The sequence below is a fragment of the Nocardia sp. NBC_01730 genome, assembly GCF_035920445.1.
Classification (GTDB): Bacteria; Actinomycetota; Actinomycetes; order Mycobacteriales; family Mycobacteriaceae; genus Nocardia.
Genome location: NZ_CP109162.1, coordinates 749,245 through 806,915, shown reverse-complemented (window position 1 = coordinate 806,915; position 57,671 = coordinate 749,245). Strand labels below are relative to the sequence as shown.

Sequence of the window (57,671 nt, the reverse complement as noted above, 5' to 3'; positions counted from 1 at the left end):
CATCGGCCTGGTGCGCGCCCACGGCGAACCCGGGTCAGCCACCAGCGGATTCAGCGAGTGCGCGACGCAACTCTCCCAGGGCAACACCGCCATGTGGTACGACGCGACGTCGGCAGTCTCGGTGCTGGAAGATCCCGCATCCAGCAAGGTGGTCGGCAAGATCGGGTACGCACCGGCGCCGGTCGCGCAGAAGCCGAATTCCGGCTGGCTGTACACCTGGTCGCTGGGGATTCCCACATCCAGCGATAAACCCGATGCGGCGTGGAAATTCATCTCCTGGATGACCGGCAAGCCTTACATCAGGACGGTCGGCGAGAAGCTCGGCTGGTCACATGTTCCACCAGGCAGCAGAATGTCGACCTATCGGATTCCCGAATACGCGGAGGCATCGGAGGCATACGGTCCGTTGACGCTGTCGTCGATGCAAGGGGCCGATCCGGAACATCCCACCGTGCAGCCGGTTCCCTACACCGGAATCCAATTCCTCGCCATACCGGAGTTCCAGGATCTCGGAACCAGAGTGAGCCAGCAGATCAGCGCCGCCATCGCCGGTCGGATCAGCGTCCGTGACGCACTCGACCAAGCCCAGCAATACGCCGACGCGGTCGGCAGGTCATATCGAGGGAACCAGTAGTCATGTCTGAAACCACCACAGCTCCCGCTGCTTCCGAGCATCCGACCGCTGAGACACCCCCGACGATCGTCGCGCGGCGAGACCAGCTCACGCGCGGCGAGGCCTGGCGCCGGCGCGGTCCGCTGCTGCCGGCACTGATCTTCATGGTTGTGGTCACCCAGGTGCCGTTCGTGTTCACGCTATACTACTCGACACAGTCGTGGAACCTGATCCGGCCGGGCTCGCAGCATTTCACCGGGATACAGAATTACGTGGATGTGTTCCGCGACAGCCAGTTCCGGCAGGTCACGTTCAACACAGTCATCATGATCGTCGGAACTGTCATCATCGCGGTGATCCTCGGGCTGCTGCTGGCACTGCTGCTCGATCGCACGTTCCTCGGCCGTGGCATCGTGCGCACCTTGCTGATCACGCCATTTCTGGTGACTCCCGTCGCGGCGGCGCTGATCTGGAAAACCACCATGCTGGATCCGGTGTTCGGACTGGTCAATTTCGTGCTGAAACCGTTCGGGGCCGGCCAGATCGACTGGGTGAGCAGGTATCCGCTGCCCGCGGTGATGGCGGATCTGGTGTGGCAGTGGACACCCTTCATGATGCTGCTGATCCTGGCCGGGCTGCAGTCGATGCCGCGCGACATCGTCGAGGCGGCCCGCGTCGACGGCGCGAACTCCCTGCAGGTCTTCCGCGAACTCACCTTGCCGCATCTGCGCCGGTTCATCGAACTGGGAGCCGTGCTGGGGGCGATCTATCTGGTCAACACCTTCGACGCGGTGTACATGATGACCTCGGGCGGGCCTGGCATCGCCAGCTCCAATCTGCCCTTCTATATCTATCAGCGCGCCTTCCTCGGTTTCGACATCGGCCAGGCCGCGGCGATGGGTGTCGTCACCGTGATCGCGACCACCATCGTCGCGACGCTCGCGCTGCGACTGCTGTTCACATCATTCACCGGCAAGGAGGCGGCGGCATGATGACCACCCCAACCGCTCCCATCGACAACCCCACTGCGGTACAGCATGTTCCGATCCGGCGCCGACGCGGTCGGGTCGAGATGCTGTGGGGTGCGCTTGCCTGGGTGGTCGGCATCGGAATGTTCTTCCCGGTGCTGTGGATGGTGCTGACGGCCTTCAAACAGGAGGGCGACGCCTACACCGATCCGCCGAAGATCGTCTTCACCCCGACTCTGCACCAGTTCTCGGAGGTGCTGCACAGCGGCATCGGCACCACTCTGCTGAACTCCACGTTCGCCACCGTGATGTCGACTGTTCTCGTTCTCGCCCTGGGTATTCCGGCTGCGTTCGCGCTGTCGTTGCGCCCGGTACACAACACCCGCGATGCGCTGATGTTCTTCATCGGCACCAAGATGCTGCCGATCGTGGCCGCGATCGTGCCGCTGTACGTGATCGTCGGCGACATCGGGCTGCTCGACAACATCTGGGCGCTGGTCATTCTCTATTCCGCCATGAATCTGCCGATCGCGGTGTGGATGATGCGATCGTTCTTCCTGGAAGTACCGGGCGAGCTACTCGAGGCCGCGAGCATGGACGGCGCGAGCCTGTGGACCGCGGTGCGCGAGGTGATCCTGCCGCTGGTCTCCCCCGGCATCGCCGCCACCGCGCTGATCTGCCTCATCTTCTCCTGGAACGAATTCTTCTTCGCGGTGAACCTGACCGCCGTACAGGCACAGACGATTCCGGTGTTCCTGGTCGGCTTCATCACCGGCGAGGGCCTGTACTGGGCCCGGCTGTCCGCGGCCGCCGTGCTCGCCGCCCTGCCCGTCGTCCTCGCCGGCTGGCTCGCGCAGAACAAGCTCGTGCGCGGCCTGTCCTTCGGCGCCATCAAATAAGGAAAGCCAATGGCCACAATCCATTACGACTCCGCGTCCTGCGTCTACCCTGGCGCGGACACGCTCGCGGTCGACTCGCTCGACCTCGATATCGCCGACGGCGAGTTCATCGTCCTGGTCGGGCCATCAGGCTCCGGCAAGTCCACCGCGCTGCGCATGCTCGCCGGTCTGGAGGAAATCGACGCCGGCTCCATCCGCATCGACGACCAGGACATGGTCGGCGTGGCGTCCAAGGACCGCGACATCGCCATGGTGTTCCAGAACTACGCGCTGTACCCCAACAAAACCGTCGGCGAGAATATGGGTTTCGCGCTGAAGATGATGAAAGTGCCGCTGGCCGAACGCAAGCGCCGCGTCGCCGAGGCGGCCGAACTGCTCGGCCTCACCCCCTATCTGGACCGCAAACCAGCGAAACTGTCAGGCGGACAACGGCAGCGGGTGGCGATGGGCCGCGCCATCGTGCGCGAGCCGCGGGTGTTCTGTATGGACGAGCCGCTGAGCAACCTCGACGCCAAACTGCGCGTGCAGACCCGCACCCAGATCGCCGCGCTACAACGGCGGCTCGGCACCACCACCGTCTACGTCACCCACGACCAAGTGGAAGCCATGACCATGGGCGATCGGGTGGCGGTGCTGCGCAACGGCCGGCTGCAGCAGTTCAGCACCCCCGCCGAACTCTACGATCGGCCTACGAATGCGTTCGTCGCCGGATTCATCGGATCACCGTCCATGAACCTGTTCCGGGTGCCCATCAGCTCCGGCGGCGTAGACATCGCCAACACCACGATGAAACTACCGCGCGAGAAGATGACCCGCCTCGGCGAGGCGGGATTGGACACGGTGACCATCGGTATCCGGCCCGAACAGCTCGAACTCCGCCGCGACGGCACAGGTTTCGCGGTCACCGTCGAACTCGTCGAGGAACTCGGCAACGAGTCATACATCTACGCGCGCATTCCGGATGCGCCGATCACCGGCCTCGCCGGCGAGTCGTTCACCTTCGTCGCCCGCTCGGCGACCCGTGCCCCGGCCAAGATCTCGGAATCACTCACGCTGCAGGTCAAAGATCCCGCCTCGGTTCACCTGTTCCATCCCGCCAACGGAACACGAATCGCGGACTGACACCCCGAATCATTTCTCAACTTCGCTCCGCGATATCGGCGGGCGACGCAGTTGACGGCATACGTGCGCAACTCGGTGACGCGGTCACGCGGGTGGAACGGTTGGAGCCGACGACCGCCGAAGCCACGCCAGTAGATCCGCGCGACACAACCTCGCCAAGGGCATTCGGCAGCGACTACCAGAAAGTTGTTTTGGGAGAAACTCTCTCGACCGAGAAGCGCGTACTCCTCCGCGACCTGCCGGAGCGCAATGAGCGGATGCTCGTGTCCGATACGGACCGGTCGAGCGCGCAACGCCGAGTCGACCCGAACGCCCGGCATGCTCATGCGTGGCAGCAATCCGAAAAAGGACGAAAACGGATCGTGAGACGCATTGCCCGGCTACCAGTCCAGGGGACTTAATAGTAATAGAGCCGAGCACCCCAGGTGCAGAGGAAACAGCGACAAGGAGACAGCGCCACTGCGGGCGATCGAGGTAGGTGGACGCAATCCTAGCCGCGGTCAAGGAGGAATGATGGCGTCGCTGAATCCTTTCGGCTACCGGCCAGGAGGGAGCGCGAAGGCCCTTGTCGCTCTGCTGATGGCGGGCTTCACGAAGGGGTGCTGAGGGGGATGCTCGAAGGGGCCCGTGCAGTTTGCCGAAGCGAAGAGTCCGCGTTGCGGATAGTCATCGTCTCGCCGATCCGGCTGTACCGCGAAGGGCTGGCATCGGTACTATCCGCGCTTCGCGACATCGGTGAGATCGCCACGTGTGAGCATCCCGTCGACGGACTCCACCTCGCTCGTCAAGTCGTCCCGCACATCCTCCTGCTGGACATGTCCGCGGTGAACAGTTCGGCGAGCGCACGGCTGTATGCCAGAGAATTCCCAAATACCAAGATCGTGGCTCTCGCGCTCCCGGAAACCGAGCAGCGTGTCGTCGCCTGCGCGGAAGCGGGGGTGGTCGGATACGTACCGCGCGAAGGATCCATCGACGATCTCATCGCGACGATACGGCATGCGGCACAAGGGAAAATGCTGTGCTCACCGGTGATCGCGGCCGGGCTGATGCGCCGAGTCGCCACGCTTGCCAATGAAAATAGCCTGCGTCGCTCACGCCCACTGCTCACCGCCCGCGAGTCGGAGGTCGCCGATCACATCGCGCTCGGCCTGAGTAACCGTGCGATCGCCGCATGCTTGGGAATCGAGGTATGCACGGTCAAGAATCATGTGCACAACATCCTGGAGAAGCTCGGCGTGACTCAACGCGCGGACGTGGCAGAGCATCTCGGGCACAGAATCCGATCCCTCCCGGACGATTGCCTTCCGTCCGAGTGATCGATCTATCCGGATCCGGGTAACTGACTCAGCCCGCCAAGTTTTTGATCTTGACGATGTCGCCGCAGTGGCACATGCGCACGGTGGTTGCGGTAGCTCCGGGCGGAAGACCCCACACGCAACGACCCGCAACGCCGACATCGACTACCGCCGGGGCGATGTGCCGCTACTCGGCCTCGCACCCTCGTGGCCTGCCGATGACGTCCTCATCGAGTCGCATATCGCCGATCGGCTGCGTACCCCGACTTCCGGCCGGTCTCTCCAACGTCGCCATCGCCGTCTACGAGGACACAAGGCGGCCGCCCCGCCTGCGCTCGACCCGGCGCGTTGCCGCGTGCGGAGTTCGTCCGGCCGGGCCGATCAGGCAAGTCCGATGAATCCGTCGTCGATGGTGGTGACCGAGCAGGGATCTCGGCCCGAGTACCCGTGCTCTCGGTCCGCGTTGTCGACTGCGGTGTTGCCGCATCCGTCCCGTGCGATGGCAGCGGTCAGCCGGTCGGGATAACGCAGTAGACGACCGATCGCACGCTGTCGATCGGACCCGCCGGTAGGGCGTGATGGCAACGTCGTTGACGCGGGTCGGCACCGGGCGAGGGTGCAGTCGCAGTCGGCTCCGGCGCTGGACACGCAACACCTAACCGGTGACGAGGCGACCAGCGCGAACATCGGTCCGGATCCGGGTTCACTCGAAAACGGATCCAAGGACTCATTGTCCGAGTGGCGGTGCTGGGGCGTTACTGGATAGAGCCCGGCCATAACAGGAGTCGGCACCCGGTGCAGACGGAGCCCTCTTAACCCCCGCGTCACCCTCTTCAGCACATCGACAAGGAGGCAGCGCCATGCCTACTATCACTTCGCTCTCGCCGACATCGGGGCCCACCTCGGGGTTCAACGGTGTGGTCATCACCGGCACCGACTTCACCGGTCCCACGACCGTGCGGTTCGGTACGACCGCGACCACTTTCACCATTGATTCCAGTACGCAGATCACCGCGATCGCTCCGCCGGGGACGGGTACGGTGCAGGTCACAGTCACCACTGCGGCCGGTACGAGTAACGGCGTTTCGTACACCTACGTATCGGTTCCCGCCGTTCCCACGGTGGCTTCGATCACTCCGAGTTCGGGGCCGGTGAGCGGCGGGACTTTGGTCACCTTGACCGGCACCGGGTTCACAGGTGCTACTGCGATGAGTTTCGGCGCTACTCCGGCGACGTCCTATTTCGTGTTGTCGGACAACCTGATTGTCGCGTTGGCTCCTGCGGGGACGGGTACGGTGCTGGTCACGGTCACCACTGCGGCTGGTACGAGTGCCGGGGTTCCGTTCACGTATGTTCCGGTTCCTACGCTGACTTCGATCAGTCCGAATTCGGGGCCGGTGACCGGCGGGACTACGGTCGTCTTGACCGGCACCGGGTTCACGAGTGCTACTGCGGTGTTCTTCGGCTTTCTTCCGGCGACTTCGTTCACGGTGAATTCGAATACGCAGATCACCGCCGTCACTCCAGTGGGCCTCGGCACGGTGCCGGTCACGGTCAGCACTGTGGGCGGTACGAGTAACGCTGTTTCCTACACCTATGTGCTGCCACCGATCCTGCTTTCGTTGATTCCGAATTCGGGTCCTTCCGCCGGGGGGACTATGGTCACGCTGACCGGTGTGGGTCTGTCCGGTGCCACGGGTGTGAGTTTTGGTGCTACGCCCGCGATTTCCTTCACGGTCGTGTCGGATACGCAGATAACGGCGGTTGCTCCTGCGGGGCTCGGTACGGTGCAGGTGACGGTCACCACGGCGGCGGGTTCGAGTAACGGGCTGCCGTTCGCCTACGTGTCGGTTCCCACGGTTCCCACCGTGGCTTCGATCACTCCGAATTCGGGGCCGGCGATCGGGGGAACTTTGGTGATTTTGACCGGCACCGGGTTCACGGGTGCTTCCGCGGTACATTTCGGTACTACGCCGGCGACGTTCTATTTCGTGTTGTCGGACACGCTGATTATTACGTTGGCTCCTGCCGGGACAGGTACGGTGCCGGTCACGGTCACCACTGCGGCCGGAACGAGTTTCGGCGTTTCCTACACCTACATCTGACCGCACCACCCGCATGGGCCTCAGCCCGAGCTATGGCAAATGCGATCGCCAATGGGACCGACCCGGATTCACGGGCCGGTCCCTTCAGCTGTTGTCGTTCCGGTACACCGCGAGTCCTCGTCGACCGGCGCCGCACCCTCGCAGTCGCGAAGCCATCGGCGACCGGTCTCGGCGCTGCGCCACCAACGGCACCACAGCGTCGCCGAAAACGACGCTGCCGCAACGCCCGACAAGGCCTTCTACCCCTCGCCCTCGGCGCCGTCAACGCCTGGCAACAATCCGAAAACGGACCAAAACGGATCGGAAGACACGTTGCCCAGGTGCCGGTCTAGGGGTGTTAATGGAAAGTGCCGGGCCACTAAGCGAATCGGGCACCCCCCGGTGCAGAGGAACCATCACCCAGCAACAAGGAGGCAGCACCATGCCTACCATCACTTCCCTCTCCCCAACCTCAGGGCCCGCCAATACCAGTGTCACGATAACCGGCACCGGGTTCGACCCTGTTGTCACGAGCGTGAAGTTCGGCAATGTGGCGACATCCTTCACGGTGGACTCGCCCACGCAGATCACGGCCATCGCCCCAGCCTATTTGGTCGGTACGGTGCTGGTCACCGTTACCACGTCGAATGGTGGCACCAGCAACGGGGTTCCCTTCAACTACGTCGCGGTTCCCGCGTTGAACAGCCTCAGCCCCAACCAAGGGTCCACGTTGGGCGGGACTACTGTCACGCTCACCGGGTCGGGCCTGACTGGAGCCACCGCGGTCAATTTCGGTGGCACACCGGCGACTTCGTTCACCGTCAACTCCGACACGCAGATCACGGCCGTATCCCCGGCCGGGAATGGGATCGTGCCGGTCACGGTCACCGGCCCCGGTGGCACCAGTGGTGCGGTCCCGTTTATCTATGTCGTGATACCTACTATCACTTCCATCTCGCCGACCGCGGGACCCGCCTCGGGCGGTAACACTGTCACGATAACCGGCACCGGGTTCACCGGCCCGCTGACCGTACGGTTCGGCACGACCGCGACCATTTTCACCATAATCTCCGCCACGCAGATCACTGCCATCGCCCCTCCTGGGACCGGAACCGTGCAGGTCACCGTCACCGGCTCGGGTGGAACCAGCAACGGCCTCGCCTACACCTATGCCGCGGTCCCCAGCCTGACCTCGGTCACTCCCAGTTCAGGGCCAGCGGCCGGCGGGACGACGGTCATCCTCACCGGGACCGCGCTGTCCACTGCCGCCGCGGTGAACTTCGGTGGCACACCTGCAACTTCGTTCACCGTCAACTCCGACACGCAGATCACCGCCGTCGCCCCGGCCGGAACCGGGACCGTGCAAGTTACTGTCACCACCGCGAGCGGAATCAGCAACGGCGTCACCTACACCTACGTCTCGGTTCCCACTCTGACCACGCTGGTTCCGAACTCGGGCTCAGGCGCGGGAGGGACAACGGTCGTCCTCACCGGGACGGGACTGACAGGAGCCACCGCGGTCACTTTCGGTGGCACACCGGCAACCTCGTTCACCGTCAACTCCGCTACCCAGATCACGGCCGTGGCCCCCGCTGGATCAGGCACCGTGCAAGTCACCGTCACCACCGCGGGCGGAACCAGCAACGGCGTCGCCTACGCCTATATTCCGGTTCCCACCCTGACCACGGTGGTTCCGAATGTGGGCCCGGTATCGGGCGGGACAACGGTGGTTCTCGCGGGCACGGGACTGACAGGAGCCACCGCGGTCACCTTCGGAGGCACACCGGCAACCTCGTTCACCGTCAACTCCGCCACCCAGATCACCGCCGTCGCACCGGCGGGGACCGGGACCGTGCAGATCACCGCAACCACCGTAGGTGGAACCAGTAACGGCGTCGCCTACACCTACGTCGCGGTTCCCACCCTGACGGCGGCGGTTCCGAATGTGGGCCCGGTATCGGGCGGGACAACGGTGGTTCTCGCGGGCACGGGACTGACGGGAGCCGCCGCAGTCGCATTCGGAGGCACACCGGCAACCTCGTTCACCGTCGACTCCGCCACCCAGATCACCGCGGTCGCCCCCGCCGGAACCGGGACCGTGCAAGTCACCGTGACCTCCGCCGGGGGAACCAGCAACGGCGTCGCCTACACCTACGTCGCCGTTCCCACCCTGACCACAGTGCTTCCGAATGTTGGCTTGGAAGCCGGCGGGACGACGGTCATCGTCACCGGGACGGGACTGTCCACTGCCGCCGCGATCACCTTCGGTGGCACACCGGCAACCTCGTTCACCGTCAACTCCGACACGCAGATCACCGCCGTCGCACCGGCCGGAACCGGGACCGTCCTCCTCACCGTCACCACGGCGGGCGGAGTCAGTAACGGCCTCGCCTACACGTATATTCCGGCACCGACCCTGACCACAGTGGTTCCGAATGTGGGCCCGGCCGCCGGCGGGACAACGGTCATCGTCACCGGCACCGGACTGACAGGAGCCACCGCAGTCACCTTCGGTGGCACACCGGCAACCTCATTCACCGTCAACTCCGCCACCCAGATCACCGCCGTCGCACCGGCAGGGACCGGGACCGTGCAACTCACCGTCACCACCACAGGAGGAACCAGCAACGGCCTCGCCTACACCTATATTCCGGCACCCATACTGACCACAGTGGTTCCGAATCTGGGCTTGGAAGCCGGCGGCACAACGGTCGTCGTCACCGGCACGGGACTGACAGGAGCCACCGCAGTCACCTTCGGTGGCACACCGGCAACCTCATTCACCGTCAACTCCGCCACCCAGATCACCGCCGTCGCACCGGCAGGGACCGGGACCGTGCAACTCACCGTCACCACCGCAGGAGGAATCAGCAACGGCCTCGCCTACATCTATATTCCGGTACCCACCCTGAACACGGTGATTCCGAATGTGGGCCCGGTATCGGGCGGGACGATAGTTGTCCTCACCGGGACGGGGCTGTCCACTGCCTCCGCGGTCACCTTCGGTGGCACACCGGCAACCTCGTTCACCGTCGACTCCGCCACCCAGATCACCGCCGTCGCACCGGCGGGGACCGGGACCGTGCAACTCACTGTCACCACCGCAGGAGGAACCAGCAACGGCATCGCCTACACCTACGTCGCGGTTCCCACCCTGACAACGGCGGTTCCGAATGTGGGTTTGCAAGCCGGTGGGACAACTGTCGTCGTCGTCGGGGCCGGACTGACGGGCGCAACCGCGGTCACCTTCGGAGGCACACCGGCAACCTCGTTCACCGTCGACTCCGCAACCCAGATCACCGCTGTCGCCCCCGCCGGGACCGGGACCGTGCAAGTCACCGTTACCACCGCAGGAGGAACCAGCAACGGCGTCGCCTACACCTACATTCCGGCACCCACCCTGGCCATTGCGCTTCCGAATGTGGGCTTGGCCGCCGGCGGGACGACCGTCGTCCTCACAGGGACGGGGCTCTCCACAGGAGCCTCCGCGGTCACCTTCGGTGGCACACCGGCAACCTCGTTCACCGTCGACTCCGCAACCCAGATCACCGCCGTCGCCCCCGCCGGGACCGGGACCGTGCAAGTCACCGTTACCACCGCAGGAGGAACCAGCAACGGCGTCGCCTACACCTACATTCCGGCACCCACCCTGGCCATTGCGCTTCCGAATGTGGGCTTGGCCGCCGGCGGCACAACTGTCGTCCTCACCGGGACGGACCTGACGGGAGCAACCGCGGTCACCTTCGGTGGCACACCGGCAACCTCGTTCACCGTCGACTCCGCAACCCAGATCACCGCCGTCGCCCCCGCCGGGACGGGAACCGTGCAACTCACCGTCACCACAGGGGGTGGAACCAGCAACGGCATCGTCTACACCTACATTGGGGTACCCACCCTGACCACGGTGGTTCCAAATGTAGGCCCGGCCGCCGGCGGGACAACGGTCGTCGTCATCGGGACAGAGCTGACGGGAGCCACAGCCGTCACGTTCGGTGGCACACCGGCGGCCTCGTTCACCGTCGACTCCGCAACCCAGATCACGGCCGTCACCGCTGCGGGGACAGGAACCGTGCAACTCACCGTCACAACCTCCGGAGGAACCAGTAACGGCATCGCCTATACCTATATCTGACGGCTGATGCGGCTGGGCCGTCGGCAGGTTACTGTCGGCGGCCCAGTCTCGTTGCAGTTGAGCGTATAGCGACAGAGTCTCCGCCACCGTGGACGGAGGCTGCAGGGGTAAGGGGGTTTTCGTTGGCGACCGTACTGAAGATGCTCCTGGCGGAGCGGCATCTCAAAAGTCATCCGGATTTTCTGGCCGCGTACGACAAGTGCGCCGCCCTACTCGACCCGCCCATTCCCTGTGGTCATGGGCCGGCGAAGGCACAGTACTACCAGTGGCTGTCGGGCCGCATGATCGGGCTTCCCCGCGACTATCACTGCCGGGTTCTCGAGAAGATGTTTCCGGGCTGGACGGTCGAAGGATTGTTTCAGATGGCCGACTCGGTGCCGGTCACCACCGCTCGACCGCACGGGGCTGATCTGTCAGTCGCCGAAGTCCAGCTCCGGGCTTTCCTCGGAGCCGAGATGACCACCCGGGGTGCAACTCTCGTGTACCCGACATTCGAGCTGACCGGGCCGTCCCTGAACGCACTCGGGGAGGCGGGGATTCCCCGTCAGCGCATATTCGGGAAGAAGGAAAGTGCGTTCACGGACCGACATCACGCCGATTTCCCGGTGGTTGTGGCGGAGAACGATGTTCGAGGGTTGCTGTATGTGTCCTCTCTGCTCCAGCGCCGCACCAGCATTCCGATCACCCTCCAGAGCGACCGCGACATCGTCGCGCGCTGCGACCGCCCGTTCATCAGCTTCGGACTGAGCAGCAACGACTGCACCCATCTGTATCTCGAAACCGTCGAGCGTCCACTCTTCACCATCCGTAACAGCCCTGCCGAGGATGGCTCCTATTCGGAGTGCGTGCAGCTGACCGATGGAAACCGGTATGTCTCGAGCGAGAACCGCAACATCGGCATCATCGCGCGGGTGCGACCGAGCCCGGACCTGCACCCCGACCGATACTGGATATATTGCACGGGTTTGGGTCCGCGCGGCACCGCCGGGGCAGGGTGGTATCTCGCCAACTATTGGTGCCCTCTGCACCAGCGTGTCGACGATCGCGAGTTCGTCGCGGTCATCGGCGTCCACAAGTACTCCGACCAAACGGCCGGTTTGGAACATCTGCTGATCGAATCGACCACCAGTGGGTGAGCGACGCAGGCATGGGGCGGGGGGCGTCCCGATAGCTGAGCAAACCGCACCGTCGAGAGCTGCAGGGTGCACTGCCACCGGATACACGGATTCTTCCAGGACGCCGAGGACGTCCTACAGGACACGCTATCAGCCGCTTGGGAAGGTGCGCATAGCTTCGTCGTCGACTTCGACAGCGGCCGCGCAGATCTCGTCGCGCCGGCACAGGTATCGCACGATGTGGTCGATCTGGCGCTCCTTCATCACTCCCCGCGACCACGCACGGCCACCGGCACGAGGAATTCTGATCCGGTGATCGACCACGCCTCCGCGCCGCTGGATTGGCGGCCGGTCATGCGAGGCCGAAGCCGGCCGCTGTCATCGAATCACGTGGAGCAGGATATGGAACGGCGAGCTCCCCGCCGCAAGACGTCGGATTCACCGGCATGGCCAGTAGGCCCGATCATCGGTCCGCATATACCTCGGCACAACCCAAAGGCCGGGCGACAGGAGCGATGCGAAGAGCGCCTTGGTTGAGGTCGAGCATCAGCGGCCCTTGGGTTGTTTGCAGATGGCTCCGCAACTGGTCTGGTATGTAGTCCATAGTGGCTATTCGGTTGCGATAGTTGAGGAAGCTGTGACAACCGATTGCCTGGACACCTGCTCGACGGGTGCTGTTGACAGCGTCGGCCAAGGTCCATACAGCGTTTTCGGCTGGCTGGATGATGTCGATTGCGTCGAGGTGGCGAGACCGGATCCGTTCCCTGAAGAACTTCACCGCGAAGTGCCGGTAGAGCACATACTCTGAAGCGCCGGTCCATTTGGCATGTTCTACCGTCGTCAGGAACGCCTCCCAGAACGGTCGCTGATGCTGATGCTCGACTCGCCGCATCAGATCGGCGAGGATCTGCCTGTCGAACACCATGTGGTGTTGCATTCCGCTGTAAGGGTCGACGGGGCGCCATTCGGCGAGCAGCCTGGTCGCCGCGGCGATCGCGGAGTGGCGAGAGGGGAGCCCATGCTCGCGAGTATCGAGGCGCCACTGCAGCGGATAGCCGAGCGCCAGGCAGGATCTGCCCTCCTCGTCGATGAACACGACGTCGTCGACAAGTGTGTAGTCCGCGTCAAGCACCAGGATGTGCTCGGTCGCACCCGGTAGGATCTCGAAGCAGTCCAGTTTGATCAGTTGCTGGAAATACCACGACGAATTGTGGTGATCGCCGCCCCCCTCGTGCAGGGTCGCTTCGATCATCGCGAGCTTCGGCGACACCGATTCCTCGCCGATCCACCTCACCACGCCACCGACCCTCACCTGCGCCGCCAGTCGAGCCGACCCGACGACATTCACCGACCGGATCGGATTGCGACTGTGGGTGATCAGCCCTGTGATACAGGCGTCCAGACCGGCAAGGTCCTTGGGTGCTACCGGGACCATGACATCAATCGCTGGTAGGCGCGCACTTTCGGTAGCCACGTTCACCCTCCCTGACGGCTGATACAAGCAACCATAGCTAAGGCTTGCGGCAATACCGTCCGGGCCCTGACCTTTTCATCACCGATGGAGGAATCGAAGGCGTGCGCGGCCAAGGAATCCCGACTCAGCGCCAGTTCTCGGTGGCGCCGATTGCATGAGCTACCCGCGCATCGATCTGGCGGAACTACATCGGCGATGATGGCGCGCACACTGGACAGTGAACTGCGGCCACGCTGACCCGAACGAAGCCGACCCTCGTATCGACAGACTCGAACATTATGGCGAAATCCTTCTTCGAATTCCGATCGCCCGACGCCGAAGCTGTCCTCGAGGCGGACGGCGGCGGGGTTGTCGAGATCGGCGACCAGATCTGGTCCCCTTTGGCCGCATATCGTTCCACGACTGCGCGGCCGAGCACGGAACACCCGCCGGTCACCAGAACTCGCCTCATTTGTCCTCCTTGTACTTTCCGAGTTCGGCACGCGCGACGACGCCGAGGTGAACCTCGTCCGGGCCGTCCGCCAGGCGCAGCGAACGAGCGGCCGCGAACGCGGCGGCCAGCGGCAGATCATCGGAAAGCCCCGCACCGCCATGCAATTGAATCGCCATATCGACCACTCGTCCCGCCATCGCCGGCACCGCGGCCTTCACCTGCGGCAGCTCACTGATCGCGCCCATCGCGCCGACCGTATCCAGCAGCCAAGCGGCATGCAGCACCTGCAGCCGGGCCTGGTTGATCGCGATTCGGGCCTCGGCGATGCGTTCACGGTTGCCGCCCAGGTTCGCCAGTGGTTTGCCAAATGCGGTGCGCTGCGTCGCGCGGCGGCAGGCCAACTCGAATGCACGCTCGGCGACACCGATCAGGCGCATGCAGTGATGGATTCGTCCCGGCCCCAGCCTGCCTTGTGCGATCTCGAAACCACGACCAGGGCCGGCGATTATCGCACCGACCGACAGTCGCACGTTGGTGAACGACACTTCGCCGTGCCCGTAGGGCTCGTCGTGATATCCGAACATCGGCAACATCCGCTCGATCCGCACACCGGGGGTGTCGATCGGCACCAGCACCATCGAATGCCGCGCGTGCCGCGGCGTCCGGATCGGTACGACCCATGAAGATCGCGAACCGGCAGTTCGGGTGGCCGATGCCGGTGCTCCACCACTTGCGGCCGTTCAGTACCACAGTGTCGCCGTCGACGGCCGCGGTGGCCTCCATATTCGTTGCGTCCGAGGATGCCATTTGCGGCTCGTCATACAGAACGCCGACCGAATCTCCCCGGCCAGCAACGGTTTCAGCCATTCCCGGCGCTGCTCGTCGCTGCCGTAGTGCAGCAATACCTCCGTATTGCCCGAATCCGGCGCGTTGCAGTTGAACACCAGCTACCGCCCCGTCCATACCCGACGCTGGTCAGCGATCGGCGGACCGACGGATGGCGTAGTCGAGGTTGTCGACGACCAGCTCCACGAGGCGATCCATCGTCACGTCATCGGCAGCCTCGAGTGCCATCTCCTCGGCCATCGCCAGCCAGCCCCGTACCGCGAGCCGGACCAACGCAGTGGCATCACGCTCCCCCGCGGCGTCCAGCACCCGGTCGACGAGCGTGTCGCGGACGTCGGCGAAGACCTGGAGCACTCGATCATCGCCTCCAGCGGCCGCACGTTCGAGCGCAACATAGCTCTCCCGACGGCGACGAACGAAACCGACAAAGCCCTCCGCGATCCCCCACACCCGCTCTCGCGAGTCACCCGCCTCCGGCGCCTGCGCATGTTTCAGCAACCGATTGCCCGCGGCACGCACAACCGCTATGTAGTAGTCCCGCTTGGTCGGAAAGTAGTGAAACAGCAGCCCCCGCGAGATCCCCGCCTCGGCCGCGACCTCGTCGATGGCCATCTCGTGAATCGGGCGTGTAACAAGCAGGCGTAGCCCGATTCCGATGAGCTGGCGCCGCCGATCTTCCTTGCTCAGGCGCGCGCGGGCGGACTGAGACTTCGTCATCGCCCGACAGTAACACCCTTGTTGAGCAATGCTTGACAGTTAATTGAGCATTGCTCAACATTCGGGCCGATCCCCAGGGCACGTAAGGCCGACTTCTCAACGACGGCTCGGCTACACCATGCGGAGCAGATCATGAGTTCCGCTCCCGTCGCCGCGGCTTATGATCGACTTGTCGGAGCCAGCTGGTTTTCGCCTCGAGAGGTGGGTACATGAGTCGCTCATGGTGCGGTCGGGGTGGCAGGTCGGAGCAGACACGCGAATTTTCCGAGAATTCCGCGCCAGTGATGGGGCGAGCGGTCGGTGTCCGACGGTAGTGCCCAGGAGACGCAACGCGACCTGACGTTCGGCATCGCGGCGGAACTCGCTGCGGCCGGTTTCGCGGACGCCCAGGAGATCGGCCGCGGCGCATTCGGCATCGTGTACCAGTGCACCGAGTCCTCACTCGATCGTGCCGTGGCGGTCAAGGTTCTCGACTCCACGGTCGATGATCAGGACCGGATCCGTTTCCTGCGCGAACAACGTGCGCTGGCGAAGTTCTCGACCCACCCGAACATCGTGCAGGTGCTGACCACCGATATCACCGCGACCGGACGGCCGTTCATCGTGATGCCCCTCCACGCCCGAGGTTCACTCGACGCACGGATTCGCGCCGACGGACCATTGCCCTGGCAAGAGGTGCTGTCCGTGGGAGTGAAGCTGGCCGGTGCGCTGTCGACCGCGCACGCCTGCGGCGTCATCCATCGCGACGTCAATCCCGCCAATGTCCTGATCACCGACTACGGTGAACCGCAGCTGGCGGACTTCGGTATCGCGCGCGTCGGCGGCGCGTTCGAGACAGCGACCGGCGTCATCGCGGGGACCCCGGCCTACACGGCTCCGGAAGTGGTACGCGGAGAACCTCCAACGGTTTCCTCGGATATCTACGGGCTCGGCGGAACGCTGTTCGCGATTCTCACAGGCCACGCCGCGTTCGAGCGCCAGGCGGGTGAGTCGATGGTGGCGCAGTTCGTGCGCATAACGGCAGAACCCGTCCCCGACCTGCGCTCCGCCGGTGTCCCAGCGATGGTGTCCACCGTCCTCGAAGCCGCGATGGCCACCGACCCCGTCGACCGGCCGGCCACTGCCCAGGATTTCGGCGAGCGGTTGCGCACCGTGCAGTTCTCCTGCGGGCTGCCGGTGGACACGATGGCCGCCCCGGCGCACGACAGATCCGTGGAAACCGTGTCCGCCGTCGGCGGCCGGCCGGCCCCACCGACAACGGCAACCGCTGCGACCGCGTTGCACCCGCAACCGGCGCCGAAGACCCGATATCGCCCGCCGACGACGCTGCGCCGACTGGTTGATCGCCCGCGATTGCTGGAGACCCTGCAGGAGGGACAATCCAGGCGGCTGGTTCTCATTCATGGCCCGGCCGGTTTCGGCAAGAGCACGCTGGCCGCGCAGTGGGCGCACGCCCTCGACGCGGACGGCGTCCGCGTCGCCTGGTTGGCGATCGCGGAGGACGACAACAATGTCGTGTGGTTCCTGAGTCACTTGGTGGAGGCGATTCGGCAGGTTCGTCCCGCGCTGGCGATCGAACTGACGCAGATTCTCGAGGAGCGTTCCACCCCCGCGGCGCGGCAAGTGATGACCGCCCTGATCAACGAGATCCACGACAGCGGGGAGCCCGTCGCCGTCGTGATCGACGACTGGCACCAAGTGACCAGTCCGGTGACCCTCGGCGCAATGGAGTTCCTGCTCGACAACGGGTGCCATCACCTGCGATTGATCGTCACCAGCCGCACTCGCACCGGTCTGCCGCTGGGGCGTATGAGCGTTCAGGACGAGCTGGTGGAAATCGACGAGAGCGCACTGCGCTTCGATTCCGGGGAAGCGGCGGATTTCCTGGTCGGTGTCAAGAGACTGCACCTTTCCGACGCCGACATCGACCGACTGCGGGAGTCGACGGAGGGCTGGGTGGCGGCGCTCCAGCTCGCCTCACTGTCGCTGCGTGGCAAGGAGAACCCCGGGGTCTACCTGGACCAGATCTCGGGGCAGCACTATGCCATCGGCGAATACCTGATGGAGAACGTCGTCGGCGCGCTCGAACCCACGATGCTCGACTTCGTCACCCGGACCGCGATCACCGACACCATCTGCGGAGATCTCGCTCAGACGCTGACCGGAGTGCAGTCAGGGCAGGAACGGCTCGAGGACGTGCGTCGCCGAGACCTGTTCCTGCGCAGCGTCGATGACGAACTGCGGTGGTTCCGTTATCACGGGCTCTTCGCGGACTTCTTGCGCCGCAAACTGATCCGCCAACATCCTGGCCTGCTCGAACAGCTCCACCTGACCGCGTCGACTTGGTTCGCGGGGCATGAAATGCTCACCGAAGCCGTGGATCACGCACTCGCGGCCGGCGCCGACCAGCAGGCGAAACAACTGGTGCAGGAACACGCCGACACGCTGATCGAAGATTCCCGCATGGCCACGTTCCTAGGGCTGGTGGCGAAACTGCCCGCCGTGATAACGGTTGCCGATCCACAGCTGCAACTGTCGGTCGCCTGGGCCAACATCTCGCTCCAGCGCCCCACCGCCATCCGAACCGCGCTGGATCGCGTGGACGCGGCACTGGCAACCGCCACACCGGACGATCCCGTCACCGTGGACCTGCGCATCCAGGCCGATGTGGCGCGAGCCGCGGAACACCTCGTGACTGATCGGTTCAAGGATTTCCCGGATGCCGCGGCTGCACGGCTGCAGCAGCCGGTTCGGCCGTTCTTCGCCAACGTCGCGGCCACCACCGCGGCCGCGGCCGCATTTTATCGTTTCGACTTCGCCGGCGCCCGCCGCTGGCACGCATGGGCCGCGCCCTACCGGACCCGCGCCAACGGCCCGGCCGGCGTGGTATACGGCGCCTGCATCGCCGGCGAAGCCGCCGCCGAACAGCTCGACATCGCCGAAGCCGAGGCGATCTTCCGCTCCGCGCTCACCCTCGCCCGGAATACCGGCAGCCGGTCCCACGCGACCCGGCTGGCCAGCGGCCTACTCGGCGAATTGCTCTATCAGAAAGGGCAGTCCACCGAAGCCGCCGAGCTGCTGGCACGCGGTCCCGGTGTGGAGGCAGGCGCCATGGAATTCCTGGTCGCCGCCTACGGAACCGGTGCCAGGTTGGCGGCAGTGCGCGGCGACCTCGATGCCGCACAACAACGGTTGGACGAGGGACAAACGGTCGCAGAGAAGCTCGCCCTGCCACGGCTGACCGCCCGCATTTTGAACGAGCGGGTACGGCTGGGTCTGCCGATCACCGATGCGGACCGACACACACTCGAGCAGCTACCCGCGTACCACCGGCAGCCAAACCACACACTCGCGGTCACCGCCGAGCTCAGCCACGACTCCGCCATTCGCCTCCTGCTCTCCCAACAGTCACCAGACGCGGCCGAGCACGCAGTCGCCGACGCCGAACGGATCGTTGCCGAAATCCATACACAACCTCGCCCCCGCGCACTATTGCAGGCTCAATTGCTGTATGGCGGTTGCCTTTGCGCCGTCGGACGAACCGATCAGGCGATTGTCTGCCTGGCTCCGGCACTTTCCCGGTGTGCCGAACTCGGTCTCGTCCGAGTGGTCGTGGACAGCGGACCCGTCATCGCGCCGGTCGTGGAAGCCCTGCTCGATGCCCCGGAGGGGCCCGGCCGGCCCCCCAGGCCCTTCCTACGACATGTCCTGAACGAGATCGATGAGATCGGCGAACGGAGGTATCACGAATGAACGAGCGGTGTCGCCTCATCGGCGCCGGACGGGACCTGGCTCTCCAGCGGAGCCGAGACCCGCATCGACGCCCGGACATCGAAAAGCCTGCCGCCAGCCGCTACCGGGAGCGAGTCTGCCCGATCGGCCGACCCGCCGCATCGCTTCGAGGGGCGGCCGTGGGCGAGCTGAGCAGGTGCGACGGTGTCCGGGTCGGACGCACCTTGTGCACGAAGTCTCGCCTCCGCTCATGGTACGGCTCGCCTGCGGTGAGGAAGTTGCGGCGCATATGGGCCAGCTCCTCGCTGCGGTAGGCGGACAATGGTTTGGTTTCCTCGTCGGCGGCTCGGCGTTGCTTCTTCGTCACGAGGCGGTTCACCAGCTCCGGAGTGCCGGCCAGCCCTGCCGCCGCCCGCCGTGTCGAGATCCAGAAGGTCTCGGCGCTGCCGGGTAGGACGCGATCCACCAGGCCGAGCGCCGCGGCGTCTCGAGCGCCGACTGGAAGGGCCTCTCTCGTCAGACGCTCGGCCTCGGTCGCGCCGACGCGCCGGGGCAGTGTGTAGGTCCAATACTCCGATCCGTGCAGGCCCATCAGCCGGTAGTGCGGGTTCAGCACGACCGACTCGCGACACCAGACCTCATCCGCGGCCAGCGCCAGCATCACGCCACCTGCGGCCGCATTCCCCGCCAAGGCCGAGATCACGATCTTGTCCGTGGTGGTGAGTATTGCCTCCACCAGGTCGTTCATGGCGTTGATGTTGAGCAAGGACTCCTCGGCCGGGTCGTCGGCCGCCTCGATCACGTTCAGGTGGATGCCGTTGGAGAAGAAGTCTCGGGCCGGACCGAGCACGAGCACGTCGATCGGCCGTGCACCCGCCTGCTGGAACGCCGCCAGCAGGTTACGGCATTGGCGGGTACTCATCGCGCCGCCGGGAAAGGAGAACTCGAGGTAGCCGACGGTGCCCTCCTCTCGGTAGCGCAGCTCAGACCAGGTGTCTCGGAAGGCAGCCGAGGCGGGTGTGACGGGTACCTCCGGGATCGTTGCCGGCAGGTCGAGCCCGAGCGCATCGGTCGCGGGCTGCTTGAACGTCGGTGGGCCGCCCACTACCCGACGGGGACGTAGCTGCGGCACCCACACCGCGCCATCGACGGTGGCCCGGCAGATCGCGCCGTCCCGGATGGCGATCACGGCGCCCGGGACGCCACGCAGGCGATCCTCGCCGTGGCCGCCGTGCAGGTAGTACTCCCGCCCGTACAATTCGTCCAGGACGCCCGGTTGAGAATCGGCGGCGCGCAACTTCCGTAGCACGACAGCTGTCTCGTCGGCTGACCAGTCGATCCGGCGGATCCGCTGATCGTGATAGGACCGCAGTCGTCCCTGGACCTCCGGTCGGCGGTAGTCCAGCGGCTCGGGCTCGAACCGGCCGCCGGCGAATCGGTCAACCGCGAGCAGCACGGCCTGCACAGCGGCGTCGGCAACCTCGTTGCGGTACAGCTCGCTTTTCCCGCAGGGTGCGACGGTGAACGGCACCGAGGCCCAGATGGGTCCCGCGTCCATCTCCTCGACCGCCTGGAGCACTGTGACACCCCACTCGTGTTCGCCCTCGTGAACGGCCCAGTCGAGAGATGAGGGTCCGCGGTCGCCCTTCGGTCCCGGATGCACGATCAGCACGGTGTGCTCGGACCAGATGTCCTTCGGGATTGCCGTGGTGAGCATGGGCGCGAGGATCAGTTCTGGTCGGAAGGCCGCCACCCGCGCACGTAGCAGGTCGTCGCCGAGGGCCAGCTCGACACCGATGTGGTGATCGCGGGCACGTAGTTCGGTGTGGACGCGCTGGGTGAGACTGTTGAACGCATTGGCGACCAAAAGGATTCGCAACATGGCCCTCCGTCGTGTGATGTAAAACGTTAATGCCTCATCCTGGGGTCGTCTGAAAATAGCCGTACGGCAGCCAATCCGCACGTCGGCTCGGTTCGTTTCGTACTTCGAGCCGGGATCGCCTGGACTGGACGGTGTTGTCCCACAGAAGTTTCAGGCGACCAGCAGGTGTCCGCTGGAGATAGTTGGCTGTGCCCGGGCTCGGATCGGGCACCATCAGACACCGACGCCGCCGTGATCGGTCCAGGCAACAGCACGCAGCGGAAACGAGCCCATCCCACGCACTGGCGCCGGCAGTGCGACCAGCCTGGCACCCGTGTCGGGGACCGCGTCCAGGTTCGTCATATGCTCGATGATCGGGATTCCCGCACCGAGCAGAGTGTGGTGGCATGGCCGTGTCGGCAGGGACGTATCGTCGATGTCGAGCGAGTCGACTCCAACCAGCGCCACATTGGCGGCGACCAGCGCATCCGCGACCTCGCCGACCAGGAACGGGTGCCCGGGGTCCCAGTACGCGGACGAACCCCACCTGGTCGACCATCCGGTGTGCACGAGTACCGCCTTGCCCCACAGCCGCGCCGGGTCACCGAGCACATCCGGTCCCACCGCGCGCATCCGCACCGCGCGGATCATCACAATCGGCACGTTGAGCAGCCGCTCCAGCGGCAGCTCCGCGATATCGGCGCCATCGGCGTGGAAATGGAAGGGCGCGGCGATATAGGTCCCGGTATTGCCGACCATATCCACGCGCGCGATGTCGTACGCCATATCGATCAGCGGCGACTGCTCACGCGAAATATCCGTCGTGACTCGCGGTCCAGGCAGGCCCGGACAGGTGAGCATGCTATTCGAGATCGGATGCGACAGCTCCACCATCACCCTGCTCATGCTAGGGACCGTACCGCCCGATCCCGCCGTAGGCGCGAAGGATGTCAGACTATTGAGGAACGCGACGATACCTTGTTCGTGGCCCGGATACGGGCCACGGTCGCCCGCTCCGGTATGTCTTCTTGCCCCTGTTGTTCGCGTGATCCGGGGGGATGATGTCGCCCGATCATGATGGCGTCGACAGGTGCGGCGACTGCGGCGGCGCTGCTGGCACGCTGTCAGCCACTAGCTAGGAATGTCGGGGCCGATATGATCGGTATGCGACCTTTCACGATGCGAATGCTTCATAGCAAACGCGATCCATCCGTGCAGGAGGTGGTCGGTGAATGGTATAGCGTTCGGCCGCTACCGGTTGCAGGAGCTGATCGGTGAGGGTGGCATGGGCCAGGTATGGCGGGCCTACGACGCCGTCACCGACCGCATCGTGGCGGTCAAATTGCTGCCCGAAAGCTGCGCCACCGATCCCAGCTTCCGGGAACGATTCCGACGCGAGGCTCACGACACCGCCCAGCTGCGCGAACCACATGTGGTCCCGATCCACGGTTACGGCGAAATCGATGGGCACCTCTACCTGGACATGCGCCTGATCGACGGCGCCGACGCGAAAACCCTGCTCCACCGCGATGGTGCTATGAAGCCACAGACGGCGGTTGCGGTGATCACCCAAGCCGCGGCGGCGCTGGATGCGGCACACGCCCAAAGTTTGGTGCACCGTGACGTCAAACCATCCAACCTGCTGGTCACCGACAGCGGCTTCGTGTATCTGATCGACTTCGGCATCGCCCGCTCGGCCAGCGATACCACGCTGACCAGCACCAACACGATGATCGGAACCTTGGCCTACATGGCTCCGGAGCGATTCACTACCGGCGTCGCCGACGCCCGATCCGATGTGTATGCCCTCACCTGCGTGTTGTGCGAATGCCTGACCGGAATCCCGCCCTACCCGGGCAACAGCGCGGAGCAGCAGATAGCGGCACACCTGACGGCCGACCCCCCGGCACTGAGCCTGCGGCGACTCGACCTGCCGAGCGGGTTCGACGACGTCGTCGCCCGGGGCATGGCGAAAAGCCCGGACGACCGCTACCCAACCGCCGGAGAGCTGGCCGCCGCCGCCGACCGCGCCCTCACCACCGCCCCTGGAAGTACCAGCGGAACCACCCCCGCATCAATCCCAAAGCCCGGCTTCGAAGGTCACAGCGATCGGCCAGATACACCGCCGCCGATCCCGTCCACAGAACAAGCTTCTACGGTCGACGCCAGACCTTCCGTGCACCTCGGTGGCCTGCGGCCCATTCGATCCAAATCGGTGAGTATCCGACGAGACGGCCCCGCACCGCCGCGACGTAAACGGCCCGTCATCCCTGTAACGGTGGCCGTGGTTGCCGTGCTGATCGCCACGGTGATGGTGGCGGGAGTTTGGCGGCTGACCCACCGCTCGGCGCCCGAACTCGCCTTCGACGGCAAGTACGAGGTCATCTATATGCCCCGAACTATGAACGGGAAGCCGGTCGACCGGCCTCAGCATCCCCGGGTGTGGTCGGTTCGATCGCACTGCCCACCACACAGCGAACGCTGCGTAGCCGCGATAACCAGCCAGGACCCGACCGCGCCGGAGAACGCCCCGACCCAGTTCGCCGCAGACTATCGCGACGGCACGTGGATGATCACAAGAGAGCTATCCCCCCGCCCCGATAAAGATTGCGAAAGTCCGATCACCAACGCGCCCCAGAACATCCCGAAATGGCAGAGAATCCAGTTCCGATCCGGTACCCCGTCGTGGACCGGAACCTGGCTCGGCTTCGCAGGCGGGCCCTGCGCATACATCCAAGAGGAAGGGATGACGCTTTCCCGCCTCGGCGAGATCGATCCGAATGTCGCCGTCGCCCCTCCCGAAACCATCCCCGCCCGCGTCGACACCCCGCCCATCCCGCTGATCAGCGGCACCTACGACGTGACCGTCACCTACACCGCGACACCGGATGTTCTCAATCCCCCACCGCCGGACAAGATCCGGCAACGATACGACACCATCTGCCTGCGCGGCGGCGACCGCTGCGCCGCAACGACACAGGCAGATCCTCCCGCAGATCCGCGCGCCATCTTTTCTCCGTTGTTCGTGCGCGAAGGGGCGGCATGGCGGACCAACTACAACAGCCCTTATCCCTGCTACGTGGGATCGAATGAGCCGCACACCAACGCGACATTTCATTGGGAGTTGTCCCAGTCCGATGCCGGACCCGACCCCACCGAATTCTTGACAGGCACATGGGTTCGCGACAAAGCCGACCCTTGTCCCGCCACCAGCCGCGCCACCGTCGAAATGCAGCGGGTCGACTCGGTCGGCCACCAGCCGGGGGCGTTTGGGCCAGCGGTCTCACAAGGCTGAGGTTGCGCTGACTCGAAGCGCCCCCAGACGCCGACCCCAACCGCAGCAGCGGCCCCGAGCGATCGGTCGATTCCAAGGCCACCACCGCCACGATCCGCGCCGACCTCATCGAGATGCTGGCAACCCTTGGCCACCAACAGATCTGGCACCTCCCACACGGCTGACACGCCCTTGGCAACACCTGTTCGACACCATCCACGCCCCACCTGCCGCAACCTGACCCACCCGGAGACCGGGGCAGATCGGGCTGGCAGCGATGAGAACTCGGTGCGCGACTTGATCGTCGGCTCGAAACGGCTGTCGGCCCCATGGCGGCCTTGCGTTACGGGTTGGACAGAACTCACAATTGGGTGCGGTCGCCCTGAATCCATCTGGGCAGTAACCACTGAGAGCAAGTGGCCGACCGTCGCTGAGCTGGAGGTCGGAGCGGGGCCGCAGCGGTGACCCGGACGGTCGGTCTCACCCGATCCGCTCGAGGAGCAGCTATGAACTCTGCGCGCTCGCCGCACGCGGTGGACGTCATCACCGCGATGGATGACCTACGTGTCGATCTGGCTCGACGCCATCGGGCTACCGCCAGTGCAGCAGGGGCCATCGACTCGGCGGTCGTCGATGCAGACCTGGACGCGCTTGATCGTGACGGGTACATCGTCTTGGATAACTTGATCACTCCCGACGAGTGCCAGCGCGTACGTGCGGCGATTGTGCCTCTGCTCGGCCAGACCGGCCGTAATACGTTCGAAGGCGTGCGGACCGAGCGGGTATACAGCGTGCTCGAGAAGACTCGCGCATGCGACAGGTTGGTCGACCATCCTCGGGTGCTGGCTCTGCTCGATCGGCTGTTCCTGCCGAATTATTTACTCTCACAACTGCAAGTGATCAATATCCTCCCCGGTGAACAGCCTCAACTGCTGCACCATGACGATGGTTTCTATCCGATCCCGAGACCGCGCCCGGCGCTGAGCGCCGCGACGATGTGGGCGATCGATTCGTTCACCGATACCAATGGCGGCACGGTCTTACTGCCCGGCAGCCATCGCTGGGAATCAGAACGTCGACCAACCGAATCCGATGCCCGGGTAGTCACGCAGATGCCTCCTGGGTCGTGCGCATTCTATCTCGGCACGCTATGGCACGGTGGTGGCGCAAATCGAGCGACCGCTTCGCGTCTTGGTGTGACTGTGCAGTATTGCGAGCCCTGGCTGCGACCCCAGGAAGCGTACACGTTGGCCACCAGTCGGCACACCGCGCGGACAGTCTCGGAAGACATCCGCCGGATGTTGGGCTACAGCATCCATCCGCCGTTCATGGGTGCCGTTGATGGCATGCATCCCAAGCGGCTTCTCGAAACCTTTGATTCGGCCGCCCCTATGAGTTATGGGTGACGTTCCGCGATATATCGCAAGGAATACTTCGCGGTGAAGCCAGAGAACGCGGTCGACAGGTCCTCGGAATTATGAAGTGGTGGGGTGGCTGCCACGCGAGTCGGTCACCCGAGAGGTGGCGGTGGATCGGCCACTTTCCGAAGCACGATTCGATACAACACGAGGTGTTCCTCGTCGAATTGCCGGATGGATGCCTCCAGGTAGCGTTCATAGGCATCGGCGACGTGGGCGCCGGCAATCCGCTCTGCATCGGACCGATGCGACCTGAGGTGGCGCAGCCATTCCGCGCAGGTTGTCGAATAGTCACGGCGGTCGTTGACCAGCGAACGGATTTCGAAGAGTTTTTCCGCGGCGTGGGCAAGTTCCGCGAGCCGCGGTGGATCCGATTCCGGGAAGATATCGTTCGCAAGGAACTGCACATCTGTGATCGCGTCGTGGTCGAGTCGCCGATTGCCTTTGCCGATCGTTTGGACTATGAGCCCCCCGCCGGGGTGGAGCATGCGGTGACAGTGGGCAAAGAATGCCCGATAGGCCGCCGTACGTTCCTGCCGAGATAATCCGAATCGCACGAAATGTTCGAGCGCGCCGATACAGAAGATGGCGTCGTACCGGTGATCGGGGCGGTGCGCATTCCAGTGTTCCAGACGTACGTCGATCCGGTCTGCGGCGTGGGTGCGGACGTAGTCGTATTGGTCTCGGCTGAGGGTGAGGCCGGTGATGCGGGCCCGTTCGTGCCTGTTGGCTATTCCCCGCATAAGACTTCCCCAGCCACACCCGATGTCGAGCACCCGTTCAGCGCCGGTGATGTGGGCCTTGGCTATGAGGTAGTCGAGTTTTCGCTGTTGAGCGCGGTCGAGGTCGTCGCCGTCGGCCCACAACGCGCACGAGTAGGTCAGGCTGGTGTCCAACCACAGCCGGTAGAATTCGGTTCCGATGTCGTAGTGATGCCGGACCGCATCCGACGACGCACCCTGGTATTCACCGATCTCCGAGGTCATCACGAATCTCCACAGTTTCTCGTTCTACCCCGATATTTATGTTCGGGTATGTATCAGTGCCGTGCTGTACCTGGCCGGTGATTGATGTCGTCGACTGCGATCGACCGAGCTGCCGTACCAGCGCAATGACATCCGCCACGAGTTACTCAACGGTGCGCGGCGGAATTCCCTTAGGGTCGAAGAACATCGGTCGACATCCCGAACCGTGCAGCATCCCGAAAACAAAGTCCCGCCTACTCTACGGGTACAACCTGATCAGGGGCACAACAGGAGGACCCGAATCCGCCAACGAGTACCTCAGCGCAATGCCTTCCAAGGCAATCGATCTCATACCCGACCCCGCAGCCTGTCCGCGCCCCCGGGGGCGGAGAGTGAGAGAAATAAGCTCGAAACGTTGTCATTCTACGACCAGGATGTCTTTCTCGTCCAGATGGAAGAACCGTTGCAATCGCACTGCAGCAGCATCCGAACCGACCGTTCCGAGCTGCGGACGCTCGGCTGGGTCAAAGCCCTGTTCACCGCGCATTGACTCGCGCGCCTCGGACACCACCACGAAGTTCGCATCCAGGGACAAGTTCACAATCCTTGGCAGACTGTCTTTTCCTGTCGCCCGGCGGTCCGCTGAGCGGTTGTCCTCACCCATCGCTATCGCCGGTTCACTGACGTCGATCCCCTCGTAGGTGATGGCATCGATCAGGATGGTGCCGCAACGGTTTCGGCGGCGCAGTGCCGAATCGACCACACTCAACCCCTGCGACACCGGGCGTGGCGTGCGGGAATTCACAGCAGCACACGCACTGCGGTGTGGCGGGCCAGCCGCACCGCAAGCCGCGACTGCAGCCGTGCTGCCGCCCGCCCGGCCGTTCCCCCACAATCCGGTCGAGCGCGCCTCCGTCGCCTGTCTCAGCCACGTCCTCGACGGCTGTGGGTTCGGGCCACGCATGATCCGCAGCACCCGCTTGATCGATATGGTCAACACAATTGACCCCAAGCTCGTGGCCGCCGCCTTCGGCATGACCCGAGGCAACGATCATCTACCTCGCCGATTACGTAGACCTCACTCGACCGCCGAACCTGTGAATTTCGGGTTGTGCCGGTGGCCAGTTGGAACTCCCCACGGCGGCCATTCGACCGGAGATCGATCGGGCGGGTTGTTGGTGGCTACGGGTCGGGGACCGGCCACCCAACCACCAAACGTCTGCCTACCGGCCATCCGCGTGCCGATACCTTGTATACACGTCCCGGTGAGCGCCGAATGCGACCACCCGTCAACCCGGTCGATCTCGCGGTTCTTCGATCTTGATTCCTGCGCTGACTCTTCCGCGCTCCATTGGGCGGCGGCGCGGACCCTGATGTGGGTGCGGTCGTTCTCGTCGTACCGAGGTCAACGGAATTTTCCGGGTGGGTATCGGTCAGCCACCGCGCCCGCGCTGGCCGGCCAGTCGCAGTACTGGCCATTCCGGTTCCAATTCAGGCCGTCCGGACACTTGTAAACGGTCGGGACGTTGTTCGAGCACTGAACGTACTTCGTCACGTCCCCGGGAAAAGGGAAGAGCCCGTTGGGCTGGGGACAGCTGAAGGCCGCGACGTCGAGTCCGGTGCCCTCCGCGAGGGCAGAGGGCGCGGCGGCAAGCGTCAGGCCGGAACCGAGCAGCGCGACGGCGGGCAAAGCGAGAATGCAGTCGAGTCGCACGGTCGTCTCCTTCGGTTGAGGCGTCAGGGCCGCTCGCATCATGGCATGGGCTGGAGTGGACGCGCGCCTAGACGCGCCGATCTCGTCACGATCTCGGCAGGCATCGCCGAAAGCACGCCAGAACCCGCAGCGAATACTGGGCACGAGTACACACCCACCATCTCTGCAACCCGAACATGAAGGACGCCATCATCCCGTCGACTCGCCACTTCACAATGAGAAACGTTGACCACCAACGACTCCGCCACAACCGGCGAACCCCAGGCCGAACCCCGCTCAGCCTCGCCACATCAGACGACAAGCGACAGCAAACGTCCATGAGCCGCATCCTTGCGACGACGTGTTGCGCGCGGTAGACACCGAAGTCCACTTGACACAGCAGACCTGACACGCCTACCGGAGCGGCTCCACAATGTCACTGTCGGGATGACCGTCCGCAGCGGACCGGATCCACCCGCACCGCGGCGCGCGGCTAGGGCACCAGGAGATACCACTCCGCGAACGAGCCCTGGATCGGCCAGGTGTCCGACATGATCTTCGCCGGACCCGTCCCCACCCACAGGTCCACGGTCACGGTCTCGCCTGGCGCCGCATCGGTGTGCACATACACATCTTGGGCCCGCGCACCCGCTGAGCCCACCCATCCCAGCATCACGTGATTGCCGCACGGCCCGCGCTGATAACCCAGTGGTGTCACGTGCGCCAACACGTGGCCGGGTAGGTGCGGCGCGGCCTCCAGCACCACGCCGATCGCCCCAGCACAGAAATTCGCATCACCGAAGGTGTAGAGCGTGGTGCCCAACGGAGCCCATTGCGGTAGCGGATCCGCCTGTGCCGGCGTCGCCTGGATTCCGCACACCAACGCACCGATCCCTACCGACGCCACAACCCCCGCCGCCATTCGCCGCACTGTCATCAGTCGATGTCCTTCCCGCGTAACGACACTCGCGGCCGTAATACCCGCTCCAGCAATACACCCGAACGGACCTCCACGACATCGCAGCGGCGTGTAGCGGGAGTCGTTCCGTCGGTTAGCGTATCGAACCAGCCCGGCCGCGGGGGACGTTCCGACGTTCTCGCAGCCGTCCAGAAGCGCGGCAATCGTCTCGCCGAGATCCCTTGGCCGGTGTCAGTTCTGCCCGATGCTGGTGTAATGGTCGCGCCGATCGGTCATCCCGCTGCCTATGTCCAAGCAGCCTTGACCAACCCTCGAAATGCCCGCCCGCGTTGGCGTGCAACGTCCTTTCGTTCGAGGCGAAGGCGTCGAACAACGCGAGACCGGATCGGCGGTCGACATGCTCGTCATCGCATTGGAGCAGGAATTCGACCGGGACGGTGATTTGTGCCGCCGCCTCGGTCACGGATTCGTGCCCGAGACAACCGGAGACCGCCGCCGTAATCCGGGGTTCGACCGCCGTCAACGGCACCCCGATCCCGGTGCCCTGCATGATGCCCCAGAAGCCGATCGGCCCTTCGGCACCGATCCGCGGCAGTTCCTGCAGGGCATCCAGGGTTACCTGCCATTCCGGCACGGCACGTTCGGCCAGGTAAGTGTGCAAATCTACGACGATCGGGGCGATCAGCTCGCCCGCCGTAGGACGGCGATGCGCTGCTCGTCCTCCGCCGTTCGGGGCCGGTCGCCGTGTCCGGCGGCGACGTTGAAACCGCAGCCGGTCACGAAGCGGTGTGCACGGCCCAGGATTCCCGGTGCTCTCTTGTGTTGGCCACCACTGTGCGCCAGCGTGGGCTCGGCAGCGGTCGCCAGCGGCAGGTTCCGTGCGTTGCTGACGTGAACTATGTCGGTGTGTTCGAGGAATGTGCGAACTAGCGCCTCGTTCGATGGTGTTGCCGCCAGAACCGCGTCGGCCCATGCGTCTACTGACTGAATGCCGATGTCGCTGGGCGGCAAGGCTTCCCGTGCGATCCGGATAAACCAGAGTGCGCGGTTGGTGTCGGGTCGCCAGATGTGGCCGAGAGTGCTGACCGGGCCGGCGGGGCCCATCTCGGCGAAAAAGTGCAGTACCGAGTCATCGGTATCCAGTTCGAGGGGCTCGGTGGTCATCCCGTAGAGGACGATCTCGCCGCCGTATTCCGGGGATCGGTTGGGCTCGATGCGTGATCGGACGACTGAGTCGATTCCGTCTGCTGCGATGATCAGATCGTCTGCGATCGTGGTGGTTTCGCCATTGCGGTGCACAGTCCAGGTCCGGCTATCGACAGTCGTGACGTCGGTGATCGGTCTCTCGTAGTGCAGTTCGGCGCCCGAGTTGGCGGCGAATGCCGTGAGGATCTCCATCAGGTCGCGGCGAAGCCAAAACCGATGGCCGCTGCTCGGCATCTGACCCGTACGTCCCACACTGTTGGCGTAGCTCAGTCCGGTGAGGGGGTGTGAGGCGTCGTGGAGGTCACGTTCAGCGACACCCAGAGCGGTGAGACCCGCGTGGCCGCGTCCGTCCAGAATCAGGAGCGCACCACCACTGCCGGGGCCCTTCGGTTGTTGCTCGTAGAGCGAAACGCGGCCGCTCGTGTCGCGGCTCGCGAGGGCGCCAGCCAGAACGGTACCAGCGATACCTCCGCCGATGATGGTCACCATGTATGCTCCATGATCTTTCAGGGGGCGAACGTGACGAGCTGGTCACGGCCGCTGGCGAACCGCCCGGCACTCCCTGAGGACCGCGAACGATTTCACCCAAGGCGCGCTGGCCATAGGTATCGCCGCCAGCACCGCTAGTGTCCACTCCTGCGGGTGCCTCGATCGTACCCACCGCGCGGCGAACGTCGCCGGGTGTCAGGATGGACCGGCTCTCGTGTCGCTGTGAACGATCAGCCGTCCGAACCCGTATCGTCGCCACCGTGCGCAAGAGACGCGTCACTTGCTCATTCTGCGCTGGGTACGCCACTGAAAACCGCACTGTAGGCGGACCGTCCGCAGTCGGAATCACGAGCTGCCTCGCCGGTCCGAAGCTGATGGCGCTGTCTGGACGTCATGACGTCCGCTTGGCTTCCACGATTCGAACACCCACTAGTCACGGTAGCGGTGCACCTTGCGCCGACCCGATGCCGTCGAACGCCGAAGGGACGAGATCCGAATGAGCACACGCGATACCACTACCTTGCTGGCGCAGCTGCGCGCCGTCCTCGATCTGACCAACACCGAAATCCAGATCGCCGAGACCCGGATCGCGCAGGCCCGGACCGAGGCGGTGCGCCGCGAGTTGTCCGCGAACGCCGACAACGCCCGCGCCCGCGCCGAAGCCGTCGAGGCCGCCATCCGCGAACTCGGCGGCGTCCCGGAGCTGATCGGCCCCTTCCTCGGACGGGCCGCCGCCGTGGTCAAGGCGATGGTCGAACAGGCCCAACCGTTCGACGAAGCCCTGCTCGGCGACCTCACCCTCGAACACCAGCTTCTCGACCGCGCCCGCTACATCAAGGCCCTCGCGACCACTACCCGGCAAACCGATGTCGTGACATTGGCGGAGCGGTTGATCACCGCGCACTCGGCGACCGTGGACTGGCTGACCACCGTCTTGGCCGAGGACGCCCTCGGCGGGCCGGCCGCGCTGCGACGCACCCCATTCCAGGCAGCCACCGGGACCGCGGTGAAGCTGGTCAACATCCCGGTCACCTGGTCCGCCCGCGGCCTCGACCGGGCGCTGGACACCGTCCGCGCCACCCCACCCGCGCTCGGCGAGCTGCTCGCCCAAGGCGCGCACGCGGGCGGTGTCGCCGTCAGAACCCTCACCGCCTCCCGCGACGCCGCCCTCGAGACGGCCGAGCAGGTCACCCGCCGCGAAGGCGCCGACACCGCCGCCGACGCCTTGCATTCGATCCGCACCGCCACCGGCGTCCTCGAACCCGGCGAGCTGCCCATCGACGACTACGACGACCTGAACGTCACCCAAGCCGTCGCCGTGGTCAAGGAACTGACCGAACCCGCCGACATACGAGCGATCGTCGCGTACGAGGAAGCGAACAAGAACCGCCACGGCGTCGTCTCGGCCGCCCAGACCCGGCTCGCGGCGATAGCGCAAGAAGTCACCGGCCTCAGCTGACTCCCTGCCCTGACCGCCGTACGCGCTCGTAGAAATTGACGGGCCGGACCGCTGGTGCCCGTTCTCGGTGTAGGCGAGCCGACCCACCAGAACTGACCGCAACTGCGTTCGGCAATCGGCCTCGTCCAATTCGGCCAATGTCCTCAGCTGCGACATCGTGGTACCCCATTCCTCGTCTGACCGGGCTGCCGCACGACCACGGTGCGGTGCATGTTTTCACTGTGCAATCCGAACTACGCTGGATGCGAGAGGCGAAAGCCCCTGGACCGGCGGGTACTGCGCCAGCCATTGGCTGGGGCAGGGGCGAGCAGGTGCGCGGATAGCGCGACGAGTTCGAACCAGGACCTCCGGGCCGCCCGGCGGTCGATGCGGACAGTACGCATCACAGTTCTCCTGTTCGACGAAGCGCAAGAAGGGGACTCGGGTCAGGACGCCGCGGCCGGTCTGGGTGTCGTATCCGCACCGGCGTCGGCCGGTTCCTTGGTATCGCGGGGGATGGCGAGGTAGGACAGTGCCAGACCGAGCAGGCTCAGCACTGCCCCGGCCAGGCCGGTCCAGCGCAGTCCGCCCGCGGCCACGATCGCGCCGCCGAGCACCGATCCCGTGGCCGCGCCCAGGTTGAAGGCGCCCACGTTGACCGACACGGCCAGCGTCGGCGCAGACCCGGCGTGCTCGAGGATCAGGCTCTGCAACGGTGCGATCGTCGCCGTCGCCAACAACCCCAGCGTCAGCACAGCGAGCACTGCCGAGGGCTTCCACACGAGCATGAACGGGAACAGCGCCAGCACACCGGCCAATCCGCCGAACACCCCGCGCACCGTCGTGCTCAATGACAGATCCGTCAGCCGACCCGCGGCGAGGTTGCCTGCGAAGCTGCCCGCCCCGTAGGCCAGCAACAGCACCGACACCACTGGGGCCGCGAATCCGGTGACCTGCGTCAGCAGCGACGCGATGTAGGTGAAAACGGTTGCCACACCGGCGAAACCGACCGCGGTCGTGGCGATCGACACCAGCACCGGGCGCCGTGTCACCACCCGCAACTCCTCCTGGATGCTCGGCCGCTCGGCCGACTGCTTGGGCAACGCCGCCGCCAGCAGCACGGTCCCGACCAGCGCCAGCACCGTCAGCACCACGAATGGCACCCGCCATCCCGCGCGTTCACCCAGCAACGCACCCAACGGAACACCCAGCAATGTAGCTACGGTGAACCCCGAGGCCACCGCCGCGATCGCTGTGCCCACTTTCTCCGCCGCCACCACCTGAGTCGCGGTCACCAGCGCCAAGGCCAGGAACGCGGCATGACTCAGCGACGACACCACACGTCCGGCCAGCAACAGCTCGAACGACGGCGCCCACGCGCTCAGCGCGCTCCCGGCAGCGAACAACAGCATCAACCCCAACGCCACCCCCTTGCGCGACAACCGGGCCGTCGCGATCGTCACCAACGGCCCGCCGATCACCACCCCCAGCGCATACGCGGTCACCGTCTGTCCCGCTGTCCCGACCGAAACCCCCAGATCCGCGCCCACCTGAGGCAACAAGCCGGCGATCAAATATTCCGAGGTGCCGACCACGAACACGCTGGCGCACAACGCCGCCAGTATCGCGAAACTCTTTCTCATGGCCTGGACGGTAGACTCTGACATCGATGTCAGAGTCAATCCAGGATGAGTGAGGTCACATGCGTATCGGGGAGCTGTCCCGCCGTACCGGTGTCCACGAGCGGCTATTGCGCTACTACGAACAGCAAGGGCTGCTCCAGCCGACCCGCCGTCCCAGCGGCTATCGCGAATACACCGACAGCGACCTCGATACCGTCCGCCGCATCCGTAGCCTGCTCGCTGCAGGACTGAACACCGCGACCATCGCCACCGTGCTGCCATGCCTGCGCGACGACGACCAACGCCTCGTCCCGATCTGCTCGGACCTGGTCACCGAACTCTGCCGAGAACGCGATCGCATCACCACGGCCATCACCGCACTGCGATCCTCACGCGTCATGCTCGACGCCGTCATCACTGCCGCCCCGGACGATGTCGCCGCCCGAGCCCGAGCCAACCTCGCAGCCACGTGACACTCCCCCCTCGCCGGGGCCACACTGATGCGGGGAAATCCACTGTCCGCCAGTGTGCTAGATCCCGCGTCCCGATCGGGGAGATTCTCGTGCCCACTGGCAATAGTCGAGATGTCGGCCGTGAGGAAGGCGGTCAGCTCCGCGAAGAAGCGTTGCGACTGTTCGGCATCGGTCCCGGCACCCGCACCAGCCAGCGGCGCTGACACGCTGCAGCGGATTCGGCATTGTGCGTCCCGGATCGGAGGTCAGGAGTCGGTCCCGGCCGGTGTCCGGACGACTATTTCGCCACCCAGTTCGTAGCCGCCGGACAGCTGTAGCCCATCTCCGCTCCAGAATCGCCCGGGGTCATACCAGTTGGGGCTACGGTGCTGCGGCAGCAGTCCCATCGCCTGGTATGTCACAGCCACGATCTCCGCGCAATACGCGCTCTCCAACTCTCGGGAAGCTGCCTGCTGCGACTTGCGGCGCGGGAGGCGCGCCCGGCCGCGTAGCCAGCGCCCGGCGAGACCGGCGGTAGACGGGAACGGGGTTCCGTCGAGCCGGGCGATGGTGCGCAGCAGGCTGTCTTCCATCTCTTGGGTGACCGGACTGTTCAACTGGCGCAACCAGGCCTGCTGACCGTAGCGGTGTGCCCACACCAGCACAGCATCGCGCAGATTGTGCAACTGGACGCCACGGTGCGCGACTCCGGACCACATATCGGGCAGAGACCGGCCGAGCTCCGCATGCCAGATCAACGCGGGCAAATCATCGATCACGACCGACATCCCGACATGGTTCACCGGACTGTTCGTCGTCATCCGGATCGCCCGGTCGGCTACCGAATGACCACGGAACAGCCAAATATCGCCAGTTCTGGTGAGCTCGAGCGCTCGGTCCAGACTGATGCCCGCACCCGTCATGGCCGTAGCCTATGCGGTATGAGGTGGTGGAAGGCAGTGGGATTGGCGGGCGCGGCCGGTGTGGTCGCCACCGGTGTGGTGATCGTGCGCGCCGAGCGCCGCCGCCGTGCCTACACCCCAGACCAGGTCCGCGAACAGCTACACCTGCGGTTTGCCCGAGCGACGTCGGACCAGGCCGCTGCCGAAAGCGCCGCTCCGGCACCGCGGGACGCCTCTGGTATGCGCGGGCGGATCCGACGTTTGCTTCGGCGCTGACCACAGCCGGGGCCGCGATGGTCGACGAATGGGTAAAGCTTCACGGGGTGGCGGGCAAGATCGGGGGGACGTATTCGAAGGTCATTCCGAGCAACCACACGAGAAGCAGCACCACCGGCAGGTGGAACATGAACTGCAGGAACGTGAAACCGACGAGGTCGCGCGCCCGCAGTTTGAGTACTGCCAGCAGCGGCAGCATGAAGAACGGATTGATGAGGTTGGGTAGTGCCTCGGCCACGTTGTATATCTGGACGGTCCAGCCCAGGTTCATGTGGACATCGGTCGCCGCCTGCATGACATAAGGGGCTTCGACCAGCCACTTTCCGCCGCCGGAGGGGACGAAGACGCCTAGCACCACCGTGTAGATGGCAATGACGATGGCGAAGGTTCCACCGCCGCCGATGCTCGTGAAGAACTCCGCGAGGTGCTCAGAGACGGTAAGACCGCCCCTGCCCTTCGCTTTGGTGAGGATCGCGGCCATGGCGGCGTACAAGGGGAACTGTACGAGAATGCCGGCCGTGGCGGGTACAGCGAGAGAGACTCCTTGCAAGAACTTACGTGGCGTCCCGTGGAGCACCAAGCCGAGCATGAGGAAAATGAGCAGGTAACCGTTCAGGCTGCTGACAACGGTGAGTACTGGTTTGGTGACGAGCTGGGAGATCACCCAGGCTGCCGTCATCAGACCGGCCAGGACTGGCAGGGTACGGCTGTATTCGAGCCATTCCCCCGGCCGGGAGCGCGGCGCGACTTCCGCGGGCTGGTCGTCCAGATCGACGTCCAGTTCCTGGGCGGTCTTGATGGCTGCGCCCTTCGGCGCCGAGAAGTGAGCGACCACCACGGTCAGCGCCATGATGATGGCGCACATGAGCAGGGACTGCCACGTGAAGATCGTGTGTCCGAAGTCGAGGACACCGGTGATCCTCAGCAGTGCCGGAGGCAACGAGGTGGCGGTGGCCTGTAGCTGCGCGGCCGAGGAGGATATTCCCAGCGCCCACACGGCGCCCAACCCCATGAACGCCGCCGCGCCGAGCGCGCGATAGTCCACGCGTAAATCGGTCCGACGGGCGATCGCCCGGGCCAGCAGACCACCGAAAACCAAACTGAGTCCCCAGTTGAGAAATGATACCGACATGGCTAGGAACGCAACGACACTCACTGCGCTGCTAGCGGTTCGCGGCACGGTGGCCAGCCGCTCGATCACACGGGCGACAGGTGGGGACGTGGCGACGACATATCCGGTGAGAACCACCATGGCCATCTGAAGAGTGAAAGCGGTCAGATCCCAGAAGCCATCGCCGAACGCGTTTGCGACTGTTTGCGGCGACGAGCCGTTGGCCAGCGCGGCGGCGGCCACAATGAATACGCCGGCGAGTGCGACAACGTAGGCGTCCGGGAACCACTTCTCCGTCCACCTGGCGAGCGACTGCGCAACCCGCGCGAGGCCCTTTTCGGAGCCGGCTTCTTCTATCGTGGACGTCATCCAGTTGTTCCTCTTCTTTCCACACGCTACCCGTATGCATGTGACGCACCGCACATAGGCTCGGTTGGTCAGTATTGGCGTCCACTTGTGCGCAGGCAATAGGGAAATGCGCAGGTATCGTCTGCAAAAGTGCAGAAACTGTCGGAGGTCTGGCACTCCACACTGAAATTCCCGCCCGGACCGGCGACATCCCACCCACTTGATCGCCGTCGAGATCGACACCCGGATCGAACAATCCCGGCCGGTGACGCCCAGCTCGACCTGGATCCGCCGGACATGCGCAGCCAGTGCGAAATAGACCCCCTCTGGCAGTTCCCTGACCGCCTTGTCGATACGATCAGCGTTCGCCCAGCCATATCCCCGCAACCTCTGCCGCAACCAGTCGGCACGTGGGGTCCAGTGACGAGGTGATCTCCTGCCTGGTTTGCGCGAGCCGGTAGGAGTCGGTGCCGGTTTCGATGATGGTGCCATGGAAGGTGAGACGGTCGACGATCGCGGCGCACAGCCTGGGGTCGGTGAAGGTTTTTGTCCAGCCGGAGAAGCTCTCGTTGGAGCCGATCGCGATGGACGCCTTCTCCTCCCTCTCGGTGAGAACCTGGAACAACAGTTCGGCACCGCGCCGATCGATTTCCATGTAGCCCAGTCCGTCGATGAGGAGCAGGTCGACTCGGCCGTAGCGGGCGATGGTGCGGTTCAGTTGCATGTTCGGTTCGGGCGGGCGTCGATCGACCGGGCAGGAACGACGAACCGCATCCCGTCCACGCTGGCCACCAACCCACCGCCCCACAGCTGCGCCAGCGGCACGTTCTCTTGGGCGTTGACCAGCACTGTGTTGGCCGCGGCCATGGTGTCGGCCCGGATGTAGTGCTGGTCGACGTGGCGCAGCCGATCGCGAGTCAGCGCGTCCGCGCCGGGCGAAACGACCGGTGCCAGACCGACGTTCATCACCTGTGAACACAGCACAGCCGCGACCGAGACACCGAGGTCGGCGACGTGGGCGCTGGTGCCGGCGACGTGAGTGAACGATTCACCGAACTCCGGATGCCACGACATCACATCCAACACCAGTTCCGGCAGATCCACCCGCGGAATCATCGCTGCCGCCCGGCGCCGCAGATCAACCAGGCTGGGCGGATCCGGGACCGCGGTCAACGCGGCCACGTGCAGTTTGCCGTCCTCGTCCAACGAGGCGGGGTGTCATCGCCCAGGCGGGCGGCCAGTTCCCGGTAGGCGGCGTCCGCACTCTCGGCCAGCTCACCCAGCATCGGCCGCGGGTTGTCCGGCAGACCGAGCGCGTTCATGCCCATATCGCGGGCGGCCTCCCACGCCATCCCCGACAGCAGATGCGCACGCGGGTCACGCCACTTGGAGGAATGCTCGGCGAAAATATTGCGGTACTTCAGATGCCGATGGAGCTGCTCGAGCACGCACAGCGTTTACGCGGCCCGGTCCACGGTCTCCTCCGGCCGCTCGGCCGGGTACACCAGCCGCTGCCAGCCCCCGCCCACCAGGGTCGTGATCGACACGTCGGGCGTCGAGCCATCGGGCAGGCAGCCCGCGGTTGCGTTGCGGGGAGATCAGATCGGCCAGGGTGTACAGCGCTTTCAGCACCGGTTGGGCATCATCGGTGGCACCGAAGTCGATGGTGCGCATCATCGCGGGCAGAAGCGCCCGCACCGTGGCGAACCGGCCCGTCGGCTCCTCGAGGCGCTGCTCGTCGAACTCCGGATCCGCCTGCGGCACAAGCTCGTCGATCGCGGCCAGCGCCGGAACCACCGCGTTCAGATCCCGCGCCAGCGCCAGCGCATGACGCATACCCGTCCGCGCGGACGATCTCGTTCTGATGGTCATAACGCGTCTGATTGCGCTCGGTGTAGGACTTCACGCACGTCAGATCGATATCCAGCTGCTCGGCCAGATAGGCGACCACATCGTCGGGAACGTCGAGCAGGTCGGGCAAGAACATGCCCAGGTAGCGCACGGTCACGGGACCGCGGTAATACCAGCCTGTGCTGGCGTCCAACATCAGCATGCTCAGCCGCGCCGCAGGCGCGGTGCCCTCACGCACCGCGAGCGTCAACCAACCCGAACTGCCCTGCACCGAATCAGGCGGATACAGCACAGGATCCAAGTCCGCGGCGCGCACACCCAGCGCCTCACTGACGAGCACCTGAGCTTCGGCGATCAGCGCCACCGATCGAGTGCGTTCGACGGCTCATCGCCGTTGTTGTCGGCGGGTCGGCCTTGGAGTTTGCCTCTCTTGCGTGGGGTTCGTTGGCTGGGTTGAGTGGGGTAAAGGTTGGTGAGGTTGTTGTCGTTGTCTGTGGTGAGGTAGGCGACGTAGGCTTCGGCTTTTTCCGTCAAGTGGGTGAAGGACTGTTGCCATTCGTCGCGGGTGCGGACGCGGGGGATGCGGCCGGAGTCCTCAGGGTCGGGGTGTGGGTTGTCGGGGTCGATGATGTTGGTGTCGAAGATGACGATGTGGCCGTTGGCTTTGGTGACGGTGTAGGAGTGCATCTTCTTGCCGTCGTCGATGAGGATGACGGCGGTGTCGATGTCCTTGTCGCGCTCGACGGTGTCGATGATGTGGGCGAGGGGATCGTCGGTGTCAGGGTCGAGGTGGGTTTCGACGAGTTGGGCGGCGATGGCGTCTCTGAGGTGGGTCCAGTTTTTTTGTCCTGGTGTGGGTTTGATTCCTTTGTCGAGGCCGAGCGCCCACGTTGTTTCGGCTGTTTGGTTGATGGAGTCCAGCAACTTCCTGGCAGCCGGATCATTCGACTTCTTCAGCCGTCGAAGGGCTTGCCGGACGACGGAACCGGCCGCGATGGTGCTGAATGCCGCCGCGATAGACCAGCTCGCGGGTTCCATTCCCCATTGATCGAGCAAGACACCACTGGCCAGACTGCCCACCGCGAACGCACCCCTGGTCGTCATGGTCGTGATGGAGCGCGCTCGCCCGTACACTTCATTCGGGATCACCTTGTCCCGATAGGCACTGACAGCTACACCACTCGCCCCCAGAACTGCCCAGCTACCGGCAAACCCTGCCGCAGCCACCCAGGGGTTGGTAGTGGTTGCCATCACCACACCGGTCCCAGCCAAGCCCACCAATTTGGCGGTGAGCAGGGTCTCAATGCCGAGTTTGTCCAACCATTTACTGGGCATTCTGTTTCCGATCAAGTTCCCGGCAGGTGGGATCACGAGGGCTACTCCCTGCTGCCACGACGGAATATCGGAGCCTACGATTATTGATGCGAAGGCGAGCGACTCCAACCCCAGAAAGAGATTGGTGAGCGCGTCGTTAATGGTCGCACTTTGGATCAGGGGGTTGTCGCGGGTTACACGGATGCCTTCGCCGAGTGACTTGCCCAGCCGGGTCAAAGCATTCGACCCAGCAGTTTTGGGCGCGGTAGAGAACTCTCGCAACGGCGACAATGCCACCGCGTTCCACCCGTATGACAACCCATTTACCAGGGAGGGCAGCCATGGGGCCACTCCTAGCAGAACGGGTCCTAACCCATTTCCCGCCACTCGGACGATGCTCTGATAAGAGGAATTGAAGCGGGCCATCCCTTCTCGCATCGGCTTCGAGGGACCGGCCATTTCCTTGAGCGCCCGACTGATACTGCTGGTGTAGAAGACGGCGGCGCCTGCCTCCAGGAATGTTGTACCGACGAGTACAGGGACGAGATTCGGAGTTCCCGTCGCCAGGGCGACGCTCGCTGTGCCTGCTGCCGCCAACCCCACGGCCACGCTGGCCCGTGCGATCCGCCTGATGTCGTAGAAGTCGGTGAAATATCCCGCGATCGGCGCGCCGATGAGGTACGGCAGGTTGCCGGTCATGACAACGGCACCCGCCACCCCCGGTCCGGCATTCTCCAGCAAGATCAGAGGCAGCGCCGATCCCCAGATCGTGTCTCCGATTCCTGAGCCGACCTTGCCGCTGATCGCCAGGCGGAACTCGGTGTCGGTGCGAATCAGGCGCAGCAGTGATCGGCTCTCATTGCCGCCTTCGATGCCGTCCGGCGGTTCCGTTTTGTCGGGATCCTCGGATCCGGTTGGCTCGACACCGGATTCGTTCTCCTCCGCGGACGACTCCCGATCGGGTTCCGGGTCTTGCTCCGGGCCGATACCGTCACGGCGGGCTCCGATCCGACGTACGCCGATGCGGCGCGGTTCGGCACCACGCAGCCGACGCAACGGACCATCCTCGCCCACCAGGAGCCCGTCGACCTGCTGCACACTGACACCGGCAGTGTCAGCCCACCGAGTCAGGTTCTCCGGGCCGCAGATCCACCGCTGCTCCTCGGGGTAGCCAGGGTCGTAGACCACCGTCTGGCCCAGCCACGGACGCAGGTGCGGCCATTTCTCCAAGAGCTTCTCGGTGACCACCATCCCGATGAATGCATGACCATTGCCGTCGCCGTAATTCACCACCCCTACGACCATCTGGATTTCAGCGCCGGTCTCCGGGTCGACACTGCCTACCGCGTCCAGCACGGCTTGCAGTCCCTCCGAGCCGGCGCCGAACGGTTCGTTGCACCAGTGCGCGTCATAGGTCTTCGCAAACTCGGTATCCGAAACACCACGAGTGCGCACCTGCTGGTCGCGGATCGAAGCAGGCTTGATGTACGCACCGGCATCCCCCATGACATCTATCGAAACCCGCTGCACCAGTGGGGCACAGATCAGCGGACCATCGGCGCGGCGACGCCCCGGCGGCGGTGCGGCGGCCCCGTCGGATACCGCCACGGCACCAGAGGGGTCGTTGAGCAACGGGTTGTCCGCCCCGATATCGGTTATCGCGGAACTCGCGGGCAGGCGTGACATCCGGACGTGTTCAGGCGCAAAAGGAACGACAGGCGGGTCGACCGGTCGAGGCGTGGGCCGGACCGGTCGCCTGTTTGTGACCGGGGGTTGCTCCGCGGGCAGTTCGGACACAGGCAGGGTCAACTCCCGCCGCGGCTTCCGCGGTTGCGGAGGTATCGTCCACGGCCAGTCGCCCACCGGCGCCGGCGTCGCCAATCCGGCACCGACCGCTCCGGAATTCCGGTATGCAGCAAGTTCTTCGGCGAAGCCGATCGCCATCTCCAGGAACGGTCGCATCGGATGGTCGTCCCGTTTCAGTCTGTGCGACAGGTCCACCATCAGCTCGACACGCAGCCAGACCGCGACGGCCGCGACGGCCTCGTCGCCTGCCGTGTGTGGTTCGCCGTGCTGCTCGTGGAACAGGTATTCATCGAGCGACATCATCAGAACCTCGGGCTGTCCCGCGAGGTTGCGCACCGGCACAAAATGAGCCCGGTTCACAGCAATGGAATTCTCGTGGTACTCCCCGGTGGACAAGGCCGAGTACATACCGAACAGGGTTTTCAGCAGCGAGTCTTTGCGGAGCGCCTTCTGCAGCCGGGGGTCGGAGCCGGTCAAGGCAGTGGTGTAGTACGACCGGTCGTACTGGAATTTCGACACCAGCAGCAGCCCGTCGTGCCGGGCATACAGCCGGTTCATGATCAGCCACTTCGCCGCCTGCAACACCGTCGAGTACCCGAAACGGAGCGGGCTATAACGCGTCGACGAAAGCAGCTGCCCCTGATCGGTGCGGGTGTCGAACGGGTCAGGGGTGTCCCGGATGAGATCGCGAGCCTGCACCTGCTGCATCTTCCGGCGTTGTTCGTTGACATTCCCGGTGCTCAATCCCCGGTTCAAGTTGACCGGATCGGCGGATACCTCTGTTGCCCAACCGGAGTCGTAGCGGCGGGCAGACGCTGGTTGCCACATAGTCATCGGGGCGTGCCGCAGCAGCATGGGAATCAGCCGGTGTGAATTCCGGGTAGCTATCGCTTCCAGGGCATCCGCCAGTTCCCGCAGCTGCCCCGCTTCCGGGGCATCGGACGGCCATCGGTCGGCCATTTCCCGCAGCCGCTGGGGGTGTAGCACGCGGGCAATCTCGGCCAGGGCGGCTCCGTCCGACCGGAACGGAGTGCCGTAGTGCCGTAGTGCCGATAACACCGGTATTCCTCGAAAGGCAGGGACAGCATCCCGGTGCCGTCGGCGACCAGCACCGCACCCACCGACTGCGGCGGCAGCCCGACCGGTACGAACCGCAGTACCGCATCGTGCAGTTGTCGCAAGGGCGCATCACTCGTCAGCAGCTGCCGGTAGCGGTCGTCGTCGATATCGAGCGCGAATGCCTGCGCGGCGCCCTCGGCCACCGGAGGGTAGACCTTGTGAGTCAAGGCCGCGTGGTGCAGGTGCAGCCACTTCACCAGGTACAGCACTTCCAGATAGGAAGCAGTAAGCAGCTCGTCCAGATGCGCTGTGGCCGCAGGGTCCGCCGACCCGGCGGCTACCTCGTCAGGGTCGGCCACGTCCACGGCGAACTGCACCACTGTGGGGTACATGCGTTGGATGGATCTGCTGTCGCCGGAGACCAGCGGCATCCCACCCACTCGATCACCATCGAGGATCGACACCCGGATCGAACGATCCCGGCCGGTGACGCCCAGCTCTACCTGGATCCGCCGGACATGCGCGGCCAGTGCGAAATAAATCCCCTCTGACAGTTCCCTGACCGCCTTGTCGATACGATCAGCGTTCGCCCAGCCATATTCCCGCAACCGCTGCCGCAGCCAGTCCGCACCGAATTCGACCAACCGCGGTATCTCGGCCGAGTCGAGCGCGTGCGCATCGAGCCGCACATCGACTGCCAGACCACCCGATTCGTCGGAACCCCAAAACCCGAACTTGGCGAAAGGGACGGCTATCGTCCGCCGGCGGCGCTGACGGAAGGCCGGGAAATGCTCGGTGACCAGGATCTCCTGCCCCGGGAAGTCCTGGATCAACGCAGAGTCGATCAGCGCGGACATCGCCGCGACCGCCTGATCATCCGGACTCAGATCACGGTATTCCACCGAACCGTACACTTCACCGTCATCGGTGCTGTGATAGTTCATAGTGAATTCGATCGGAGCACCGTCGAATTCGACGATCATCGGACGATGCTCCTGGTGTACCAGGGCGAATCGGCGTGACGAAGGGTCGAAAGACTCGGCTATCTGTAACCACACTTCGGCACGGCGGCGGCCCGGGATCTCCGACTCGGTCGACCTGACCACGGTAGCGTGCTGCGCCGCATCCCTCCCGACCCCTACCAACACCCCGATCAGGCCCGGTGGCACCGGCTCCGCATCCCGAGGCAACGCCCGATGCCCGCTCAGCGTTCCGAATGCCTCCAGCGGTAGGCCGGTCCCGTCGTTCGCGGCCATGGCCGCACCGTTCGGATCCGCATCTTCGGCGACACCACCGATCCGTTCCGAGATGCTCATTCCTTCGGCTATCCGCTCGATCGCCTCGGGATCCGTTCTGGCGGCCTCCGCCAACCTGCGCAACTCCGCATCACCACTGCCCCGGTCTGCCCCGCCGGGATCTCGACCGAACACCCGGTCATCCGGCAACGGCCGATCCGGATCACCCAGCCCGTCCACTCGGTTGCCGCGCTCATCCACCAGCGTCGCCCAAATCTCGGTCGGCTCCGGACGGTCCCGGCGCCACTGGTCGAAGTCATTCTCCTCGACGCCTTCCTTGACTACGACCTTGCCGTTGCCCTTGTGCACCAACAACGCCGCATGCCCCATGCCGGTGTCGTCGTATATTTCGAACACCACCGCCACGGCGTCGACACCCCGGCCCACCAACTCCGCGACCACCGCGTCCCGACCCACGAAACCCGGCGGGCGATGTCCCAACGTGGCGGCGATCCGTCCGCCGGAGGCGCCGGCCGAGCCGACCGTTCCCAGCGCCGCCCAGTTCACCAGACGGGCATCAGGGTGCAAGCCTTCTAGTTCCCGGAATGTCAATGGCACACAGTCGTTGGAGTGGCCGGCTTCGAAGTGCGGGGTCCGCGGCTTGGGTCGGGTCACCGCGAGATCGGGCACGGCGCCGGGACCCACGGCCGCGGAGCCCGGGCCAGGGGTGCGATAGTGGAATACGAACGGCCGGTCCCCGCGTCGGATTCGGGGGCCTGCGGAGGCGACACCGTCCAGGACTCGCGTCACCGGCAGATACCGGTCCGGCTCGACCTCACGGCCTGCGTCGTCCCCGTGATCGAGTGCGTTCGACGGCTCATCGCCGTTGTTGTCGGCGGGTCGGCTTTGGAGTTCGACTCTCTTGCGTGCGGTTCGTTGGTTGCGTCGAAGGGCTTGCCGGACGACGGAACCGGCCGCGATGGTGCTGAATGCCGCCGCGATAGACCAGCTCGCGGGTTCCATTCCCCATTGATCGAGCAAGACACCACTGGCCAGACTGCCCACCGCGAACGCACCCCTGGTCGTCATGGTCGTGATGGAGCTCGCTCGCCCGTACACTTCATTCGGGATCACCTTGTCCCGATAGGCACTGACAGCTACACCACTCGCCCCCAGAACTGCCCAGCTACCGGCAAACCCTGCCGCAGCCACCCAGGGGTTGGTAGTGGTTGCCATCACCACACCGGTCCCAGCCAAGCCGACCAATTTGGCGGTGAGCAGGGTCTCAATGCCGAGTTTGTCCAACCATTTACTGGGCATTGCGTTTCCGATCAAGTTCCCGGCAGGTGGGATCACGAGGGCTATTCCCTGCTGCCACGACGGAATATCGGAGCCTACGATTATTGATGCGAAGGCGAGCGACTCCAACCCCAGAAAGAGATTGGTGAGCGCGCCGTTAATGGTCGTACTTTGGATCAGGGGGTTGTCGCGGGTTACACGGATGCCTTCGCCGAGTGACTTGCCCAGCCGGGTCAAAGCATTCGACCCAGCAGTTTTGGGCGCGGTAGAGAACTCTCGCAACGGCGACAATGCCACTGCGTTCCACCCGTATGACAACCCATTTACCAGGGAGGGCAGCCATGGGGCCACTCCCAGCAGAATGGGTCCTAACCCATTTCCCGCCACTCGGGTGATGCTCTGATTAGAGGTATTGAAGCGGGCCAGTCCTTCTCGCATCGGCTTCGAGGGGCCGACCATTTCCTTGAGCGCCCGACTGATACTGCTGGTGTAGAAGACGGCGGCGCCTGCCTCCAGGAATGTTGTACCGACGAGTATAGGGACGAGATTCGGAGTTCCCGTCGCCAGGGCGACGCTCGCTGTGCCTGCTGCCGCCAACCCGACGGCCACGCTGGCCCGTGCGATCCGCCTGATGTCGTAGAAGTCGGTGAAATATCCCGCGATCGGCGCGCCGATGAGGTACGGCAGGTTGCCGGTCATGACAACGGCACCCGCCACCCCCGGTCCGGCATTCTCCAGCAAGATCAGAGGCAGCGCCGATTCCCAGATCGTGTCTCCGATTCCTGAGCCGACCTTGCCGCTGATCGCCAGGCGGAACTCGGTGTCGGTGCGAATCAGGCGCAGCAGTGATCGGCTCTCATTGCCGCCTTCGATGCCGTCCGGCGGTTCCGTTTTGTCGGGATCCTCGGATCCGGTTGGCTCGACACCGGATTCGTTCTCCTCCGCGGACGACTCCCGAGTGTCCGGGGATTCCGTCGAATACTCGGCCGGATTGCGCTGTTTCCCGGAATCCGGTGTGCCGGCCTGCGGTGGCGGATTCCCCGGTACATCCGGTCGTTGTTTCCTCCTGGAACGCGGTACCCACCAGGGCTTTCCGATGTCGGCATCGAGGTGCCAGCGCCTGACGTTCGGTGGGATGCGCGGGGTGTCCAGATACCGTTCGAATCGGTCGGTCGGGGTTCCGTCGGTGCCGAGTTCGATGACGTGGGTATGTGCCACCAGGCCTTCGGCATCCGCCGGGTCGAACTCGCCGAGCAGGTTGCCGGAGCGGTCGAACTTCAGCAGTTCGCCATCGTGGTCGACCACGAAATACGCGTGTGCGTGCTGCTTCTTGTCGCCGTTGCGTTTGGGGTAAGTGTCGACGACCAGCATGCCGCGGCCGTGGTTGGCCTGCCGTTTCGCTTCGTTCTCGTGGTCCGCGGGCTCCGCGGGGTCGACACCGAGCAGCCGGATCGCGATCGCCCGATGTCCGGCGACACCGTCACCGACGTGTTCGATGTGCCCGCCGACCAGCCAGGACAGCGCGGTGCCCACAGCGCCGTCGGAATCGAAGGCGACCTCGGGCATGAGCACGACCCGTTGGTTGTCGTGCTCGGTGAAGTAGTAGTCGTTGGCTGCCTGCCCCGCCAGCGCCACACAGTAGGCATCCCACGGCGGCTCGGGCGGGCGGGGCTTCCGCTCGTCGGGTCGACCGGACCAGCGGTTGCGCTTGATCCGCTGGGCTTCCCGGTTCGCGGTTTCCTGCATCCCTGCGGCGCCCCGTACGTCGGCGTCACGGACCTTGGTATCGGCTTTGGTGTAATCGAAGAGCGCGGCGCCGATCAGGTTGCGGGCGTCCTTCGGCACTCCGCTGTCGCGCAGTGCATCCTTCATCCGGAACGTGTGCCGCACCAGAGCTTCGACGACCCGGCTCAGCTGCGTCGGGGGCTGCTCAGCTTCGGGCAGCAGTTTCTCGGCCACCGCCAGCACCGCAGCACGCGCCTCTGTGGGCAGCCCGCTCCAGGCCGCGCGTACCGCCGCGGTGACCGCGTCGCGGGCTTCGCCCCGGTCGATGTCCAGGCCCAGCCGGACACGCCCCTGGTCACCGAACGGTCGGCCGGTGGCGGCACGGTTCGCCGCGAGCCCCTCGGTGATCGCGTCGTCGAGCCCCGCGCGCCGACGCGCAGCTGCCCGCTGCAACGGCGTACGGGCGTCCTCGGGCCCGGCTGCCTGACTACCCGTCGACGACACCGGCCCGGGGGGCGGACTCTCGGTGCCCCCCTGTGGGATGTACAGATTCGAGGCCAGGTTCTCCGACTGGATAGCTGCGGGCAAGCCGTCGACATCGACATGGGCAAGATCGCGGATGCCGGTGCTGGGCACCGCGGTCAACTGTCGATCCCGGCCGAACATTCGGCCGTCCGGCAACGGCGGAAGACCCTTCGTACCCACGCCCCGGACGACCCGGCGGTTCTCGGCGACTACCGCCCATACCCCGGTCGGCTCCGGGCGATCCGCGGCCCAGGTCTCGAAATCGATGTCTTCCTGGCCCTCTTGAACCACCACGATCCGCCGGTTCCCCCGGTGCACCAACCGCACCGCATGGCCCATGCCGCTCTCGTCGTACACCTCGAACATCGCCGCCGACGCCCCCGCTTGCCGCCAGGACAGCGCGGCCACCACCGCATCCCGGCTCGCGAAACCAGGCGGCTGGAAACCCACCGCCGCAGTGATCCGTCCACCGGCGGTCCCCGCCGGGCCGGGCGCACCCAGCGCAATCAAGTCCAGCTGTCCCGGCTCGAGGCTCGCTGCCAGCCCGGACAGCGTCACCTGCGCGCAGTCGTCGGCATGACCGGGGTCGTCGTGCGCGATCCACTCCGCAGGCTTGGCCGCGTCACCGGAAGGCGGCACCGGCTGGTGGTGTGAATACGCTTTCAGATCGTCCAGCCGCTGGGTGACCAGCTCGAGATACTGCTCGCCGACCTCCGGGGAGTTCGCCAGATCCTCGGCGCTCCACAGCTGCATCTCCGCGTGCGCGTACAGCTTGACCACGCTGTCGAGCGTGACGATATCGGTCTGGTCGTAGCCGGTTTCCGCAGCCCGTCGGCGTAGTCGGGCCAGGTCCTGGCGCATCCGCTGCGGGGTCGGCGGGGTTTTGATCCACCCTGCGACCACCGGGCTGGCGACGGCAAGTTGGTCGATCAGTCGGTCGCCGCTTCGTTCGAGTACAGCCATGACTTCCGCCGGACCGGCCGGGCGCGGCGGCTCGGGACCGTCCTGCGCATTGGCTTCCAGCACTGTGAGGTTGTGCAGTATCGTCAGGAACCAGCCCAGGCGATTCAACCGGATGAACTCCGGTCCCAGCATCATGATCCGCTGACGGTCCGCCGCCAGTTCGGCTCGCGGAATGTTGTGCCGGATCGGTTGTTGGGTAGCTGTCGCTACGAAGCGCCGGACGAAACCATTGAAATAACGTCCGTGTACCTCGACGTTGTCGATAGGCCATGCGTCTTTACGCCGTTCGTGGATCCGCCAATTCGTGTCCAAGAAGCGGTCGCTGGACCCGATGAGGAAATCGACCTTGCCGATCCGTCGGCCACTCGGTGTGTCGTAATACCGGACCCAGGCCCGCTCCGCCCAGTTCCCCGCTCTGACAGCCTCCTCGGCATTCATTCCCGGCACGAACTCCATGCGGACGACCCGATCACTGACCCGTACCACCTCCGGAGCCGGTTGCCCGGCTGCCCGAAAGACCAAGGACATCAATTCCTCGGCATCGGCCTGCTCGACAGACGGAAGCGTTTTCTCGACTGCCACGAGGCCGGTGTCGAAGGTGAGCTTGACGACCTCTTCGGCCCCCGTGCCGCCGAGCAGATTCTCACGTCCGGTCACGTACGAAACCTCGGACAGCTTCTGGGCGAAGGAACGCTCGTCGACGAGTTCGTTCATCCAGGCGATATCGGCAGCTTCGGTGTAGTAGCGCAGGCCGGACTCGGGCTCGGATTCCGGTGTGGACGTACCGGTCACCCGCTGCAGTGTCAGCTGCCCCTGCTCGTCGATCCGCACCTGCACGTACTCGATCGGGATACCGAGCTGCTGCGCCTGTTGCCGCAATCCCGGCCGCACCGCATCCAGCAAAGCCTGCTGATTGCGCAACGGCGAGGCGACGACGATCCGCGGCGGGTTGCCCGAAACCCAGCCGATCCCCTCGCCGATCCGGCTAGCCCCGGAGACCGTGAGCAGCGCCCGAGCGACCACGACGGACAGGGCCTCGCGCACCTCGCTGGTGTACTGCTGTGCCGGCTCGATATGTGTGATGGCCAGTCGGAAGCGCTCGACCAAAGCGGGAATGACCTCGGTATCCACCAAAATCCGTGCCGCTGCCTCGTCGACGACCAGATCGCGCAGGACTGCTGCTTCCGCGTCCAGATGGCGGCCCAACAGCTCGGTGACCTTCTGCTGTATTTGCGCCACAGTACGATTCGCGGTTTCGACCCCGAGTTCACCGGCTGGGAGCAGTGCAGCGACCAACACCTCATCCGCATGCTTGGTGGCAGCGTCGAAGGCTCGGCGCACGACCGGCGGCAGCGCATCGATGCCCACCGCGCCGTCCGGCTCCGGAGCCGGGGGCGATCCGGAGATCTGGTCGACGGTTTCCCCGTCCTGCTCCGGCAACGGATCGAGTGGTGGATCCGGTGGCACCGGTTCCGGATCGGGCTGCTGCTCCGGTAGTCCATCCTCGGGGATACCGCGGATCCACCCCTGCGGAGCATCGCGGCCCGGCAGCACCGGGCGTGGTGCATCGTCGACGAATCGCTGTTCCGGGTTTCCGTTCTCGTCGAACACGATCCCGTGCACCGCGGTGACACCGAGTTGCGCACGTGAGCGCATCCAGCGACCGGTCTCCTGCTCCCCGATCCAGATATGGTCTTCGCCGGCGATCCGCTCGAACACCAACACTTCGCCGATGTGTCGGCTCAGGTCACGGTCGGGATACCAGTGCCTGAATCGGCGCGCGAACTCCGCGGTGATCTCCAGGACACCGAACGCATGCGCACCCTTGTCGCCGAAGGACATTGTTCCGGCAACCATTCCGCCCCAGGCAGCCACCAGCTCGACCACCTCGGCAGGTGAGATGAAGCCCTGTTTATGCCACTCCGCGCCCACCCCGCGCACCAGCTGCGCTTCGAGCAGTCCGCGGACTCGGGCACGTTCCGGATCCGGGATCGGCTGTCCGTGCCACTGCCCACCCGCAGCCGCAACGAAGTCGGCGGCCAGATCCACCAAGGCCGGGGCGCAATCACCAAGCCCCAGGTGCCACGGCAATCGCCTGCCGCGCGGCAGGTAGCCGAGTAGATCGGTAATAGCTTGGATGCGGGCGACCGTCACCTCGGGCAGCAGCGCGGACTGCACCCCCAGTGCCCGGCTCACGGTCGCGGGATCCACCCCGGCAGCCGCGGCAACCTGGGCCCGGGTCGTCACGGCGGCTGCCGAGACCGCGCCTGCTGCCGAGCGTTGCTGCGCACTCGATCGATCGCGCAGCAACGCGGCCAGTTCGACCGCGATGCGGTCGTGATCGGTCGATACGAACTCTTCCCCGGCGAACCACGTGAGGCAATCACGTAGCGCATCGGGGTCGTTGTGAACTGTCCATCGAATCAGATCTATTGCCTGCGCGAAGGTTTCGGTATCGACCGGGGCGTCCTCGGCCGGGTCCGTGGTCTGCCGCGCCAGCTCCTGCTCCACCAGCGTGCCCAGCCACTCCGCGGCATCCGCCCCTTCCGGCATCCGGCCCTGGAAAAGCCGATAGAACACCCGGCGGGCCAGCTGCTCGGCGACCTGACGATTGGGCACGTCCTCGTCCTCGGCCATCCGGTCGACGATTCCGTGCCAGAACAACTCCTGCAGCCGTTTTCGGGCTGCTTTCGGGTCCTCGGCGGTTTGTGCCTCGGTGATCTTGTCGGCGAGGTAACTGCCGCGAGATGGGGTGGGGCGGCGATGTTCGGCTGCCCATCGGCTCAGGGCCGGGTCGGCATCCAAACTGGTGTCCGGTGGCAGATCCTCGGCAGCCGATGCGGGGCTTTCGCCGGTCTGACCGACCCGGAAGTCCGGGCGGGGCCCTTCGGTGAGGTCGCCGAGGAAGTCGATGGCGTTGCCTTTGGCGTCGAAGGCAAGGGCCCAGATCTCGGTGAGACCGTCGAGTTGTTCCCGGGACATGACATCGGTGAAAGCGTCGGAGTCCGGCGCGTTGGAGTCCTCGACGTGGTATCCCCCTCCGCGGTACACCAGCCGGAAGGCGTGCCCGGAAACACCGTCGTCCCATGCGGTTTTGTAACCGTCGAAGACCACCACGGACATGCCTTCGCGCTGATCCTCCGGTGTGTTTTTCACCAGCTTCTGGAAGGCTCGCAACACGTTCTTGTGTGGCCCCGGGGTGGCCCGGTTGATCTTGAACCGCCGTAGCTGCTCGACGTCGGCCTTGGCCAGTTGCACGAATTCGGTCACCGCGAGCCCGCGCAAGGCGATCGCTTCCGGATCGGGTAGTTCGATGTCCGGGTTCACCAGTTGCAGCCACTGCAGCACCACCCGGCCACACTGGTTACGACCGGCATGCGCCCGCACGATCGCGGGTTCGACCGGTGGCTCATAGTCGGCGGCAGCCTGGTAGGCCGACGAGGGTGCGGTGCGCGGATCGGCTTTGCTGCGCGGCACAAAGCCCAGTTCTTCGATCGCAGCCCGCACCCGGTGCGCGGTTTCCGGGGCAACTTCGTCGTCATCGAGCACCCGGTACACCATCCGGCGGCTGACCTCGGCCCGGCGGGCCACATCGAGCACCGTGACCTTGCGCCTGCGGTCGACGGTGCTGGCGGCCATGGCGGTGATCCGCTCCGCTGCCAACGCCTCGCTCGCCGGATCGACCACGACCGGAAGCAACTCGAGCAGCCGGGCCACCGCATGATCACGCACTCGCGCAATCCGGTAGCCTTCCCCACCCATCGCCTCGACCGCGTCGGCTTCGGAAAGTCCCTGCAGGAAAACCAGGGTGCAGTATTCGCGCTGTCGCGGCGAGTTCAGCAGTCGGATCGCCCGCAGCAGCGCGGGCAAGTTCTCGGCCATCGCGGCCCGGATCGCCTCCGGCAGCTGGTTCCGCACCATGCTGAGCACCGTCGCCTGCCGCGCAGGCGACAGGTTCTCAACCTCCTCCACCGTGACCGGGACGGGGACCTCTGCTTGCCAGAAATCGACGCGGACCGCCGCGGCTGCTGCCTCACGGGCCTGCGCCAAGCCGATGTCGTCTCCGCGCTGTGCGGCCTGCACCGCTGCCGCTTCTTCGACGGAGGGGGCCGGAGGTGCTGCTGTTCCCCCGCGCGGTGGCGGACCAGATTCTGGTCCCCCACCACCGTCGTCGTCGGTTGCCCGCACGGTGAACCAGGTCAGCCGCCGACCGTCGGCGCGGACCTCGACGCCCGCCACGGGCGGGATGGACAGCTCCGGCCGGGCCTGCGCCGCGCGCGACGGGCCGGGCGCGGAGTCGGGCGGATCCGGGACCTGCTGATCGAACGGCGATCGGTGGGCATCGTCCGGATCTTCCGGAATCTGTCCCGGTTCCTGTGGATCTCGGCCGAAGCGCAGGTCGGCTGGGAATGCCCGCCGCCGCCAACCGGGAACGGTCGGGAATTTCACCGCGGCGTTATCCTCGTACACCGCTGCCCACAATCCGGTCACCCCGGCCGGCCGGCGGCCCGGCACGAAATCCTTCTTGCGGCCGTTTTCCGACACCATGATCCGGCCGCTACCAACGTGCACCAGCGTCAGCGCATGACCCATTCCGATGCCGTCGTATTCCTCGAATACCACGGCTGTTGCTCCGGCTTTACGGTTTTTCAGCTCCTCGGCGACGGCCTGCCTGCTTCGGAACTCGACCGGACGGTGCCCACGCAGTGCCTTGACGATGCGATCCCCGGACACCCCGGCCGCGGTCACTTCACCGAGCTTTGACCAATTCACCAGGTCCGGGCCTTGTTCCCGCTCCAGCTGGACGAAAACCTCCGGGACACACGCGTTCAGCTCGAGGTGACCACCGGACTGGGGCGCCGTTGTTCGGAACAATTCCCTGACCAACGGTCGCAATAACCGACTTTGCAGGTTGTAGGCCAGACTCTTGTTGATCCGCATCGCCCGGATGGTCTGCTCGACCGTCAAACCCGACAGCAACCGCAGCGTGAGGTATTCCCGGTTGCGAGCGGGCAGTTGAGCGATCAGCTTCGCTACCACCCCCCGCCGGGTGGCGACGGCACTGCGGATGAGCTCCCACACGGTGGACAGCGAAGCGTTGTCCACCGACAGCTGCGCCGCCAAACCGCGTAGCGCGCGCTTCTGCAGATCTTCGACCCCGTCCCGGCCCGCACCCATGGCCTGGCGGGTCGCCTCGAAATCCATCCCTTCCAGCAACCGAAGTCCGGCGAATAGCTGCAGCCGGTCGGGCATGTTCGCGATCAAGTCCAATACGAGGTGGCGCCGGTTTTCCAAGGCGTCTTCGACAACAGCCCAGGCCTCACCCATCCGAATTTCCCCACCGGGCAGTACCCGGTGCACAGTGGGTCGGAGGTCAGCTTCGCGCGCAACAGATTTCGCCAACGTAAGGATAGTTCTCTGCTGCAGAGTGTGGACGGCTTGCTGTCCCGAATCCGTCTCGGCGACAACCTGTTCGACCGTGTGTCCCGCCAGCAGCCTCAGTTCAGCGAAGGTTTTCTGAGTCGGTGGCAAATCCGCGATTCGATCCAGCACAGTAGCCAGCCGGAACTCCAACGCATTCTCGACGATCGCCCAAGCCTGCCCCATCGACATCCCTGCAGCAGGCTGTTCGATCGGCTCAGCGGGGTCTGTCGTGGTCTCGGCCTCGGCCTCGGCCGGATCGGACTCGCCGAGCAACGCCCGCCCCAACCTGGCCGCAATCCGGCGCAGCGACATCGACACCAGGGGGAATTCCGGATCAGTCTCCGACCACCCGGCCGGTGACTCGCCGGTCAGGAAATACCGTCTCAGCTCCGGCCTGACACGGGAAATGCCCCTGAGCAGGTGCACCAACTCCCGTGCATCCGCCTCGAGCAGCGCCGTGCGACGCGGATCCACCTCGGACACGTCTTCTCCGGCTCGGAAAGCGGCCAGAATCCGCTGCTTGACTTGCTCCGCATGCACTGCCTCGGAGTTGCGGGCGAACACCAGATCGACCACGGCGAGCAGTGACCGCTCGGAGTCGATGTCCGGGTCTACCCGAGCCTGCTCGAACACCTCCTGCGTCAACGCCCGAGCCATCGTCGGCAGCTTGGTCAGCTGTACCAATTGCCGGTACACCGTGGCCTCGAACCGCCCGCGCAACCGGCCGAAAGCCTGCACCTGCGCATCGCCCGCCGAATCCGGAACGGGAAGGTCCGATGCTTCGTTCTCGATGGCATCGGCACGGAGATACGAAGCGGCCCCGTCGGGCGTCTGCTGCGGCAACGACGATGCGACTACCGAGGCCCCTCGAGAAGCCGCGTCGCGCACCGAGTCCGTGGTCTGCTCCGCACCGGGTAGGGCGGCGGCAACCAGCGCGGCCAGTCGGTGGCGCTGCTCCCAAAGCTCGTCGGGCGCATCGCCGAAAACCTGCGCGGCCTGGTCGAGGGTCAGCTTGTCCACGAACAATGCCCTGGCCAACCGCTGCGCACTCTGGCCGGGCAGTCGGCGAACGGCAACCGTCAGGTCCTTCTTGTACGCAGCCTCGATCGCGGCCAGATCGCCTTCGCGCCGCTGCAGCTGCTCCGGTTCGACAGCGTCACGAATGGTTGCCACCGGCGGCCGTATCGGGGGCAGATCCGCTGCCGTAGTGGCGTCGAGCACCACCGCCGGGCGGGCACGGGTCATGCCGAGCCGCTGCGCTGCCGCCTGCACCCGCTGCTGCGTCGCCGGGTCGGCCTGGTCGTCGCGGCTTTGGAAGATCAGTTCGACGGCGGACTCGTCGACCCCCGCTTCACGTGCCACATCTGCCCATTCGGCGCGCCGCAGCTGTCCCGCCCCGGGGTAGCAGTCCCGCAGGCCGGCAGGCAGTCGGCCGACCATTCCGCGGGCGAGCTCATTCAGCCTGCGGACGACCTCGTCTTCCGGCAACCGGAACCGTCGCGCCATCTCCGTATAGGTCGCACCCTCATCGAAAAACAGGGTGAAGAATGGCAATTCGATATCACCGAGGTGCGCAATATGGGGTTCCAACACGGCGCGGTCATGTTCATGGACGGCTTCCAACAGCAGCAACGCTTCCACGTCGGTCAGCTCCGAAACAGGGTCACCGGGATCGGTTGCTCCGGCGTCGAGCGTCGCGGCCAACTGCCGGATCGTGTTGTCCACCATCCGTTCGACCGCGTCCGCATCGACGTCCATGCCCAGCGCGCGCGCGGTCGCAACGAGCGCCTTGGGATGGGAGTTCTCGGCGCTACCGATCACCGACAGCAGCACCGCGCGACGCGCGGGGCTCAGTGCCGACAGCGCGCGGTGCAGCTCGTCGGCATCGGCCCGGGCCAGCACCCAGCGCTGCGTATCGGTCGTCGCCATTGTTTCCAACGCCTGCCGCAGGCCGAATACCTGCTCGGATTCTTCTTGCCTGTACAGCAATTGTGTGACGACCGAGTCGACCCAGCCGGATACATCCCGGCTCGCGGACAAGGTTCCGATGCCGTGCCGGATCCGCAGCAGTGCCTCGGCGACAACGGTGTCGATCACCGTCCGGTTGCCGGTGACACCAGCCACCCACCGGTACACCGGATATCGATAGCGTTCGACCAGCCGGTCCAGCGCGGCTTCGTCACCCGCCCGGGCCGCGGCGGCCAACTGTCGGGTATCCGCGAAAGTTGCCTCGTCGATATCGGATTGGTAAACCCGCTCACCTTCGGTGACCGCCGGCGTCGGAGTCGGGTCCGTATATCCCAGTACGAAAGCTGTCGCGCGAATACGATCCGCACGCTCCTGAGTCAATGCCCGCAGTTTGCCCCGCAGCGCATCCGAGACCAAGGGCTGAGTTGTCCCTGCCGCACGTGCGACATCCGCCTGGGTGATCGGACCTCCACCGAGCTCCGGTTCGGCAGAACGTGACAAACCCAGCCGGGCCCGCAGCAGCTCGGCCAGCGCAGAGGTAACACCGCGGCGGTCCTCGAGCAGATCGGCGGTGGTGAGCGTCGGCAGCTCGTCGAGGCAAGCCCACAACGCGGGGAGGTCATGGTGCAACGCCCAGCGGATCATGGCTACCGCCGCAGGGTCGGCCTGATTCGATACTTCGGCAATCACTTCCGGCACGTCCGGATAGATGCCATCGTGTTCCGCGACTTCCGTCGGACCGATGTCCGCTATGTCATCGCGAGCCGGGATCCGCGACAACCCGGCCGATTCCCCCGATTCGCTGTCGGGTTGCGCCACACCGTCGGCCGGTCCACCCGCACCGGGCGGTGCACCCCACAGCGGAAAAGTATGCGTGTCGAGTCCTGGAATCGCTGGCCACGGGTCTTCGGGCCGCAAGGGATTCACGGCCCGCTTCTCGGTGTCGAATTCCATGCCGAGCACCAGTTCCGGGTCGGTCGGCTTGTGCTCCCATTCTTCGAACTCGACCAGTTGCTCCGTGTTGTGCCTGCGCTCCTTTACCCAAATCTGTCCGGTCTTGTCCCGGAACATCACGAACAGGTGCCCTGCGGGCACCCC

32 protein-coding genes and 2 pseudogenes (2 of these 34 only partly in view) are annotated in these 57,671 nt (G+C 65.2%); 14 read left to right on the top strand and 20 right to left on the bottom strand.

The features are described 5' to 3' along the window. The 8 genes from OHB12_RS03045 to OHB12_RS03010 form a co-directional block, all read left to right on the top strand. Positions 1-634, top strand: partial view of an ABC transporter substrate-binding protein gene (locus tag OHB12_RS03045; protein ID WP_327115929.1) — the 3' portion only. It extends 716 nt beyond the left edge of the window; the window shows 634 of its 1,350 coding nt (coding positions 717-1,350); the start codon falls outside the window, past its left edge; it ends in the stop codon at positions 632-634. A 2-nt stretch (positions 635-636) separates the two neighbouring features. Continuing rightward, entirely contained in the window at positions 637-1,605 is a 969-nt protein-coding gene (locus tag OHB12_RS03040; protein WP_327115927.1) for a carbohydrate ABC transporter permease, read from the top strand. Then, the gene (locus tag OHB12_RS03035) at positions 1,605-2,480 is read left to right on the top strand and encodes a carbohydrate ABC transporter permease (RefSeq protein WP_327120855.1); all 876 of its coding nucleotides are present in this window, start codon (positions 1,605-1,607) and stop codon (positions 2,478-2,480) included. Before OHB12_RS03040 ends, OHB12_RS03035 begins: the two co-directional genes overlap by 1 nt. A gap of 9 nt (positions 2,481-2,489) precedes the next feature. Next, complete coding sequence (locus OHB12_RS03030) at positions 2,490-3,602, top strand: ABC transporter ATP-binding protein (protein WP_327115925.1); 1,113 nt, start codon at positions 2,490-2,492, stop codon at positions 3,600-3,602. A gap of 656 nt (positions 3,603-4,258) precedes the next feature. Then, entirely contained in the window at positions 4,259-4,918 is a 660-nt protein-coding gene (locus OHB12_RS03025) for a response regulator transcription factor (protein ID WP_327115923.1), read from the top strand. Positions 4,919-5,757: 839 nt separating this feature from the next. Beyond that, the gene (locus OHB12_RS03020; RefSeq protein WP_327115921.1) at positions 5,758-7,002 is read left to right on the top strand and encodes an IPT/TIG domain-containing protein; all 1,245 of its coding nucleotides are present in this window, start codon (positions 5,758-5,760) and stop codon (positions 7,000-7,002) included. Positions 7,003-7,423: 421 nt separating this feature from the next. Next, positions 7,424-11,113, top strand: a complete 3,690-nt coding sequence (locus OHB12_RS03015) for a beta strand repeat-containing protein (protein ID WP_327115919.1) — start codon at positions 7,424-7,426, stop codon at positions 11,111-11,113. A 122-nt stretch (positions 11,114-11,235) separates the two neighbouring features. Continuing rightward, positions 11,236-12,249, top strand: coding sequence for a hypothetical protein (locus OHB12_RS03010; RefSeq protein WP_327115917.1), 1,014 nt, complete (start codon positions 11,236-11,238; stop codon positions 12,247-12,249). 442 nt (positions 12,250-12,691) lie between these two features. On the opposite strand, the gene OHB12_RS03005 is transcribed toward OHB12_RS03010, so the two are convergent. The 3 genes and pseudogenes from OHB12_RS03005 to OHB12_RS02995 form a co-directional block, all read right to left on the bottom strand. Beyond that, positions 12,692-13,702: a DUF6492 family protein gene (locus tag OHB12_RS03005; protein ID WP_327115915.1), complete on the bottom strand. Its 1,011-nt coding sequence runs from the start codon at positions 13,700-13,702 to the stop codon at positions 12,692-12,694. 447 nt (positions 13,703-14,149) lie between these two features. After that, positions 14,150-15,079: pseudogene (locus OHB12_RS03000) on the bottom strand (acyl-CoA dehydrogenase family protein); the annotation flags it as partial. Positions 15,080-15,110: 31 nt separating this feature from the next. Beyond that, the gene (locus OHB12_RS02995; protein WP_327115912.1) at positions 15,111-15,698 is read right to left on the bottom strand and encodes a TetR/AcrR family transcriptional regulator; all 588 of its coding nucleotides are present in this window, start codon (positions 15,696-15,698) and stop codon (positions 15,111-15,113) included. A 300-nt stretch (positions 15,699-15,998) separates the two neighbouring features. On the opposite strand from OHB12_RS02995, the gene OHB12_RS02990 reads away from it, so the two are divergent. Continuing rightward, positions 15,999-19,451, top strand: coding sequence for a protein kinase domain-containing protein (locus OHB12_RS02990; RefSeq protein ID WP_327115910.1), 3,453 nt, complete (start codon positions 15,999-16,001; stop codon positions 19,449-19,451). A gap of 100 nt (positions 19,452-19,551) precedes the next feature. On the opposite strand, the gene OHB12_RS02985 is transcribed toward OHB12_RS02990, so the two are convergent. Together OHB12_RS02985 and OHB12_RS02980 are read right to left on the bottom strand one after the other, a co-directional pair. Next, positions 19,552-21,312, bottom strand: coding sequence for a hydrogenase maturation protein (locus tag OHB12_RS02985; RefSeq protein ID WP_327115908.1), 1,761 nt, complete (start codon positions 21,310-21,312; stop codon positions 19,552-19,554). A 213-nt stretch (positions 21,313-21,525) separates the two neighbouring features. Continuing rightward, the gene (locus tag OHB12_RS02980) at positions 21,526-22,197 is read right to left on the bottom strand and encodes a cyclase family protein (RefSeq protein ID WP_327115906.1); all 672 of its coding nucleotides are present in this window, start codon (positions 22,195-22,197) and stop codon (positions 21,526-21,528) included. 322 nt (positions 22,198-22,519) lie between these two features. Between OHB12_RS02980 and OHB12_RS02975 the strand changes: the two genes are divergently transcribed. Both OHB12_RS02975 and OHB12_RS02970 read left to right on the top strand, forming a co-directional pair. Continuing rightward, entirely contained in the window at positions 22,520-24,586 is a 2,067-nt protein-coding gene (locus OHB12_RS02975; protein ID WP_327115905.1) for a serine/threonine-protein kinase, read from the top strand. A 485-nt stretch (positions 24,587-25,071) separates the two neighbouring features. After that, entirely contained in the window at positions 25,072-25,971 is a 900-nt protein-coding gene (locus tag OHB12_RS02970) for a phytanoyl-CoA dioxygenase family protein (protein WP_327115903.1), read from the top strand. A gap of 104 nt (positions 25,972-26,075) precedes the next feature. On the opposite strand, the gene OHB12_RS02965 is transcribed toward OHB12_RS02970, so the two are convergent. The 6 genes from OHB12_RS02965 to OHB12_RS02940 form a co-directional block, all read right to left on the bottom strand. Then, complete coding sequence (locus OHB12_RS02965; protein ID WP_327115902.1) at positions 26,076-26,969, bottom strand: class I SAM-dependent methyltransferase; 894 nt, start codon at positions 26,967-26,969, stop codon at positions 26,076-26,078. A gap of 397 nt (positions 26,970-27,366) precedes the next feature. Beyond that, positions 27,367-27,711, bottom strand: coding sequence for a hypothetical protein (locus OHB12_RS02960; protein ID WP_327115901.1), 345 nt, complete (start codon positions 27,709-27,711; stop codon positions 27,367-27,369). Between the two features lie 642 nt (positions 27,712-28,353). After that, on the bottom strand, positions 28,354-28,662 hold the full coding sequence (locus tag OHB12_RS02955) for a carbohydrate-binding module family 14 protein (protein WP_327115899.1): 309 nt from the start codon (positions 28,660-28,662) through the stop codon (positions 28,354-28,356). A gap of 472 nt (positions 28,663-29,134) precedes the next feature. Next, a complete protein-coding gene (locus OHB12_RS02950) occupies positions 29,135-29,578 on the bottom strand; it encodes a hypothetical protein (protein ID WP_327115897.1) in 444 nt (147 codons plus the stop codon). A 115-nt stretch (positions 29,579-29,693) separates the two neighbouring features. Beyond that, positions 29,694-30,221: a hypothetical protein gene (locus OHB12_RS02945; protein ID WP_327115895.1), complete on the bottom strand. Its 528-nt coding sequence runs from the start codon at positions 30,219-30,221 to the stop codon at positions 29,694-29,696. Between the two features lie 20 nt (positions 30,222-30,241). After that, positions 30,242-31,255, bottom strand: a complete 1,014-nt coding sequence (locus tag OHB12_RS02940) for an FAD-dependent oxidoreductase (RefSeq protein WP_327115893.1) — start codon at positions 31,253-31,255, stop codon at positions 30,242-30,244. 496 nt (positions 31,256-31,751) lie between these two features. On the opposite strand from OHB12_RS02940, the gene OHB12_RS02935 reads away from it, so the two are divergent. After that, the gene (locus tag OHB12_RS02935; RefSeq protein WP_327115890.1) at positions 31,752-32,714 is read left to right on the top strand and encodes a ferritin-like domain-containing protein; all 963 of its coding nucleotides are present in this window, start codon (positions 31,752-31,754) and stop codon (positions 32,712-32,714) included. 425 nt (positions 32,715-33,139) lie between these two features. Here OHB12_RS02935 and OHB12_RS02930 read toward each other — a convergent pair whose 3' ends face one another. Then, complete coding sequence (locus OHB12_RS02930) at positions 33,140-34,336, bottom strand: MFS transporter (protein ID WP_327115889.1); 1,197 nt, start codon at positions 34,334-34,336, stop codon at positions 33,140-33,142. Between the two features lie 59 nt (positions 34,337-34,395). Between OHB12_RS02930 and OHB12_RS02925 the strand changes: the two genes are divergently transcribed. Beyond that, positions 34,396-34,788, top strand: coding sequence for a MerR family transcriptional regulator (locus OHB12_RS02925; protein ID WP_327115887.1), 393 nt, complete (start codon positions 34,396-34,398; stop codon positions 34,786-34,788). 245 nt (positions 34,789-35,033) lie between these two features. On the opposite strand, the gene OHB12_RS02920 is transcribed toward OHB12_RS02925, so the two are convergent. Next, positions 35,034-35,690 (bottom strand): hypothetical protein, encoded by a 657-nt coding sequence (locus tag OHB12_RS02920; protein WP_327115885.1) that lies wholly within the window; start codon positions 35,688-35,690, stop codon positions 35,034-35,036. Between the two features lie 18 nt (positions 35,691-35,708). Here OHB12_RS02920 and OHB12_RS02915 point away from each other — a divergent pair, with 18 nt between their 5' ends. Then, positions 35,709-35,945, top strand: a complete 237-nt coding sequence (locus tag OHB12_RS02915; RefSeq protein WP_327115883.1) for a hypothetical protein — start codon at positions 35,709-35,711, stop codon at positions 35,943-35,945. A gap of 40 nt (positions 35,946-35,985) precedes the next feature. On the opposite strand, the gene OHB12_RS02910 is transcribed toward OHB12_RS02915, so the two are convergent. The 7 genes and pseudogenes from OHB12_RS02910 to OHB12_RS02880 form a co-directional block, all read right to left on the bottom strand. Then, a complete protein-coding gene (locus OHB12_RS02910) occupies positions 35,986-37,425 on the bottom strand; it encodes a short-chain fatty acid transporter (RefSeq protein ID WP_327115881.1) in 1,440 nt (479 codons plus the stop codon). 337 nt (positions 37,426-37,762) lie between these two features. Next, positions 37,763-38,125: pseudogene (locus OHB12_RS02905) on the bottom strand (ATP-binding protein); the annotation flags it as partial. Next, positions 38,119-38,520, bottom strand: a complete 402-nt coding sequence (locus tag OHB12_RS02900; protein WP_327120853.1) for a Tn3 family transposase — start codon at positions 38,518-38,520, stop codon at positions 38,119-38,121. The gene OHB12_RS02900 and the pseudogene OHB12_RS02905, both read right to left, overlap by 7 nt. Positions 38,521-38,573: 53 nt before the next feature. Further along, positions 38,574-38,852 carry a hypothetical protein gene (locus OHB12_RS02895; RefSeq protein ID WP_327115879.1) on the bottom strand — a complete coding sequence of 93 codons (279 nt, stop codon included), beginning with the start codon at positions 38,850-38,852 and terminating at the stop codon, positions 38,574-38,576. Positions 38,853-39,046: 194 nt separating this feature from the next. Next, a complete protein-coding gene (locus OHB12_RS02890; RefSeq protein WP_327115877.1) occupies positions 39,047-39,619 on the bottom strand; it encodes a DUF4158 domain-containing protein in 573 nt (190 codons plus the stop codon). Then, positions 39,610-41,268, bottom strand: coding sequence for an MFS transporter (locus tag OHB12_RS02885; protein ID WP_327120851.1), 1,659 nt, complete (start codon positions 41,266-41,268; stop codon positions 39,610-39,612). The genes OHB12_RS02890 and OHB12_RS02885 overlap by 10 nt, the downstream gene beginning before the upstream one ends. A 1,991-nt stretch (positions 41,269-43,259) precedes the next feature. Continuing rightward, on the bottom strand, positions 43,260-57,671 hold the 3' portion of the coding sequence (locus OHB12_RS02880; protein WP_327115875.1) for an MFS transporter. It continues 36,939 nt past the right edge of the window; only the last 14,412 of its 51,351 coding nucleotides appear in the window; its start codon lies off the right edge, out of view; it ends in the stop codon at positions 43,260-43,262.

Bases quoted from the DNA above. Each gene is read 5' to 3' on its own strand.
- OHB12_RS03040 (WP_327115927.1), top strand. From the start codon at position 637: ATGTCTGAAACCACCACAGCTCCCGCTGCTTCCGAGCATCCGACCGCT.
- OHB12_RS03035 (WP_327120855.1), top strand. From the start codon at position 1,605: ATGACCACCCCAACCGCTCCCATCGACAACCCCACTGCGGTACAGCAT.
- OHB12_RS03030 (WP_327115925.1), top strand. From the start codon at position 2,490: ATGGCCACAATCCATTACGACTCCGCGTCCTGCGTCTACCCTGGCGCG.
- OHB12_RS03020 (WP_327115921.1), top strand. From the start codon at position 5,758: ATGCCTACTATCACTTCGCTCTCGCCGACATCGGGGCCCACCTCGGGG.
- OHB12_RS03015 (WP_327115919.1), top strand. From the start codon at position 7,424: ATGCCTACCATCACTTCCCTCTCCCCAACCTCAGGGCCCGCCAATACC.
- OHB12_RS02995 (WP_327115912.1), bottom strand. From the start codon at position 15,698: ATGACGAAGTCTCAGTCCGCCCGCGCGCGCCTGAGCAAGGAAGATCGG.
- OHB12_RS02985 (WP_327115908.1), bottom strand. From the start codon at position 21,312: ATGTTGCGAATCCTTTTGGTCGCCAATGCGTTCAACAGTCTCACCCAG.
- OHB12_RS02980 (WP_327115906.1), bottom strand. From the start codon at position 22,197: ATGAGCAGGGTGATGGTGGAGCTGTCGCATCCGATCTCGAATAGCATG.
- OHB12_RS02970 (WP_327115903.1), top strand. From the start codon at position 25,072: ATGAACTCTGCGCGCTCGCCGCACGCGGTGGACGTCATCACCGCGATG.
- OHB12_RS02965 (WP_327115902.1), bottom strand. From the start codon at position 26,969: ATGACCTCGGAGATCGGTGAATACCAGGGTGCGTCGTCGGATGCGGTC.
- OHB12_RS02950 (WP_327115897.1), bottom strand. From the start codon at position 29,578: ATGACAGTGCGGCGAATGGCGGCGGGGGTTGTGGCGTCGGTAGGGATC.
- OHB12_RS02940 (WP_327115893.1), bottom strand. From the start codon at position 31,255: ATGGTGACCATCATCGGCGGAGGTATCGCTGGTACCGTTCTGGCTGGC.
- OHB12_RS02935 (WP_327115890.1), top strand. From the start codon at position 31,752: ATGAGCACACGCGATACCACTACCTTGCTGGCGCAGCTGCGCGCCGTC.
- OHB12_RS02930 (WP_327115889.1), bottom strand. From the start codon at position 34,336: ATGAGAAAGAGTTTCGCGATACTGGCGGCGTTGTGCGCCAGCGTGTTC.
- OHB12_RS02925 (WP_327115887.1), top strand. From the start codon at position 34,396: ATGCGTATCGGGGAGCTGTCCCGCCGTACCGGTGTCCACGAGCGGCTA.
- OHB12_RS02920 (WP_327115885.1), bottom strand. From the start codon at position 35,690: ATGACGGGTGCGGGCATCAGTCTGGACCGAGCGCTCGAGCTCACCAGA.
- OHB12_RS02915 (WP_327115883.1), top strand. From the start codon at position 35,709: ATGAGGTGGTGGAAGGCAGTGGGATTGGCGGGCGCGGCCGGTGTGGTC.
- OHB12_RS02910 (WP_327115881.1), bottom strand. From the start codon at position 37,425: ATGACGTCCACGATAGAAGAAGCCGGCTCCGAAAAGGGCCTCGCGCGG.
- OHB12_RS02900 (WP_327120853.1), bottom strand. From the start codon at position 38,520: ATGATTCCGCGGGTGGATCTGCCGGAACTGGTGTTGGATGTGATGTCG.
- OHB12_RS02885 (WP_327120851.1), bottom strand. From the start codon at position 41,268: ATGACCGGCAACCTGCCGTACCTCATCGGCGCGCCGATCGCGGGATAT.